The organism is Moorella sp. E308F (genome assembly GCF_006538365.1).
GTDB lineage: Bacteria > Bacillota > DSM-521 > Neomoorellales > Neomoorellaceae > Neomoorella.
Genome location: NZ_BJKN01000001.1, coordinates 718012 through 774125, shown reverse-complemented (window position 1 = coordinate 774125; position 56114 = coordinate 718012). Strand labels below are relative to the sequence as shown.

The 56114-nt window shown below is 53.6% G+C and carries 60 protein-coding genes, 6 tRNA genes, 1 other RNA gene and 1 other annotated feature (2 of these 68 only partly in view); of the genes, 10 read left to right on the top strand and 57 right to left on the bottom strand.

All coding sequences use genetic code 11. The features are described 5' to 3' along the window. Positions 1 to 229 carry the beginning of a 3D domain-containing protein gene (locus tag E308F_RS16700; RefSeq protein ID WP_141263631.1) on the bottom strand. The gene continues 758 nt to the left of window position 1, outside the view, so 229 of the gene's 987 nt are visible here — the first part of the coding sequence; it begins with the start codon at positions 227 to 229; its stop codon lies off the left edge, out of view. 237 nt (positions 230 to 466) lie between these two features. Between E308F_RS16700 and E308F_RS03870 the strand changes: the two genes are divergently transcribed. Next, on the top strand, positions 467 to 1594 hold the full coding sequence (locus E308F_RS03870) for an AAA family ATPase (RefSeq protein WP_141263630.1): 1128 nt from the start codon (positions 467 to 469) through the stop codon (positions 1592 to 1594). Here E308F_RS03870 and E308F_RS03865 read toward each other — a convergent pair whose 3' ends face one another. Together E308F_RS03865 and metG are read right to left on the bottom strand one after the other, a co-directional pair. Then, on the bottom strand, positions 1595 to 2365 hold the full coding sequence (locus E308F_RS03865) for a TatD family hydrolase (RefSeq protein WP_141263629.1): 771 nt from the start codon (positions 2363 to 2365) through the stop codon (positions 1595 to 1597). Continuing rightward, positions 2366 to 4318: a methionine--tRNA ligase gene (metG, locus tag E308F_RS03860; protein WP_141263628.1), complete on the bottom strand. Its 1953-nt coding sequence runs from the start codon at positions 4316 to 4318 to the stop codon at positions 2366 to 2368. Positions 4319 to 4502: 184 nt separating this feature from the next. Between metG and E308F_RS16760 the strand changes: the two genes are divergently transcribed. Further along, positions 4503 to 4760 (top strand): AbrB/MazE/SpoVT family DNA-binding domain-containing protein, encoded by a 258-nt coding sequence (locus E308F_RS16760; protein ID WP_141263627.1) that lies wholly within the window; start codon positions 4503 to 4505, stop codon positions 4758 to 4760. A 45-nt stretch (positions 4761 to 4805) separates the two neighbouring features. Here the strand turns inward: E308F_RS16760 and rsmI are convergent, their stop codons facing one another. From rsmI to E308F_RS03665, 38 genes are all read right to left on the bottom strand, one after another. Further along, the gene (rsmI, locus tag E308F_RS03850; RefSeq protein WP_141263626.1) at positions 4806 to 5663 is read right to left on the bottom strand and encodes a 16S rRNA (cytidine(1402)-2'-O)-methyltransferase; all 858 of its coding nucleotides are present in this window, start codon (positions 5661 to 5663) and stop codon (positions 4806 to 4808) included. Further along, a complete protein-coding gene (locus E308F_RS03845; protein ID WP_141263625.1) occupies positions 5656 to 5973 on the bottom strand; it encodes an initiation control protein YabA in 318 nt (105 codons plus the stop codon). Before E308F_RS03845 ends, rsmI begins: the two co-directional genes overlap by 8 nt. Beyond that, entirely contained in the window at positions 5963 to 6775 is an 813-nt protein-coding gene (locus E308F_RS03840; protein WP_141263624.1) for a PSP1 domain-containing protein, read from the bottom strand. The genes E308F_RS03845 and E308F_RS03840 overlap by 11 nt, the downstream gene beginning before the upstream one ends. Before the next feature lie 67 nt (positions 6776 to 6842). After that, positions 6843 to 7700 (bottom strand): DNA polymerase III subunit delta', encoded by an 858-nt coding sequence (gene holB, locus E308F_RS03835; RefSeq protein ID WP_172613476.1) that lies wholly within the window; start codon positions 7698 to 7700, stop codon positions 6843 to 6845. A gap of 18 nt (positions 7701 to 7718) precedes the next feature. Beyond that, positions 7719 to 8354: a dTMP kinase gene (gene tmk, locus E308F_RS03830; RefSeq protein ID WP_141263623.1), complete on the bottom strand. Its 636-nt coding sequence runs from the start codon at positions 8352 to 8354 to the stop codon at positions 7719 to 7721. 40 nt (positions 8355 to 8394) lie between these two features. After that, on the bottom strand, positions 8395 to 9825 hold the full coding sequence (locus E308F_RS03825) for an aminotransferase class I/II-fold pyridoxal phosphate-dependent enzyme (RefSeq protein WP_141264088.1): 1431 nt from the start codon (positions 9823 to 9825) through the stop codon (positions 8395 to 8397). A 50-nt stretch (positions 9826 to 9875) separates the two neighbouring features. After that, positions 9876 to 10652: a polysaccharide deacetylase family protein gene (locus E308F_RS03820; protein WP_141263622.1), complete on the bottom strand. Its 777-nt coding sequence runs from the start codon at positions 10650 to 10652 to the stop codon at positions 9876 to 9878. A 112-nt stretch (positions 10653 to 10764) separates the two neighbouring features. Next, positions 10765 to 12060, bottom strand: a complete 1296-nt coding sequence (locus E308F_RS03815) for a (Fe-S)-binding protein (protein ID WP_141263621.1) — start codon at positions 12058 to 12060, stop codon at positions 10765 to 10767. Positions 12061 to 12078: 18 nt separating this feature from the next. Beyond that, positions 12079 to 13437 (bottom strand): FAD-binding oxidoreductase, encoded by a 1359-nt coding sequence (locus E308F_RS03810; protein WP_141263620.1) that lies wholly within the window; start codon positions 13435 to 13437, stop codon positions 12079 to 12081. Between the two features lie 13 nt (positions 13438 to 13450). Beyond that, positions 13451 to 14845 (bottom strand): FAD-binding oxidoreductase, encoded by a 1395-nt coding sequence (locus tag E308F_RS03805; protein WP_141263619.1) that lies wholly within the window; start codon positions 14843 to 14845, stop codon positions 13451 to 13453. A 322-nt stretch (positions 14846 to 15167) separates the two neighbouring features. Then, positions 15168 to 16091, bottom strand: coding sequence for a methionyl-tRNA formyltransferase (gene fmt / locus E308F_RS03800; protein ID WP_172613477.1), 924 nt, complete (start codon positions 16089 to 16091; stop codon positions 15168 to 15170). Between the two features lie 812 nt (positions 16092 to 16903). Next, the gene (locus E308F_RS03795) at positions 16904 to 17317 is read right to left on the bottom strand and encodes a putative toxin-antitoxin system toxin component, PIN family (protein WP_141263617.1); all 414 of its coding nucleotides are present in this window, start codon (positions 17315 to 17317) and stop codon (positions 16904 to 16906) included. After that, positions 17314 to 17601, bottom strand: coding sequence for a type II toxin-antitoxin system Phd/YefM family antitoxin (locus E308F_RS03790; protein WP_141263616.1), 288 nt, complete (start codon positions 17599 to 17601; stop codon positions 17314 to 17316). The genes E308F_RS03795 and E308F_RS03790 overlap by 4 nt, the downstream gene beginning before the upstream one ends. A gap of 361 nt (positions 17602 to 17962) precedes the next feature. After that, a complete protein-coding gene (locus tag E308F_RS03785; RefSeq protein ID WP_141263615.1) occupies positions 17963 to 18262 on the bottom strand; it encodes a 4Fe-4S dicluster domain-containing protein in 300 nt (99 codons plus the stop codon). After that, positions 18259 to 18825, bottom strand: coding sequence for a 2-oxoacid:acceptor oxidoreductase family protein (locus E308F_RS03780; protein WP_141263614.1), 567 nt, complete (start codon positions 18823 to 18825; stop codon positions 18259 to 18261). Before E308F_RS03780 ends, E308F_RS03785 begins: the two co-directional genes overlap by 4 nt. Continuing rightward, positions 18809 to 19603 (bottom strand): thiamine pyrophosphate-dependent enzyme, encoded by a 795-nt coding sequence (locus tag E308F_RS03775; protein WP_141263613.1) that lies wholly within the window; start codon positions 19601 to 19603, stop codon positions 18809 to 18811. Before E308F_RS03775 ends, E308F_RS03780 begins: the two co-directional genes overlap by 17 nt. Next, positions 19603 to 20694 carry a ferredoxin oxidoreductase gene (locus tag E308F_RS03770; protein ID WP_141263612.1) on the bottom strand — a complete coding sequence of 364 codons (1092 nt, stop codon included), beginning with the start codon at positions 20692 to 20694 and terminating at the stop codon, positions 19603 to 19605. The genes E308F_RS03775 and E308F_RS03770 overlap by 1 nt, the downstream gene beginning before the upstream one ends. Before the next feature lie 45 nt (positions 20695 to 20739). Continuing rightward, positions 20740 to 21279 (bottom strand): hypothetical protein, encoded by a 540-nt coding sequence (locus E308F_RS03765; RefSeq protein ID WP_253260385.1) that lies wholly within the window; start codon positions 21277 to 21279, stop codon positions 20740 to 20742. Between the two features lie 271 nt (positions 21280 to 21550). After that, on the bottom strand, positions 21551 to 21826 hold the full coding sequence (locus E308F_RS03760) for a pro-sigmaK processing inhibitor BofA family protein (RefSeq protein WP_141263610.1): 276 nt from the start codon (positions 21824 to 21826) through the stop codon (positions 21551 to 21553). After that, the gene (locus E308F_RS03755; RefSeq protein ID WP_141263609.1) at positions 21816 to 22022 is read right to left on the bottom strand and encodes a DUF2508 family protein; all 207 of its coding nucleotides are present in this window, start codon (positions 22020 to 22022) and stop codon (positions 21816 to 21818) included. Before E308F_RS03755 ends, E308F_RS03760 begins: the two co-directional genes overlap by 11 nt. A 77-nt stretch (positions 22023 to 22099) precedes the next feature. After that, a complete protein-coding gene (gene recR, locus E308F_RS03750) occupies positions 22100 to 22699 on the bottom strand; it encodes a recombination mediator RecR (protein ID WP_141263608.1) in 600 nt (199 codons plus the stop codon). 3 nt (positions 22700 to 22702) lie between these two features. Next, positions 22703 to 23011, bottom strand: coding sequence for a YbaB/EbfC family nucleoid-associated protein (locus tag E308F_RS03745; RefSeq protein WP_216363931.1), 309 nt, complete (start codon positions 23009 to 23011; stop codon positions 22703 to 22705). A 26-nt stretch (positions 23012 to 23037) separates the two neighbouring features. Next, on the bottom strand, positions 23038 to 24744 hold the full coding sequence (gene dnaX / locus E308F_RS03740) for a DNA polymerase III subunit gamma/tau (protein ID WP_141263606.1): 1707 nt from the start codon (positions 24742 to 24744) through the stop codon (positions 23038 to 23040). Between the two features lie 90 nt (positions 24745 to 24834). Continuing rightward, positions 24835 to 25099, bottom strand: an RNA gene (gene ffs / locus E308F_RS03735) — signal recognition particle sRNA large type. Between the two features lie 20 nt (positions 25100 to 25119). Further along, a tRNA-Ser gene (locus E308F_RS03730) sits at positions 25120 to 25215 on the bottom strand. Positions 25216 to 25350: 135 nt separating this feature from the next. Continuing rightward, positions 25351 to 25446 (bottom strand) — tRNA-Ser (locus E308F_RS03725). After that, positions 25433 to 25888 (bottom strand): tRNA adenosine(34) deaminase TadA, encoded by a 456-nt coding sequence (tadA, locus tag E308F_RS03720; RefSeq protein WP_141263605.1) that lies wholly within the window; start codon positions 25886 to 25888, stop codon positions 25433 to 25435. The genes E308F_RS03725 and tadA overlap by 14 nt, the downstream gene beginning before the upstream one ends. Before the next feature lie 23 nt (positions 25889 to 25911). Next, positions 25912 to 25988: transfer RNA gene (locus E308F_RS03715), tRNA-Arg, on the bottom strand. A gap of 12 nt (positions 25989 to 26000) precedes the next feature. Beyond that, positions 26001 to 26077 (bottom strand) — tRNA-Arg (locus E308F_RS03710). A 158-nt stretch (positions 26078 to 26235) separates the two neighbouring features. Next, positions 26236 to 26331 (bottom strand) — tRNA-Ser (locus tag E308F_RS03705). Between the two features lie 21 nt (positions 26332 to 26352). Further along, positions 26353 to 26443 (bottom strand) — tRNA-Ser (locus tag E308F_RS03700). Positions 26444 to 26601: 158 nt separating this feature from the next. After that, positions 26602 to 27126, bottom strand: coding sequence for a DoxX family membrane protein (locus E308F_RS03695; protein ID WP_141263604.1), 525 nt, complete (start codon positions 27124 to 27126; stop codon positions 26602 to 26604). A gap of 116 nt (positions 27127 to 27242) precedes the next feature. Beyond that, a complete protein-coding gene (locus E308F_RS03690) occupies positions 27243 to 27908 on the bottom strand; it encodes a response regulator (RefSeq protein ID WP_141263603.1) in 666 nt (221 codons plus the stop codon). Continuing rightward, positions 27880 to 29343 carry a sensor histidine kinase gene (locus E308F_RS03685; RefSeq protein WP_141263602.1) on the bottom strand — a complete coding sequence of 488 codons (1464 nt, stop codon included), beginning with the start codon at positions 29341 to 29343 and terminating at the stop codon, positions 27880 to 27882. Before E308F_RS03685 ends, E308F_RS03690 begins: the two co-directional genes overlap by 29 nt. Continuing rightward, complete coding sequence (gene serS, locus E308F_RS03680; protein WP_141263601.1) at positions 29340 to 30632, bottom strand: serine--tRNA ligase; 1293 nt, start codon at positions 30630 to 30632, stop codon at positions 29340 to 29342. Before serS ends, E308F_RS03685 begins: the two co-directional genes overlap by 4 nt. A 121-nt stretch (positions 30633 to 30753) precedes the next feature. After that, entirely contained in the window at positions 30754 to 32331 is a 1578-nt protein-coding gene (gene serA / locus E308F_RS03675) for a phosphoglycerate dehydrogenase (protein ID WP_141263600.1), read from the bottom strand. A 64-nt stretch (positions 32332 to 32395) separates the two neighbouring features. Next, positions 32396 to 33577: a pyridoxal-phosphate-dependent aminotransferase family protein gene (locus E308F_RS03670; protein WP_141263599.1), complete on the bottom strand. Its 1182-nt coding sequence runs from the start codon at positions 33575 to 33577 to the stop codon at positions 32396 to 32398. A 167-nt stretch (positions 33578 to 33744) separates the two neighbouring features. Beyond that, positions 33745 to 33979: a binding site (T-box leader), on the bottom strand. A 99-nt stretch (positions 33980 to 34078) separates the two neighbouring features. Then, positions 34079 to 34693, bottom strand: coding sequence for a class I SAM-dependent methyltransferase (locus tag E308F_RS03665; RefSeq protein WP_141263598.1), 615 nt, complete (start codon positions 34691 to 34693; stop codon positions 34079 to 34081). A 169-nt stretch (positions 34694 to 34862) separates the two neighbouring features. On the opposite strand from E308F_RS03665, the gene E308F_RS03660 reads away from it, so the two are divergent. The 3 genes from E308F_RS03660 to E308F_RS03650 all read left to right on the top strand — a co-directional run bounded on the left by E308F_RS03660 (position 34863) and on the right by E308F_RS03650 (position 36761). Further along, positions 34863 to 35108, top strand: coding sequence for a ribbon-helix-helix protein, CopG family (locus E308F_RS03660; RefSeq protein WP_141263597.1), 246 nt, complete (start codon positions 34863 to 34865; stop codon positions 35106 to 35108). Then, the gene (locus E308F_RS03655; protein ID WP_141263596.1) at positions 35105 to 35509 is read left to right on the top strand and encodes a type II toxin-antitoxin system VapC family toxin; all 405 of its coding nucleotides are present in this window, start codon (positions 35105 to 35107) and stop codon (positions 35507 to 35509) included. The genes E308F_RS03660 and E308F_RS03655 overlap by 4 nt, the downstream gene beginning before the upstream one ends. Positions 35510 to 35588: 79 nt before the next feature. After that, positions 35589 to 36761 (top strand): pyridoxal phosphate-dependent aminotransferase, encoded by a 1173-nt coding sequence (locus E308F_RS03650; RefSeq protein ID WP_141263595.1) that lies wholly within the window; start codon positions 35589 to 35591, stop codon positions 36759 to 36761. A gap of 38 nt (positions 36762 to 36799) precedes the next feature. On the opposite strand, the gene ptsP is transcribed toward E308F_RS03650, so the two are convergent. From ptsP to dnaA, 16 genes are all read right to left on the bottom strand, one after another. Further along, the gene (ptsP, locus tag E308F_RS03645) at positions 36800 to 38503 is read right to left on the bottom strand and encodes a phosphoenolpyruvate--protein phosphotransferase (RefSeq protein ID WP_141263594.1); all 1704 of its coding nucleotides are present in this window, start codon (positions 38501 to 38503) and stop codon (positions 36800 to 36802) included. Further along, positions 38493 to 38774: an HPr family phosphocarrier protein gene (locus E308F_RS03640; RefSeq protein ID WP_141263593.1), complete on the bottom strand. Its 282-nt coding sequence runs from the start codon at positions 38772 to 38774 to the stop codon at positions 38493 to 38495. Before E308F_RS03640 ends, ptsP begins: the two co-directional genes overlap by 11 nt. Positions 38775 to 38778: 4 nt before the next feature. Further along, positions 38779 to 39243: a PTS sugar transporter subunit IIA gene (locus E308F_RS03635; protein ID WP_141263592.1), complete on the bottom strand. Its 465-nt coding sequence runs from the start codon at positions 39241 to 39243 to the stop codon at positions 38779 to 38781. A 19-nt stretch (positions 39244 to 39262) separates the two neighbouring features. Next, on the bottom strand, positions 39263 to 40642 hold the full coding sequence (locus E308F_RS03630) for a PTS fructose transporter subunit IIC (RefSeq protein WP_141263591.1): 1380 nt from the start codon (positions 40640 to 40642) through the stop codon (positions 39263 to 39265). Positions 40643 to 40686: 44 nt separating this feature from the next. Beyond that, the gene (pfkB, locus tag E308F_RS03625) at positions 40687 to 41613 is read right to left on the bottom strand and encodes a 1-phosphofructokinase (protein ID WP_141263590.1); all 927 of its coding nucleotides are present in this window, start codon (positions 41611 to 41613) and stop codon (positions 40687 to 40689) included. 220 nt (positions 41614 to 41833) lie between these two features. Continuing rightward, on the bottom strand, positions 41834 to 42610 hold the full coding sequence (locus E308F_RS03620) for a DeoR/GlpR family DNA-binding transcription regulator (RefSeq protein WP_141263589.1): 777 nt from the start codon (positions 42608 to 42610) through the stop codon (positions 41834 to 41836). Positions 42611 to 42745: 135 nt separating this feature from the next. Beyond that, complete coding sequence (locus E308F_RS03615; protein ID WP_141263588.1) at positions 42746 to 43816, bottom strand: glycoside hydrolase family 15 protein; 1071 nt, start codon at positions 43814 to 43816, stop codon at positions 42746 to 42748. A 31-nt stretch (positions 43817 to 43847) separates the two neighbouring features. Continuing rightward, positions 43848 to 44414, bottom strand: coding sequence for a pyridoxal 5'-phosphate synthase glutaminase subunit PdxT (gene pdxT, locus E308F_RS03610; RefSeq protein ID WP_141263587.1), 567 nt, complete (start codon positions 44412 to 44414; stop codon positions 43848 to 43850). 18 nt (positions 44415 to 44432) lie between these two features. After that, a complete protein-coding gene (gene pdxS / locus E308F_RS03605; protein ID WP_141263586.1) occupies positions 44433 to 45320 on the bottom strand; it encodes a pyridoxal 5'-phosphate synthase lyase subunit PdxS in 888 nt (295 codons plus the stop codon). Positions 45321 to 45443: 123 nt separating this feature from the next. Further along, positions 45444 to 47813 carry a DNA gyrase subunit A gene (gene gyrA / locus E308F_RS03600; RefSeq protein WP_253260410.1) on the bottom strand — a complete coding sequence of 790 codons (2370 nt, stop codon included), beginning with the start codon at positions 47811 to 47813 and terminating at the stop codon, positions 45444 to 45446. A 158-nt stretch (positions 47814 to 47971) separates the two neighbouring features. After that, positions 47972 to 49876, bottom strand: a complete 1905-nt coding sequence (gene gyrB / locus E308F_RS03595; RefSeq protein ID WP_141263585.1) for a DNA topoisomerase (ATP-hydrolyzing) subunit B — start codon at positions 49874 to 49876, stop codon at positions 47972 to 47974. Positions 49877 to 49975: 99 nt separating this feature from the next. Beyond that, entirely contained in the window at positions 49976 to 50230 is a 255-nt protein-coding gene (remB, locus tag E308F_RS03590) for an extracellular matrix regulator RemB (RefSeq protein ID WP_141263584.1), read from the bottom strand. A gap of 37 nt (positions 50231 to 50267) precedes the next feature. Then, positions 50268 to 51359, bottom strand: coding sequence for a DNA replication/repair protein RecF (recF, locus tag E308F_RS03585; protein WP_141263583.1), 1092 nt, complete (start codon positions 51357 to 51359; stop codon positions 50268 to 50270). Continuing rightward, the gene (locus tag E308F_RS03580; protein ID WP_141263582.1) at positions 51322 to 51549 is read right to left on the bottom strand and encodes an RNA-binding S4 domain-containing protein; all 228 of its coding nucleotides are present in this window, start codon (positions 51547 to 51549) and stop codon (positions 51322 to 51324) included. Before E308F_RS03580 ends, recF begins: the two co-directional genes overlap by 38 nt. Positions 51550 to 51560: 11 nt before the next feature. Next, a complete protein-coding gene (gene dnaN / locus E308F_RS03575; RefSeq protein WP_141263581.1) occupies positions 51561 to 52712 on the bottom strand; it encodes a DNA polymerase III subunit beta in 1152 nt (383 codons plus the stop codon). 125 nt (positions 52713 to 52837) lie between these two features. Next, positions 52838 to 54166, bottom strand: a complete 1329-nt coding sequence (gene dnaA / locus E308F_RS03570) for a chromosomal replication initiator protein DnaA (RefSeq protein WP_141263580.1) — start codon at positions 54164 to 54166, stop codon at positions 52838 to 52840. A 237-nt stretch (positions 54167 to 54403) separates the two neighbouring features. On the opposite strand from dnaA, the gene rpmH reads away from it, so the two are divergent. The 5 genes in view from rpmH to jag are tightly spaced (at most 59 nt apart) and all read left to right on the top strand, a layout consistent with a single transcriptional unit that may run on beyond the window. Beyond that, positions 54404 to 54538 (top strand): 50S ribosomal protein L34, encoded by a 135-nt coding sequence (rpmH, locus tag E308F_RS03565; RefSeq protein ID WP_141263579.1) that lies wholly within the window; start codon positions 54404 to 54406, stop codon positions 54536 to 54538. A 31-nt stretch (positions 54539 to 54569) separates the two neighbouring features. Continuing rightward, a complete protein-coding gene (gene rnpA, locus E308F_RS03560; RefSeq protein ID WP_141263578.1) occupies positions 54570 to 54938 on the top strand; it encodes a ribonuclease P protein component in 369 nt (122 codons plus the stop codon). Beyond that, a complete protein-coding gene (gene yidD, locus E308F_RS03555) occupies positions 54922 to 55143 on the top strand; it encodes a membrane protein insertion efficiency factor YidD (RefSeq protein ID WP_373995946.1) in 222 nt (73 codons plus the stop codon). Before rnpA ends, yidD begins: the two co-directional genes overlap by 17 nt. A gap of 59 nt (positions 55144 to 55202) precedes the next feature. Further along, the gene (locus tag E308F_RS03550; RefSeq protein WP_141263577.1) at positions 55203 to 55883 is read left to right on the top strand and encodes a YidC/Oxa1 family membrane protein insertase; all 681 of its coding nucleotides are present in this window, start codon (positions 55203 to 55205) and stop codon (positions 55881 to 55883) included. Continuing rightward, positions 55880 to 56114 carry the start of an RNA-binding cell elongation regulator Jag/EloR gene (jag, locus tag E308F_RS03545; RefSeq protein ID WP_141263576.1) on the top strand. The gene runs 386 nt beyond the window's last position, so 235 of the gene's 621 nt are visible here — the first part of the coding sequence; the start codon lies at positions 55880 to 55882; its stop codon lies beyond the right edge, outside the window. Before E308F_RS03550 ends, jag begins: the two co-directional genes overlap by 4 nt.

The following is a 56114-nucleotide window of genomic DNA, read 5'->3' as shown; positions in this document are numbered from 1 at the left end:
AGTCACCTATTCTTATCTGGCTGCCAGCAGGGTCCCATCCTTCGCCAAAGAACCACTGGCTGGTGGCCACCTGCCTGGCGCCGCCATCTGCAAAAATATCGACGCGTTTACCGGTCCAGCCTACCAGCAGCAGTGACTGGAGCCCTAGCAGCAGGCAGGTCAGCGCCAGCAATAGTTTTCTCCGACCAGAGGCAGGCCGCTGGCCGGAAGGAGGAAATATCTTGAACATAACGTCACTCCTTCCATATTATGCCAGCTATAGCCTTGCCAGAATATTCGCCTTTTATACCCGTAGAAAATCCTGCCCTGGAGGCAGGAGGATTATAACCTATTTCAAGCGGTATACCCCTATTTACTGGAGCGAGTTTTGGAATGGCCGGGAAAATATTGCTTTATTACGCTTTGTGTAATATAATATTACACAATAAGTAATAATCATGGATAATAATATCAAGGGGCGTTGATAATGCCAGGTAAGCTATTTCCCATCGGCGGTCCTGTTGCGGAAGAAGATATCGTCGACAGGGAGGACTTCATTACCTCCCTTGTAACCAGGCTCTCTGAGGGTCAAAGCGTCATGCTTTACGGCCCACGGCGCATAGGAAAAACCTCGTTGGCCCATGAGGTGCTAAGGCAGCTAAAGGTAAAAGGTTTTTATATCGCTTCAGTTGATCTTTTCCGGCTTTCCAGCAAGCGTGATCTGGCCGTTGCGCTGATTAACGCTTGCCTGGAAAACAGGACTGGCATTCGCAAGACAATCGATGCGTGGAAAGACCGGACTAAAACCATTGTCGGCACTGCGAAACTGGCAATTAAGCTCCAGGACCTTGAACTCGATTTGGGGCTTTCGCAAGGCGAGCAAAGCGATGAAGCCTTGCTTGACTATGCGCTGAACTTGCCCGGGGTGTTGGCTAAACGGGATAAAAAGCCGGTGGTTATCTTGTTCGATGAATTTCAAGACGCTTGCCGGGTAGCAGGGACGGAAATCTATAAAAAGATGCGTTCCTATTTTCAAAATCAAGAAGATGTGGCCTACTTGTTCCTGGGATCAAAAGAGGGCATAATGAAAACCCTATTCGCTGACAAAAAGGAAGCCTTTTACCGGTTCGCCACTATTCTTCCCATACCCTCGATTCCCGAAACGGCCTGGGCGGAATATATTGCCAAAAAGTTCCGCACCAGGGGAATCACATCTACCCCGGAAGCAATAAAGGAAATTACCCGTAAAACCGGAGGGCATCCCCAGGACACGATGGTTGTATGTTCCGAACTATACTACGCATTGCTTGAAGCCGGGCAGAACACCATATCCCTTGAGTTTGTACGCTTGGGATATGATCGTGCCCTGCTGACTCTTGCACCCATCTACGATGAATTACTAGACGATCTAAACCTGAGTTTCACTGGACGCCAGGTATTAAAGCGCATTGCCACAGGAACCAGCATTTATAGCATAGAAAACGCCAATCCTAATGAAATTAAACGGACGATAGATCATTTGCTGGCTAAAACAGTGATCGAGAAGAAGGGGCGCGGGTCTTATACATTCGTTGAGCCGATGTTCCGTGATTACGTACTGCGGGAATTTTTCTGATCAAATCCCAAACAGGCGCCGGGCGTTGGCCGCGGTGGCTTCGCTGACGGCTTCCGGTGCCAGGCCCCGGACAGCGGCTATGGCCCCGGCCACCAATTCTACATAAGCCGGTTCGTTGCGCCGGCCGCGGTACGGTTCCGGGGTTAAGTAAGGGCAGTCGGTTTCAATCAGCAGCCGCTCCAGAGGTACCTGTGCCGCTACAGCCCGCAACTTGGAAGCATTTTTAAAGGTCACCGGGCCGGCAAAGGAGATATAAAAGCCCATCTCCAGGCACTCCCGGGCCATTTCCCAGCTGCCGGAGAAGCAGTGGAGAACGCCCCCCGCCGGGAAAGGCCCAGCCTTTTTTAAAATCCGCAGGGTATCCCCATGGGCGTCACGGTCATGGATAATCACCGGCAGGCGTAAAGATCGGGCCAGCTCCAGGTGCCAGCGAAAGACTTCCTGCTGGCGTTGCCGCGGCGAAAGGTTGCGATAGTAGTCAAGCCCCGTTTCGCCAATGGCCACCACCCGGCTGTCCCTTGCCAGGCCGCCGATGACCGCCTCCGCCTCAGTGTCGAAAGTCGCCGCATCATGGGGGTGGACGGCCACGGCAGCGTAGATGAAGGGCCAGGCGTGGGCCTGCTCCACCGCCCGCCGGGAAGAGGATACATCATAACCCACGTTGATTACGGCCACGACGCCGGCCTCCTGCAGACGGCCCAGGACACCGTTCAGGTCGGCGGCAAAGGCCGGATCGTTGAGGTGGGCGTGGGAATCAATGAGTTCCGGCATTTACCGCACCTGGGCGCCGTCCTGAACAGCCCGCTCCGGTGTGATGAGGCTTAAGGTATCGCCGGCGACAGCCGCCAGCACCATCCCCTGGGAGACAATGCCCTTAATTTTGGCCGGCTTCAGGTTGGCTACAATAACCACCTTTTTGCCCACCAGTTCTTCCGGCCGGTAGTAGCGGGCGATGCCCGCCACGATAGTCCGCCGTTCGTCACCAACTTTAACTTCCAGCTTCAGGAGCCTGTCGGCGTTGGCCACCTTTTCTGCGGCCAGCACCTCAGCTACCCGCAGCTTGAGCCGGGCGAATTCCTCGATGGTTATCTCTTCGGCCACGGGTTTAACAGCTGTGTCTTCTTTAACTGCGGGCGACGTCGCCGGCTTCTCCTGTAGTGTCACCTGGTCTTCTCCTTCCTGTTCGTCAAGTTCAATGCGAGGGAAGAGGGCCGGGCCTCGTTTCACCCGGGTGCCGGCGGGAATCCCTCCCCAGGTGGCCAGGCTTTCCCACGTATGGGCCGCAGGGACATGCGCAAGGCCCAGCTGCTCCCACACCCGGGCCGGTACGCCGGGCATAAAGGGCCCCACCATGATGGTAGCCTGGCGCATGGCCTCGGCCAGGTTGTAAAGGACCGTCTGCAGGCGCGGTTTCTTTAAGGGGTCTTTCGCCAGGGCCCAGGGAGCCGTCTCCTCAATGTATTTATTGGCCCGGTTAACCAGGCGCCAGATGGCGGTGAGGGCCCGCGCGAATTCAAAATTGTTCAGGGCCGCGTCCACCTCATCCGGCACAGCCCTGGCTATGGCCTTTAACTCCTCATCCAGGGGCTCCGGGCTGCAGGGCGCGGCAATCACCCCGCCGTTAAATTTTTCAATCATGGCCGTCGTGCGGCTCAACAGGTTGCCAAAGTCGTTGGCCAGATCGGTATTGATGCGGGCAATTAAGGCCTCTTCACTGTAGTAACCGTCGGCGCCGTAGGGCATTTCCCGCAAGAGGAAATAACGGATGGCGTCGGCGCCGTAGCGATCGATGAGCACCATGGGATCGACAACATTGCCCCTGGACTTGGACATCTTGCCGCCGTCCACCAGGAGCCAGCCGTGGCCAAAGACCTGGCGCGGCGGGTCAATACCGGCGGCCATGAGGATAATGGGCCAGATAATGGTATGGAAGCGGACGATATCCTTACCCACCAGGTGCACGGCAGCCGGCCAGTATTTACGGAAGAGGCGATCATCTTCCGTGCCGTAGCCCAGGGCGGAAATGTAGTTGGTGAGGGCATCAAACCAGACATAAATAACATGCCTGGGGTCCATGGGCACCGGTATACCCCAGTCAAAGGTGGTCCGGGATATACACAGGTCCTCAAGGCCGCCTTCAATAAAGCTGATCATCTCGTTGCGCCGGGAAACGGGCAGGATGAAGTCAGGATGTTCTTTTATATATTGCAACAGGCGATCGGCATATTTACTCATCCGGAAGAAATAGCTTTCTTCCTTTACCAGTTCCACCGGCCGGCCGCAGTCGGGGCAGTTGCCGTCCTTGAGCTGCCGTTCTGTCCAGAAGGTTTCACAGGGGGTACAGTACCAGCCCTCGTAGGTGGACTTATAGATATCCCCCTGGTCGTAAATTTTTTGCAGCAGCTGCTGGACCACCCGCGTATGGCGCGGTTCGGTGGTGCGAATAAAGTCGTTATAAGAAATATTAAGACGGCGCCAGAGTTCCTGGAAAGTGGCCACTATCCCGTCAACGTACGCTTTGGGCGGCAGGCCTGCTTCCCGGGCCTTGCGCTGGATCTTCTGGCCGTGCTCGTCGGAACCGGTGAGAAAATAAACATCATAACCACGCAGGCGCTTGTAGCGGGCCAGGGTATCGGCCATGGTGGTCGTCAGGGCATGACCAATATGCAGTTTATCGCTGGGATAATAAATAGGGGTGGTAACGTAGAAAACCTTGTCCCCCATCCTGGTCGTCCCCTTTCGGCAAATTCAGGAGTATTATATTAAAAAAAAGAGCAAGTTGTCAAGTTTTGGCTATAATGGCGCGAGAAGGCTAATTTTTTGTCCGAAATATGGTTGACTTTTACTGGAAACGCTGGTACCATATAGACAGGTTGTCGAAACATGTTGAAATGGGGAGGGGAGAGCCATGATTAAATCTACGGGTGTGGTACGTAAAGTGGACGAGCTCGGCCGGGTAGTCATTCCCATTGAGCTGCGGCGTACCCTGGGCATCGATGAAAAAGACGCCCTGGAGATTTACGTCGACCACGAGAAAATTATCCTGAAAAAGTATGAGCCCGGCTGTGTTTTCTGTGGTAATGCCGAGGACATCGTCAATTTCCACGGCAAAAACGTCTGCCGGTCATGCCTGGAAGCCATGAGCCAGCAGGCCAGGGCTGTCTAAATCAGGTAAAAGCAAGTATGGAAAAGGGGCGCCTTCAGGCGCCTTTTATTTTGTCAGGGGAGCCTGGCAGCCTTTTTTACGGGCCTGCAGGCAGGCGCGATAAATTTCCCGCCGGGGCTGGCCGTAGCGCCTGGCTACCCTGGCCATAGCCTCTTTACGGTCGCAACCGGCAGCTTCCAGCTCCGCCACCTCCGCTGCCGCCCGGGCCGGATCATAAGCCGGCAAGGGGGGCGGGTCGGCCCCGGCCACTACCAGGGTAATCTCTCCCCGGGGCGGGTTGGCCTGGAAATGCGCTACTGCTTCCGACAGCAACCCCCGCCAGATGGTCTCAAATTTTTTTGTCAGCTCCCGGCCAACGGCAACCCGGCGTTCTCCCAAGGTTGCCGTTAAATCCGCCAGGGTAGCCACCAGGCGATGCGGGGCCTCATAAAAAATCAAGGTCCGTTCCTCGGCCGCCAGGGCTGCCAGCCTTTCCCGGCGCTCCTTCCCGGCCCGGGGCAAAAAACCCTCAAAGACGAAACGGCCGGCCGGTAAACCGGAGGCCACCAGGGCCGTAAGGGCGGCGTTGGCGCCGGGAATGGGTACTACTGTGATGCCGGCGGCTATCGCTCGCCGCACCAGCTCTTCTCCCGGGTCGCTGATGCCCGGTAGGCCGGCATCGGAAACAACAGCAACCTCCTTGCCTTCCTGGAGCATCTTTAATAAATAAGGAGTTTTACTGGCCTGGTTGTGGCGGTGATAACTGGTCAGGGGCGTGTGCAGATCATAATGGGCCAGGAGTTCCCGGGTGCGGCGTGTATCCTCAGCAGCGATTAAATCGACCTCCTGCAGGACCTTTAGAGCCCGCAGGGTAATGTCTTCCAGATTGCCAATGGGGGTTGCTACCAGGTAAAGGCTAGCCATGGGGATGTAATCCCTTCTTCTCTAAGAAACTCAAGCAGAAAAGGCAGCCATCACTATCCCGCACCCGGGCAAAATGGGGCGGGCAAACGTGGAAACCCTCCTCATAAAAGCGTAATAGCTGCTGGTAACCTCCTTCCCCGGCCTGTTCTGCAAACATGATAGTCCTGAGGCGCTGGTTTTCTTCCTCCAGGGCCCGCGCTAAAGCCCGGAGGCGCCGGACTTCCTTTAAAACCTCACCCAGGTGCCCTTCCAGTTCCGCCAGGGCTACAGCCAGTGTGCCGCCTTGAGAATCCGCAAAATTACTGCTCATGCTCTTCTCTCCCGATATTTTTCAGGGGAAATTCCATAGTACCATGCTCGGGTATTTCGACCATGACGGTTTCCTTAAGGATATTGTGCCCTGTTACCCGGCCCGAACCTGCCGGTGTCTTGACCATGGTGCCACACGGAGGGAAGTGGCGTCGTGCCTCTTCATAAACGTTATTCTCGTAACGCAGGCAACACATAAGCCGGCCGCACAGGCCTGAAATCTTGGTGGGATTTAAAGACAGGTTTTGTTCTTTGGCCATACGGATGGAAACCGGGTCAAACTCACCCAGAAAAGTGGCACAGCAGATAGGCCGGCCGCAGCAACCCAGCCCACCCAGCGTCTTGGCTTCATCCCGGACACCAATCTGGCGTAATTCTATGCGGGTGCGAAAGATAGCCGCCAGGTTTTTGACCAGCTCGCGAAAGTCGACCCGCCCTTCGGCCGTAAAGTAGAAAATGATTTTGCTCACGTCAAAGGTAAATTCGACGTCAATTAATTTCATGGGCAAACCGTGCTCGGCAATTTTTTGCCGGCAGATGACGAAGGCTTCCTTCTCTTTCTGGCGGTTGATATTCACCTGTTCGGTATCGGCCGCCGTTGCCCGGCGGATAACCGGCCGCAACGGCTGCACTACCTGGTCTTCATCAACCTGGCGCGGCGGGATGACCACTTCACCATATTCCAGGCCCCGGGTAGTCTCCACGATTACATGGTCGCCCCTGTTAAGCTCCAGTTCGCCAGGGTCAAAGTAATATATTTTACCGGCCTTTTTAAACCGAACGCCAATAACAGTAACTATAATGTTTCACCTCCCTGCATTTGCGTCTATTTAATAATGGTGGAAGCTAAGCATCACGAAAGTTCCCGCTCTATACAGGGGTATCGGCCAGCTCCCGGTGCAGGTTAAACATCAATACTTCCAGGGCCAGGCGGCGGTTGCCGTTGCGTTCAATAGCCGCCTGCGCAGCCTGGATGAGCCGGAAACAACGCCATAGTTTCCGCGGTGACAGCGGTACCGGTAAAAAGCATCCTGGCTGCAGTAATAGTGTTGCCGCTCCTGTTAACTGCCAGACCAGCTGGTCCCGGCAGGCCAGGGCCATGGCCTGGAGAACGCCCTGGAGATCGTTTTCCTTTTCCAGCTCGGGCAGGATTTCTTGCAACATTGCCGCCAAACCGGCCCTCGTCAGGCGGTTCCAGTAAGTGACACCGGCAGGCGAAACCCCGCTTTCCCAGCCCAGGTGCAGTTCCTGGCAGCGGGAACGGATGGTGGGCAGCAATAAGTCCGGCTGGGCAGCCAGTAAAATAAGATAAGCTCCTTCCGGGGGCTCTTCCAGGGTCTTCAGCAAACAGTTGGCTGCTGCTTCGGTCATAGCATCGGCCCCGGCCAGGACGGCCACCCTGGCCCCTCCCTGGAAGGCCCGAAAAGCCAACTGCCTTTCCAGTTCCCGGATCTGGTCAATTTTTAGCGTGGTACCCTGGGGCTTGAAGAGATAAAAATCCGGGTGGTTACCGCCGGCCATTTGCCGGCAGGAACGACAGCGGCCGCAGGGTTCCCCCTCGCGGGGTTCCCGGCAGTTCAGGGCCGCAGCCAGGTACCTGGCCAGTTCTATCCGCGCAGCCTCACTACCGCCTGCCAGGAGATAGGCATGGGCGAGTTTACCCTTTTGCAGGGCCTGCTGCAGCTGCCGGCGGGCCGCCATTAAAGCTTTCGGCTTCACACCTGCCATCTGCTCTCCTGCTGCCATTCAGCCTCCCCTCGCTTCCAGCCAGGGCTCTACTACCTTTTCAATCTGCGACCACACAGCATCCGGGGAACCGGTACCATCAATGAGGCGAACGCGCTGCGGCTCCAGGCGCCTCAATTCCAGGTAACCCCGGCGTACCCGCCGGTGAAAGGCGAGGTCTTCCCCCTCCAGGCGGTCGGCAGTTCCTTTCCCCCGGAGCCGCGCCAAACCCAACTCTACCGGTACATCGATTAAAAGGGTAAGATCCGGTAAGAGGCCCCCGGTAGCCATTTTGTTTACCTGGCGCACCATCTCTATCCCCAGCTTGCGGCCGTAACCCTGGTAGGCGATGCTGGAATCTGTAAAGCGGTCGCAGAGGACTATTTTCCCTGCTGTCAGGGCCGGCCGGATGCGCTCGGCTACATGCTGGGCCCTGGCGGCAGCATAGAGCAGGATTTCGGCCCGGGCATCAACAGGACCGTAGCGCGGTTCCAGGAGCAGCTGCCTGATGGCTTCAGCCAGGAGCGTCCCGCCGGGTTCCCGGGTACATTCGACAGCATAGCCCCGCCGGCGTAAGAAACGCTCCAGGCGTTCCATCTGGGTAGTCTTGCCGGCACCGTCCGGACCCTCCAGGGTAATGAACAGGCCGCCAGGCACGTAACGTCACCTGCACTTTTTCCTAAAGAATAAACATTTCTCACTCATCTACTACCAGCACCTTACCCTCCGGCCCCCGCAAGCATACCAGCCTGGCAATTACTTCCTCGGTCAGGACCTCTCCCGGTACGACCAGGGCCAGGCCGGGGGGGCAGGGGGCGATCAGCTCGGCGCAAATCCGGCCTTCCCCCTCCTTTAAGGGTATTTCCCGCCGGGGGGCCAGCCAGGCTTCCCGGGGCGTCAGCACCTGCCGGGGCGGAACAGTCCAGGGGCCGGGACTTGCTCCCGCTTTACCATTTGCTTCCGGCGGCACCCGGCCGGCCACCCGCGGCAGGGCCAGCAGAGCTTTCAAGAGAGAATTGATTTTGGCCCCGCCATCGCCGGGGGTGATGATTAACAGGATATAGTCCGGCCCGGCCAGCTCTATTTCCTGACCGGCGCGTCGTAAAAAGGCAGCTATTTCCGGCCCGCTGACACCGAAAGGGGCCGCCGGCAACAACAAGCGGGTGACATCCAGGCCGGAAGCCGCAGGTCCCGTCACATCTGCAGGGGCCAGGCAGGGTATGCCGGCCGCTGCCAGTTTTTCCCGCAGCCGCAACGCCCTGGCCACAGTCCGGCCCCAGTCCCGCCGGCCCCGCTCTTCCGCCTGGAGCCGGGCCACATCCAGGGAAGCCAGCAGTAAATAGGAAGGGCTGGTGGTCTGTAAAAGGTTTAAAGCCGCTGCTATTGCATCACCTGTCCCGGCTTCCCGCAGGTGCAACATGGCCGCCTGGGTAAGGGCCCCCATGGTCTTGTGGGTGCTCTGAACCACATAATCCCCCCCCAGGGCCAGGGGTGAGGGCGGCAGCATCGGGTCAAGGCCGAAGTGGGCTCCATGGGCGGCATCTACCAGGACGACCAGGCCATGGTCATGGGCCAGGGCTATCAGTTCCCGGCTATGGGGAACGATCCCCTCATAGGTTGGGTGAACCAGGAGCAGGAGCCTGGCCCGGGGATGGGCCTTAAGTGTTCTGGCTAAAACCGCCGGGGTCACCCCCAGAGGGATGCCGGGTGAGGCCAGCCATTCCGTTTCCATATAAACCGGCCTGGCCCCGCTCAAGATCAAACCGTTAAAAACGGAACGGTGGGCATAACGGGGTAGTATAACCTCATCCCCGGGCCGGCAGACAGCCAGGATGACGGCCATAAGGCCGCTGCTGGCCCCATTCACCAGAAAAAAGGTCCGCGCCGCCCCATAAAAGGCGGCGGCCTTCTCCTGGGCCGCCCGGATGGCCCCGCCGGGACAGGCCAGATTGTCCAAACCCGGCACCTCGGTAAGGTCCAGCCCCAGGGTTTCCTCCCCCAGGGCCTGCCGCCAGGAGGGCCAGGTATAGGCTCCGTCCTTATGACCGGGTGTATGCCAGGAATTAAGTCGCTGGCGCCGGTAATTTAAAAGCGCCTCCCAGAGAGGCGCTTGCCCTTGGGTCTTCACGATGTTATTGTAACACACATCCCGGGCCTACAAAATATTTTTTCGCCCCCTCATCGCCCGGGGTGCTGTACGCCGGCGTGGTCAATATAGTAATCCCCCTTGATGATCAGATCCCCTACCGGCACCACCTGGTAGCCATCGGCCTTGAGCTTTTCCAGGAGGGGGCTCAGAACATCGGCCGTATAGCGACCGTTATTGTGAAAAAGAACAATGGAGCCCGGTTTAATGTTTTTTAACACCCGGTTCAAAATGGCCCCGGCCGTCATGTGTTCCTGCCAGTCCAGGGAATCCACATCCCACTGGATGACCCGGTACCCCAGCCGCTCCGCGGTACGGATGACCGTGTCGTTATAATCGCCAAAGGGAGGCCGGAAGAGTTCTGCCTTATAGCCAGTTATTTCCCGCACCATCCGGCTATTTTCCTGCAGCTCTTTTTCCATTTCCGCCTCACTTAAGGCGGTAAAATGAGGATGGGTGGCCGAGTGCAGGCCGATTTCATGACCGGCAGCAGCGATCTGTTTGGCAACTTCGGGGTATTTCTTGAGCCAGATATTGGTTAAAAAAAAGGTCGTTTTAACATTATGCTGTTTTAAGGTGGTTAACAATTTGGGTGTGTACTCTGCACCCCAGGTGGCATCAAAGGAAAGGGCTACCTTTTTTTCTGTGGTGTAAACGCTGTATATAGGCAATAATTTCCTGGTCCGCCCAACCATAGATGCCAGGGGCTGGTAATCGGCCAGCCTGGCACCCAGGTATAAACCCAGGAAAAACAACAGCGCCGGGATCAGGATGTTGACCAACCGGCGCCGGCGCCATAACAGGATCATCTCCTCACCCCCTGAGATGATCCTATTCAGCCCTGCATTGCTATATGAAATGAAAAGGGGGATAAGATAAGCCCCCTGCCGATCAGACAGGGGGCTCAAGCTGCCAGTTCCCTTAAACAGCCCTGGCACCGCTCTTCACAGACCGGTTCTGGTAGGCCTGGTCCAGAAGCTGCATGACGTGGATGGCCCGGGCAGGTAAATGGTGGACGTCCAGGCCGTGGGCCAGCTGCATCAGGCAGGCCGGGCAGGAAGTTGCCAGGTACTGGGCACCGGTTTTCTTAAAGTTCTCCATCTTACGGGCCAGGATTCGCTGCGATAAGTCATAATGGGTAACGTTATAGGAGCCGGCACCGCCGCAGCACCAGTCGGACTCATTCATCTCCACAAATTTGACTCCCGGGATGCTCTTTAAAATCTGGCGCGGCTCATTCTTGATTTTCAGCCCCCGGACGGCATGGCAGGGATCATGATAGGTTACGGTGGCGTTGACCGGTCCCATCTCTTTCTTAAAGCCCACTTCCGCCAGGTACTGGGAGGCTTCCTTTACCTTGGCGGCAAACTCCTGCGCCAGGGGGCCATACTCGGGGTCATCTTTAAGGAGTTCGGCATAATAGTGAAGACCGTGGGCGCAGCTGGCACAATCGGTAACTACCGCTTCCACATTAAAGCGTTTAAAGGAATCCAGGTTTTCTTTGGCCAGTTTGATATGCATTTCTGTCTCGCCGTAAGCTTCGTGGGGAATACCGCAGCAGTTGGAAACCGGTACCACAACCTCGATATCATTTTCCTGGAAAACACGCAGGGTAGATTCGGCGACCTGGGGAAAGAAGTTGTTCATCATGCAACCGGCAAAATAGGCCACTTTATGGCGGGGTTTCAGGGGCTTCTTTAAAACTTCCGGTAAGCGCTCCCTCAAAGTACGGGCCGGGATGTCGGGCAGCAGCCCTTCAGCCTTGCCCAGGGACCCCAGCAAACCAAGGAAGCCGGTATGGCGGGCGAGCCACCTGGCGCCGCTGCGCTGGTAAAAGCGCAGGGCCTTCGCCCCCAGGGTCAGGCGCCTCTGCCTGGCCAGAACGCCGCGCAGGGCCATGCGAATGGGGAAGGGATTGCCGTTGGCACGGGTAATTTCCGCCCGGGCAGCCTTAACCAGGGTATCGGTAATAACGGAGGAGGGGCAGGTGACAACGCAGGCGCCGCAGAGAAGGCAGGAGTAAATATGGTGGTTTATCTCCGGCTCTTTGGTTAAATCAAAGTGTCCTTCCATGGACTGGCGCATCAAACGGTTGCGCCCCCGGGCCAGGGAAAACTCCTCGCCGGTTACCTTATAGGTAGGGCATACCTCTTCGCAAAAGCCGCACCGGTTACAACGTACGATATCTTCTTCATACTGCCGAAAAGTCTTGACCATGACCTGTTCCTCCTCGTCTCAGGATACCGCCCTGCTGTTATCAATAACATACGCCAGGACCTTGCTGTTGGGGGCCATAATCCGCTGCGGGTCGAAGGCCGCCTTAAGCCGGGACAGTAACTCCATAACAGCCCTCCCCCGCGCCTCAACCCAGCGCCGCGTTAAAGTCAGGTCATCGATATTATCTACAACCAGCAGCCCGCCCAGGTCTCCGGCTAGTGTTGCCAGGCGATTAACAGTTTCCTGTACACCGGCATAGGCACCTGGAGCCTCGTCGAGGAAAATATGGACGTGACCGTTGCCGAAATGGGCTGCCAGGGCTGCTCCTTTGCGGCTCTGTTTCAGCTCGTCGCGGGCCCGGGTTAAAAATTCCTCCATGGCAGTAAAAGGTATGGCTACGCTGGCCAGAATGGCCCCGGACGCACCGGCAAAGACAGGGAATAGCTGCCGGCGGGCCTGCCAGGCGGCAGCAGCCGCCTCCCCTTCCAAGATGGTGGCAGCCGGAAATTGTTTTTTGACATAATCAACCTGGGTGTCTACCTGTTCTCTAAAGCCATTATAGGCCACCAGCACGCCGGGTCCCTTACCATCAGCCTTCCACCCGGCCCGGGCCAGTACCGCCATGGCGGCGCCGTCCAGTAATTCCAGAGCCACAGGTAAGGTATCATTCCTGATGATGCGGGCCGCTGCTATGGCTTCTTTCAGTTGTTTAAAGGGCAAGAAAACCGTCGTTTCCTTTTCCGGCACGGGCCTTAATTTCAACATGGCCTTGGTGATAATGCCCAGGGCTCCCCAGGAGCCGGCCAGAAAGCGGGTGTTATCATAATCCTGGACGTTTTTAACGGTTTTCCCGCCGGTGTGGATAATTTCTCCGGTAGGTAAAACAACTTCCAGGCCTAAAATATGAAATTTAACATCGCCATAACCGAGCTTGCTGGGGCCTGACGCACCGGCGGCTATGCACCCGCCAACGGTGCAGGTATCCGGTTCTACCGGCTCGACGGGCCAGTATAAGTTATGGGTCCGCAACGTTTTTTGCAGCTCGCCCAGGGGGATACCAGCTTCCACATAGGCGGTCATGTTCTCATAATCATATTCAATAATTTTATTCATCCGGGTAAGGTTGATTAACAACCCTCCCGCCAGCGGCAACAGGCCTCGGCAGGCCATGGTACCAGCTCCCCAGGGGACCACAGGTATGCCCTCTTCACCGGCGAGCTTCAAAACCTCAGCTACCTGCTGGCTGCTCTCCGGGTAAACAACAGCGTCCGGCAGGGCCGTCTTGCTGCAGCTGTGCTGGCGCCGGATGTCTGGGTCTATCTGACAATTCCCGGCACCAAGAATCTTCTCCAGCTTATTAATATTTTCTTGCCGCATTTTGCTGTCCTCCTCAGGCCGCCGTATCGGTATCGGGTACAGTCTTACCGGCGTTTAATATCTCGCTGGGATCAAAGGCCAGGCGCACCCGGCGTAAAAACCGGAGTTCCTCCGGGTTGAAGGCCCAGCGTACAAATTCCAGTTTGGCCAGGCCAATGCCATGCTCGCCAGACAGGGTGCCACCCAGATCCAGGGCCTTGCGGAAAAGGGCGGCCCTAACTTTTTCCACCCGCTCCATTTGTTCTTTATTCCGCTCATCGAAAAGAACCAGGGGATGCAGGTTGCCGTCGCCGGCGTGGGCCAGCATACCAATGGCCAGATTATATTCCTGACTTAAACGGTTCACTTCTTTCAGGATCTCCGGTAGTTTGGTGCGGGGTACGGTGGCATCTTCCATATCGTAATTGGGAGCCAGGCGGCCAATGGCACCAATAGCCATACGCCGTGCCGTCCACAGGTCGTCCCGTTCCTTGGCATTCTTGGCCAGCTTTACATCGGTAGCCCCATTCTCCCGGCAGATCTCCATTATCTGCTGCGCCTGGCGGTCCAGGCCGGCATCCCAGCCGTCCACCTCAATTAAGAGTATAGCACCTGCATCTACCGGCAAGCCGATATGCAGCCAGTCTTCAACGGCATTGATGATCTTGTTGTCCATCAGTTCCAGGGTACAGGGGATAATGCCGCGGGCAATGATGGCCGAGACTGAAGTGCCGGCATCTTCAAGGGTTTTATAGGTGGCCAGCATGGTGCGGTTGGCACGGGGTGCAGGCGTCAACTTACAAATGATCTTGGTAGCAATACCCAGGTTGCCCTCCGAACCAATCAGCAGGGCATTGAGGTTTAATTCCTGGGCAATCGGCTCCAGTTTGCCTCCGATTTGCACAATTTCACCGTTCGATAAAACAAGCTCCATGCCGATGATATGGTCCCTGGTGAGGCCATATTTAATCCCGCGCATACCACCCGAGTTCTCTCCCAGGTTGCCTCCCATGGTCGATACTTTCTGGCTGGCCGGGTCGGGCATATAAACCAAACCATAAGGAGCGACGGCCTTTTGCAGTTCCATATTGGTAACGCCCGGTTCCACCACCGCCACCCGGTTTTCGGGATCAATCTCCAGGATGCGGTTCATCCTGGTCATGACAATAACTATTCCGCCGCGCTGCGGTACAGCACCGCCGCTCAAACATGTACCACCCCCGCGAGGGGTTACCGGGATCTTTTTACTGCTGGCCAGTTTCATGATAGCAGCTATCTGCTGGGCATTTTGTACATAGACAACAACTTCGGGCTGGCCGTAAACGAGGGAAGCATCGTACATGTAGGTATTCAAAGATACTTTTGACGTTAAGACATTCTCTCTGCCGACAATTCTCACCAGCTCGTTAAGGGTTGATTGATCGACCATTATTAAACCCCTCTCCCTTCCCCATTAAAAATCATAGCCAGACTCATTATCTATATCCAAACACCGCTCGCCAGCGGTGCGACCAGGATAAAAAAGTATATTTCCGCCAGCACCAGCCTCCTGTCTATTTTGTTAGTAATATCACAAAGCTATAATATTCATTAATTTAACTCTAGCAATAACTTTGGACAGGTGTCAAGAATTGTCTGGTTTATAAAATCCTTTAGATAGACAAAATAAAACGCTGATAAAGCTTTTTTCTCCTTCTTTTATTAATTAGCTGCCTGTCTTATGGTCTAACCAGCAGACAGGGAATATATTATTAAATGCCCACCTGTTCACCCGGCCGGATAGCAGCAGAAGTTGCAAACTGCAGGGCAGAAACCTTATCGGAAGAGCTACCGTACTGCACCCGGCGGACCAGAATGGCCCCGTCTCCTGTAGCGATAACAAAGCCTTCCTCGCCCGGGATTGCTACTATGGTACCCGGGTTGCCGTATGCCCGGTATGGACTGGCCTCCCATATCTTTAGCTTTCCCCCCCGGAAGGTAGTCCAGGCCCCCGGGTTGGGGTTGGAACCGCGGATAAGGTTGTAAATCTTTTGGGTGCTTTGCCGCCAGTCGATTTGCACATCTGCTTCCTTTATTACCGGCTGGAAAGAAGCTTGCCTCTCATCCTGGGGCACCGGGCTCGCCTTCCCCTCCCGGATTAAACGGACGGCCTCGGCTACCATTTGCACGCCTAAGGGGTAGAGTTTCTCAAAGTATAATGATTTTACCGTATCATCAGGGTCGATAGCCACTTTCTGCTGCAGGATAATGGGACCCGTATCAATACCGGCATCAATCTGATGGATGGTAACGCCTGTTTCCGTTTCGCCGTTGATAATGGCCCAGTTCATGGCACTGCCACCGCGGTATTTAGGTAGCAATGAAGGGTGATAATTAATGCCGCCGTAAGTGGCCAGGTCAATCATGGCCTGGGGGACAATATCGGTTACGAAGGCCAGCACCAGCAGGTCGGGCCTGAGGTTTTTAACCCACGTCAAGGCTTCCGGTTCCTTCAAACGCGCAGGCTGCAAGAGGGGCAGGCCGCGCTGCAGGGCCAGCTCTTTAACCGGATTGGGCCCCTTTTGCCCCGGCCGGTCCGGCACGGTGAGGACGCCGGCAATTTCTTCCCCCTGATCAAGAAGGGCCTGCAGGCAGTCTCTACCAAAGGGCGCCTGGCCAATAAATATAATACGCAAAAAAACATCTCCCCTCCCATATTTTTGCCTACCCCTGACAGGTAGATGGGGGTTATAAATTTTCCCTCAACTTTAATATATCCTTATTCCATCATCCCTGTCAATGCTTTTCCGGCGCAGCCGTCTGGCTGCCAGACCATATACTCTTGCCTCTATCGTGGCCAGGAGACATGAACCTTCTGTTTCTGTTTTGGGCAGATAGTATAGCGTTTTTAAGAATCTAGAGGCGTTTTAGACCTCCCTCAGGGTAATTAATCTATTTTATCACTAATTTTTTTAAGGACATTATAGATGTTTGATAGGATAATAATTATAAATCCAAGCATAAAAAAGGTTACGATCTCTTTAGTGAAGAAAGCTATTATCCCCATTACTATAAGAATAAATGTATTCCAGATGGTACTATTAAGAAATTTATCCAACCAATTTACTCCTTTCCCATGGTCATTTTTTCCACTGCCTAACACAATCTATGCTATAATCATTATGGAAAATCAACAGTAAAAGTACAATAGTTACTCATACCTGGTCCTGTTGCATTAGTTACAAAAGGTTTGGCAACAGCCCCATGATTCGTTTACAATAAATTGTATTTTATGTCATTATTCGCCATAAACCTAAATTTTCCTGTCGTGGGATGGCACTCCGCGGCTAGTTTTATATATTTTTATCCGTCTATATTTCCAAAGCTCAGGCTAGAGAAAAATTGATCGACTTCGCGCAGGTCCATGAGCCCTGTGTCCAGTAAATTGCTTTTCTCATCCTCTTTGTTAAATAATATATTTTCGCAAAACCATCCGTGCTAAAGTGCATTATTTATGTTTGATATTTCGCCAAAGGGAGATAAATTCCGAAGGATTAAGAATAGTTACTGGAGATTCAGGCACCGTAAAGTGTTTCTTGTTACCTGTAACAAGTATGGCTCCTTCAATGGCCATAGCAGCTTCTAGAAAAGGTTCGTCATCAGGATCTGGTAATGGCACCGGCAAGGGTTCAGTTGTCACTAGAATACCTTCTGCTTCGATCAGGGTTATAAGGGCATCAACTTCTGCTTTGGCAAAACCAAATTTGGGACGACAAAGCACTTCGCGGTACTCAGATAGGATACGGGCATCATAAACAACCTTGATTCGACCATTAGCAATGAGCCGGACAATGGTACCGGCATGGCTATGGGCTTTCAAAAGTCCCGAAACCAACACGTTTGTATCGAGGACAATTTTCATTGGCTGCGGCTCCGTCTAACGGCTTTAATTTCAGCTTCAATTTCTGCGTCCTTAATTTTATTCAATCCTTTTTCCCTGGCTCTTGCTTGCATATTTTTTACAGCCAGTACTGCCCGGACACGACGCAAGTTTTGCAAGTACTCTTCCAGATATTTTTCTTCTATATTGGAAAGTACCGCCACTGGCTTACCATTAGAGGTAATTACCAGCTCTCCCTCCTTTTGTAACTGGCGCCATATCTCGCCCGATTTTATCCTTAATTCACGCACGGTCACAAAACGCACCTTTAAGCCCCCCGGAAGTTATGATACACTAATTGTACACGATCAGGCTACATATATCAATAAAGACAATAAAATTAGCCTTGCGGCTTTTGCATAAAATAGGGTTCCGGACCCATCTATAGATCCTTATGATGGTGTTGGAGATATGGAGATATCATGGAGCTTCAGGTCGGCAAAGGCTTTACTGCCATTGGTGCTGGAGTTCCATTTTTCCCTACGGAGACCCCTAAGTTTCTAAAAGAGCGCGGCTGACGGCATCTCTACTGGGATATTTCTAACCTGTAGTTTTATTTACGCCGCTTTCTGGCCAACTTACAAGCCATCAAAATAGATCTACGCCAGCTTCCTGCCCCGCGTCCAATTACTGGACATGCTTTTCCGGAGCAGCTGTCAGGCTAGTATCCCGGCCCTTGCCGTCGCGCCTTTCGATCCAGATGGCGGCATCGGGGCAGACGAGCTGGCATTTTTTACAGGCAATGCAGGGTTTCCCGTGCCCCGGTTCCACCACCGGGGTACCGAAGGCCCCCAGTTGTTTAGCCCAGCCGATGGTGTCTACAGGACACTTCTCGATGCAGAGGCCGCAGCCCTTGCACAGGGCCGGGAACAGATGGAAGATCCCTTTGCCATTCTCGGTGGTAATGGCTTTGAAAGTTACGCTCATAAGTTCTCTCTCCCTATCTCGTACCCCCGGTCCAGGGCACGGTAGTTTAATTCCCTGAGGTCCGGGTCCTGAGCAAACTTGTGGCCAAACTGGCGTTCCAGGGCCTGTTCTACATCCCGGCGCTCTAAAAAGCCCGTTACGCCCACCAGCACTCCCAGGATGATGACGTTAAAGACCCTGGGGTGCATTTCCTCCTGGGCTATGGCCAGGGCCGGGACGGCCAGACGTCTCTGCCTTTCCCCGTAAACCTGCCGCACGTCGTCTTCCAGGCCGGCCTCATAAACCAGTAATGTCTTTTCGCCTACATACTGCCGTACCCGCTCTACGGCCCGGTGGCTTAAAGCTACCACAATATCACCGGTAGTAAACTTGGGCGCGCTCACTGGCTCCCTGCTTACCTGAACAAAGGCCACCGAAACGCCGCCCCGCTGTTCGACGCCAAAATTGGGGATATACAGGGCCTGGAAGCCGGCCTGATAGGCCGCCTCGGTGATAATCTCGGCCACCGACTGCACCCCCTGCCCTCCTTCCCCGGCCAGGGCGATTTTAAGATTGAAATCCACGGGGTGGCACCTCCTGGAGCCGGCCGGCTGCTTTCTCTTCCGGTGTCCTTAGTTCCCCGACAGGGAAATAGGCGGTCATTTCTTTTTCCACAAAACGCCAGGTTGCGGCAGCATTGGTATGCCAGTTGGTGGGGCAGGACGACAGGGCCTCGATAAAGGCGATACCCCGGCCTTCCAGCTGGTTCTGCAGGCCTTTCTGGATAAAGTTTTTCAGCTGGACGATATTGGCTATGCTCCCGCGGGCGACGTAGGCTCCCGGCGGGGCAATGGCCGCCACCAGTTCCGGGCCCAGGATGGGCCGGCCGGTGAGCCTGGCGTCGCGGCCATAGGGAGTGGTTTCCGTCTTCTGTCCCGGCAGGGTGGTCGGGGCCATCTGGCCGCCGGTCATGGCGTAGACGGTATTGTTGACCACGATAATCGTCACCAGGTCGTTGCGGCTGGCGCTGCTGACCAGGTGCTGGGCGCCGATGGCGTAGGCGCCGCCGTCGCCCATGTAGGAAACGACCACCAGTTCCGGCCGCGCCCGCTTGATGCCCACCAGCACCGGCGTGGTGCGGCCGTGGTGGGTCTGGACGGTGTCCAGGTTGAAAAAGTCCCAGGAAAGCAGCGAGCAGCCGATGTCGCATCCAAAGATGGTTCGTTCCTGGATATCCAGGGCGTCGATAGCCTCCCCCAGGGCTTTGAGGACTATACCGTGGCCGCAGCCGGGGCAAAACTTGTGGGGCTTGGTCTCTGCCCGCCATACCCGGGGCATTTGCGGTTGGGCGGCGATGGCCATTAGATCAGCTCCTTCGCATGGACAAACTCCACTATTTCTTCCGGCGTAATCCCCATTCCCGGGCGCAGGTAGCCGGTGACCGGCGTCTCCAGGCCGTAAAGGCCGGCCTGGACCTGCCGTTTTAGCTGCCCGTAGGCCGACTCGACCACCAGGAGGTTGCGGGCCCGGGCTGCCAGGGGCCTCAAGGTTTCCGCCGGGAAGGGCTTTAAGGTTACGGGCCGGAAATAGCCGGCCTTGAAACCTCTTTCCCGCAGGGAAACAACGGCCGCCCGGGCGGCCCGGGAAACAACCCCGTGGGCAATAATAAGCAACTCGGCGTCATCGACGGCGTAGGTATCCCACTCCACCACCTGCGGCGCTATGGCTTCATACTCTTTTATGGCGGTCATCAGCACCTCATAAAGCTCATCTTCCAGGTTATAGGTATTACGCAGGTGGACCGGGTCGCGCTCTTCTCCAGGCAGGCCCGGCAGGCCCACCATGGGGCGACACGGTTCCATGGTAATGCCCCGGGCTTCAGGGTCGAAGATGGTTACCGGTTCCCGCATTTTGGATTGATACCCGTCCCCCAGGACAAAGGTGGGAAAACGATATTTCCAGGCGCTGTTAAAGGCTTTAATGGTATAAAGAAACAACTCATCATGGGAAGACGGGGAATAAACAATCCTCAAGCCCTCGCCATTGCCGCCGAAACAGGTCAGATTGAGCTCCTGCTGGGAATAGATGACCGTGGCCGTCGAAGGACCGCCCCGCTGGGTTACCACAACTACCGTGGGCAGGCGCATCATTTCGGCCATGGCCATGGCTTCCTGCATCAGGACGTTGCCCGGCCCGGCCGTAGCCGTAAAGGCCCGCTTCCCTGCCAGGACACCCCCGACAGTAGCAAAACCGGCCGCGATTTCATCTTCCGTCTGGAGAAAGCCCCGTTCATATTTGGGCGCCATCCGGGTCCAGTAGTGCATGATTTCATTCTGCGGCGTAATGGGGTAGCCGTACATGATGTCGGCCCCGGCGGCCAGGGCCGCCCAGGCCACCACCTCGTTGCCGGTCATGAAGGCCCGCTGCTCGCCCGTAACTGGCCTGGTTGCCATAATTATACACCCCGTTCCAGCGAAAATCCCCCTGGGAAAATACCCCTACCAGAATGCCAGGGGCATGTAGCGTTTGATTGCCCGGACAGGATTGCCACAAATATCGCGCTCGCCTATAAATGAGGCCAGTTCGAACATTACTGCCGTGGCCACTACCGGGAGGTTTAATTCCCGGGCCGCAGCAGTTACCTTCCTGGCCCCGGCCTGGATGAGGTCTACCGTTGTCTCTTCCCCCAGGTGGGTGTTATTGAGCAGGCCGTCCACCCGGCCTAAAGAGCGTACATGGACGATAATATCCTCAACCGTGGCCGTGGCCGGGCGGGCAGTATTGATCACAGCCAGGACCCGGAGATCGGATGCTGTTCCTGCTCCTTCCAGCAAGTGTAAAGTACCGGCACCGGCTGTGCCATAGCCGGCATCGATGATCACGTCCCCTTCCTGGTGCAGGGCCCAGCGGACAGCCGGGTGCAGGACCGTCCCGGCCTCACCCCAGCCGGTCACCTGCCGCGTCTCCCAGCCCAGTACCTTGATCCCCATGGCTTCCAGCTTGAGTTTCAGGGGGCGCAAAGTATAGCACGGTTCCACGGTATCCAGGTCGGCCAGGGTTACCTGCCGTCCCTGCTCCCGTAAAAAAACAGCCCGGTTAACGGCGTTTTCCGACTTGCCGCTGCCGTATTCCCCCAGGTAAGCCTCAACGATACGCGCTTTTCTTCACCCCGGTAGTTAGTATGCGCTCCTGCAGAAATAGCATACTTGCAGGCATGGCTCCCGCTTTGAAATACTGTCTAAAAAATAAAAAAGCCCGGCTTTAACCGGACTGCTGGTGCCGCGGGCCGCCCCGGGTGTATACCTACCCTCACGTCCCCAGGACCAGGCGTAAAAAAATCAGCAGGATTAATCCGGGTAGTCCCAGAAAACCGGCGATTAAAACAGTAAGCCAGTTCAGGGGGATGAAAAAGTTAAAATTGGAACCAAAAAAGTTAAAAGCCCAGAGGAGGAGAAGTCCGAAGAAGGAGTTAACAATAATCTTAAAAATCCACTTCAAGGGCTTTAATAAAATGCTGCCCACGAGATAAAATAGAAACAGTAAAAAAATACCTGCCAGAATCAGCTGGACGGTCTCACCACCCATGGCTACCACTCCTTACTAACTTCCACAGGTACATATATTTCCTTTCTGCCGCTTCCAGCCGGTAGATGGCCTGATCCACCAGATCGGGTTCCGTTACCTCGGCAAAAAAGCGCTGGGCTGCCCACCATTCTTCCCTGGCTTCCCTAATAGCTTCGGCCAGCACTTCCAGTTCCGCTTTCAGGCCCCACTCCTGCATGCGGCCACCTCCCAACTGCCATTTGCTTATAAAATATGCAGCTGGGAATAATTTCTTGCCTGCTTTTTATTCCATTTTTATTCCATTTCATGGCGGCCGCTGAAGGCCCGGGCCAGGGTGATTTCATCGGCGTATTCAAGGTCGCTTCCCACCGGCAGGCCGTAGGCCAGGCGGGTTACCCTGACGGCCAGGGGCTTTAACAGCCTGGCGAGATAAAGGGCCGTGGCCTCTCCTTCCACATCGGCATTGGTGGCCAGCACTACTTCTTTGACCTTCCCTCCCTGGAGGCGCCGTAAAAGCTCTTTAACCTTTAGCTGGTCCGGGCCTATCCCGTCCACGGGTGAAATGGCACCCTGTAAAACATGATATAAGCCCCGGTACTGGCGGGTTTTTTCCAGGGCCACAATGTCCCGGGCCTCCTCCACCACGCAGATTATGGTATGATCCCTTTCCGGATCGGTGCACAGAAGGCAGGGATCGCGGTCGGTGAGGTTACCGCATATAGAGCAATAATGGATCTTACGGCGGGCCTCCAGGATGGCTGCGGCCAGGTTTTCCGCCTCTGCCGCCGGGGCGTTGAGAAGGTAGAAGGCCAGGCGCTGGGCTGTTTTGGGTCCCACTCCCGGCAGTTTGCCCAGGGCTGCAATCAGTTTGTTCAGGGGTTCCGGGTAATTCATTTTTTAAAACCCCGGCAGCCGCATGTTTCCCGTAATTTTTCCCATTTCCCTGGCCGCCATTTCCTGGGACTGGCGCAAGGCTTCGTTGACGGCGGCCAGGATCAGGTCCTGGAGCATTTCCACATCATCAGGATCCACGGCAGCCGGGTCAATTTTTATCCCGACAATTTCCTGGCGGCCGTTGGCCGTAGCCACAACGGCACCGCCGCCGGCGGCTGCTTCCACTGTCTTTTCCCCCAGCTCGTCCTGGAGTTTGGCGATCTGGGCCTGCATCTTTTGCATCTGCTTCATCATCTTGTTGATATTGTTCATACCCACTGGCTTAATAGTCCTCCTTTTTAATCCTTGATCTCCACTTTGTCGGGACCGAAATATTCTACCAGCTTATCTAATACTTCCTGGCTCACCCCGTCCACAGGCGGCCTCCCCGCCGTAATAACAAGCTTGAGGGGCCGGCCGAAAACCCTAGCCAGGACTGCTTCCACCTTCTGTCGGTTGGCGGGCTGTTCCAGCATGCCGCGGTGGAAATCCGTTTTGACTTCCAGGGTCAGGCTATCCCCCGTGACAGCCACCGGCTCCCCGGCCCGTAAATAAGCCTGGAGGTGGACGCTTTCCCGGCGGGCCGCTGCCAGGACTTCCGGCCAGCGTTCCTGAACGGTAGATAATTCTAATGGCGGAAAAACGGCAGGCGAAACTCCCTCCTGCTGCCGGGCTGCAGGCCGGATCCGGGAAGCAGGGTTTTCCCCTTTACCAGGCAAAGTCACGCCTTCTGCTTTTCTCTGGCCGGTCGTCTCCGAAGCATGCCGGCCCCTGCCGGCAAGTCCGGGCTTGCCCGGCGTTTCCCCGGGTTTTATTTCAGGCAGTTGCCCTTTTGCATGCCCGCTGCTATCCAGGGCGGCCAGGCGTTTTTCCAGTTCCTCCAGCCGGTGGGCCAGGTCGTCCAGAGAAGGGCCGGTATCGAGCAGGAAACCGGCCAGGGTCATCTCCAGGAGGACCCGGGGCTGGCTGTTCCAGCGCAGGGCTGCTCCACCCTCCTGCAGCCGTTCCATAAGGTCCAGCAGGCGCCGGGGAGTAAATTTTTGCGCCTGGGCCGCCACCTGTTCCATTTCTTCCGGCAGGAGACCGGTAAACTCTCCGGCCCGGGGATCCATATGCAAAAGAAGGAGATTGCGAGTATGCTCCAGCAGGTCCTCCAGCAGCCGCTGTGGTTCTACTCCCGCTTGCAGGGCTGTGTCTACCAGGCGCAGCATATTTGCCCCATCGCCGGCTGCCAGGGCATCAGTTATGGCCAGGAGGGTATCCAGGCGCGCCGTACCCAGGGTTGCGGCCACCTGTTCGGCCGTAATAATCTCCTGGTCGCCGGTGGATATGATCTGGTCCAGAAGGCTTAAGGCGTCGCGTAACCCCCCGGCAGCCTTGCGGGCTAAAAGGCTTAAGGCCGCCGGCTCGATCTGGACATTATTGGCTGCCGCCACCTGCTGCAGGCGCCCGCTGATGGCTGCTGCCGCCAGGGGACGAAAGTCAAAACGCTGGCAGCGGGAAAGTATAGTCGGTAGCACTTTACGCGGCTCTGTAGTAGCCAGGATAAAAAGGGCATGGGCCGGAGGCTCTTCCAGGGTTTTCAACAGGGCATTAAAGGCCTCCTGCGTCAGCATGTGGACTTCATCGATAATATAAACCTTGTAGCGGCCCTCTACCGGCCCCAGGGGGATCTTTTCAATTAATTCACGAATCTCGTCAATACCCCGGTTGGAGGCAGCGTCGATTTCCAGGACATCCAGGGAGTTACCGGCATTGATGCGCCGGCAATTAGGGCACTCATTGCACGGTTCTCCTTCCAGGGGCGACTGGCAATTGACAGCTTTGGCCAGGATTTTGGCAGTACTGGTTTTCCCGGTGCCCCGGGGTCCGCAGAAAAGATAGGCGTGGACCAGGCGATGGTTGCGCAGGGCATTGAGCAGGGTACGGGTAATATGTTCCTGTCCCACTACCTCGGCAAAGGTTCGCGGGCGCCATTGCCGGTACAGGGCCTGGTACTGGGCCAAGCTCCTCACCTCGGGAGGCTAAAAATAAAATAAATATATAAAAAGGGATTATTCCCCGCTCGAATAATCCCTTCTTGTCTCATTAGGTGACCGTGCACCCACTGTTGAACATGGCCTCCGGGCGTTACCGGCGCAGGTAACTCCAACCAGGCACTCCCGCGGCACCCGAGGGGGTTCACTTACCGCTGCTTCCTCCCGGACCTGACGGGGTTCATGAGTCCTCGTCGCGCAGGACCCGGCTCTCTTCGCCCCTTACACCGGCCGGACCCCACAGGTCAGGCCCGCCAGTGGGACTTCGACCCCGCTATAGCGGTTTGCGGGCTACAGGGCACCGCTACCTCCCCGTCTAGCACGGTCAAAGCTATAAAATTAAAATGGCGGAGAGAGTGGGATTCGAACCCACGAGACGGGTTTGTGACCCGTCTACTCGCTCTCCAGGCGAGCGCCTTCGACCAACTCAGCCATCTCTCCGCGCAAATTTAGTGCTTATATAAAATTATACAGCGAAGTGCAGCTAAATGCAAGTCGCTTCAGAAGAGCATGTCAAGGCGTTTAAGAAAAAGGGGAGGCCATTTATAACGGCAACACCCCTTAATTAACTTTTACTGGCGGAGAGAGTGGGATTCGAACCCACGAGGCGACCTCTTCAGCCGCCTACTCGATTTCGAGTCGAGCGCCTTCAACCAGCTCAGCCATCTCTCCGCACTTGCTGGAAAAAGCGTTTTAATAACTGCCGGCATTCCTCTTCACGGATGCCGGGGATAACCTCTACCTGGTGGTTAAAATGGGGATTTTCCACCAGATTGACTACAGAATCTACGGCCCCGGCGCGTAAATCCGGGGCACCATAAACTAGTCTCTTTACCCTGGCCTGTACCAGGGCACCAGCACACATGGGACAGGGTTCCACCGTTACGTACAGGGTAGTACCTGTCAAGCGCCAGTTGCCCCGCACCCGGGCCGCTTCCCGCAAGGCGATAATCTCGGCGTGGGCCGTGGGGTCGCCCCAGGTTTCCCGCCGGTTGCCGGCCCGGGCAAGAATTCGCTCCCCTTCTACTATTACGGCACCGATGGGGATTTCCCCCAGGGCAAAGGCCTTTTCTGCCTCGGCCAGGGCTTCCCCCATATAGAAACGGTGGTCCACGCAGGACCCCCTCGCTGGTATTCTGGTGCGCCTGGAGGGACTCGAACCCCCGGCACGCGGTTTAGGAAACCGCTGCTCTATCCACCTGAGCTACAGACGCACGAATAAAAAATGGCGCGCCCGGAGGGACTCGAACCCCCAACCACCTGGTTCGTAGCCAGTTACTCTATCCCGTTGAGCTACGGGCGCACAAACTTTTTTACCGGCAGAGTTAATTGTACCAGAGATGCAGGAGTAAGTCAAGGGTACACATACATATCTACGCCGGCTCCTGCCACAGGGCCGCGGACCTGGCGGGCCGCCCCAAAGGTAAAGTTAAACCGGCGCCTTCCGGCGCCGGCATCCTGTGGCGGAGAGAGTGGGATTCGAACCCACGGTACAGGTTTTATACCCGTACAATCGCTTAGCAGGCGATCGCCTTCGACCTACTCGGCCATCTCTCCACGCCTTCTTCCTTTTGTTACTGGCGGAGGGGGTGGGATTCGAACCCACGGTGCCCGTAAGAGCATCACTGGTTTTCAAGACCAGCTCCTTAAACCGCTCGGACACCCCTCCCCAGCTCGGCAAGTATAGTATAACATACCCTTGCCGTCGCTGTCAATTTAAAATGCAAATCGAACTTATGTTGGTAATAGTGCATGGAAGCTAAAGCCCCGGCATCCATATGGATGCCGGGGCTTTAGCTTCTTCTGTTCTTATTTATTTACTTACCGCTATTTACTTACCGCCAGTGACTCGCTTGTTGCTTTTTCCTTTCTACGCTGCAGGTAGGTTAATACCGGCCGGTCGACGCCGTAATAGTAGGACGCGCTTCCTGCCAGCAACAAGATGATGGCCACTGTGTAGAGCACCGGGTTGGTGCTCGCGGTACCAGCGAGCATAAAATTGAGGTTCATAAATGCACCGACACACAGGGCAAATACGGTTGCTGCTCCCAAAATCAGGGCAATACCCGTTAAAATCTCACCGGCTACTACCAGCTTGGCAAACCAGGTGTAGTGGCCTCCATCGTATAGGGAACGAATAAACGCTTCGTACCAGCCATACTTAATAGCCGGCGTGCTTCCCGGCAGGGCGCCGATAGCCTTGGCCCAGAAACCTTTCAATGCTTCACCGCTTTGTGTCCATTTGGGATTACTAAGTTTGTGCAGGCCAGCCTCCAGCCACTGCCAACCCAGCCATATACGCAAAAGGGTCCAAACAATGCTTAAACGCCGGTCGCGCAGTAAGGTGAGCATCTTTTCTCTCCCCTTTCGTGATAGTCTTCGCATATTTACTATAACTCTGGGAAGAGAAAGAACCCATAGGTTCGCGACCTTAATTTTCCCCTCGGTTCTAAGCCCTATAACCGCAACTAATCGTCTTCCAGTTTAAGAATGCCCTTTTTGATGGCATACTTAACCAGGTCTACCCGATCGTGGAGCCCCAGTTTTTGCATCAGGTTGGCCCGATGGGCCTGGACGGTTTTGACGCTGATAAACAGGCGTCTGGCAATCTCCGCATTAGTCATACCCTCGGCAGCCAGGCGCAGGACCTCCATCTCCCGGTCGGTCAATTCTGCCTTCCCGGCATCATCCTCCCTGGCTGCCGAAAATCCCTGCTGCAGGCCGTCGATAACCCGCCGGGCAATCTGGGGATCGAGGAAAGCTTCACCTTTGACCGCCAGACGAATGGCCTGGATAAGTTCCTCCACCCCGGCCCGCTTTAAAACATAACCCCTGGCCCCCGCTTCCAGGGCCCGGAAGATTAGCTCGCGATCGTCGTACATGCTTAAAATAACAATCTTGAGGTCCGGCCATTTTCGCAATAAAGCCCGGGTCGCCTCTACTCCGTTCTGGCCGTTGCCCAGCTGGAGGTCCATGACTACTACTTCCGGCCTGACCTTATCCACCAGGTTTAATAACTCAGCGGTACTACCGGTTTCCCCCACCACCTCAATATCCTTTTCCCTGGTCAGGAGGGCCCGCAACCCCTCCCGGACTACGGCATGATCATCTACCAGCACCAAGCGGATGGCCATGGACTCCACCCCCGCTATCGCCCTCGTAGGGCAGCCAGAAAGTCATGGTTGTTCCCCGCCCGGGCGAGCTTTCAATATCCAACCAGCCCCCGGCCAGGGCCGCCCGCTGCCGCAGGTTTTTGAGGCCCTGTCCACCGGTGGGGACCGTCGCATCAAAGCCGGTACCGTTGTCTTTAATCTTTACCCTGAAACCGCCGGCCCCCAGATCTATCCCGATCCAGACCTCGCTGGCCCGGGCATGACGGCGTATATTACTTAAAATCTCAATCATTATATGGTAAAGGTGATCCCGCTGGTCAGTATCAAGGTAAGACTGTCCGTTTCCATGGACATGCCAGTTTACTTTTATATCACTATTCCTGGCCAGGTCTGTCACCAATTTTTTCACCAGGGCCACCGGGTCAGCCGGCAGGTCCCGGCCCAGGTGCAGGCCGGTCAGATATCCCCGCAGATCAGATATTACCTTTTCCGCCTGTTGCGACAGGGTCGCGAGCCTATCCGCAGCTGCCGCCGGGTTGTCCGCCAGCAGGGTGCGGCTGTGTTCCAGACCAAGGGCCAGGCCGTAGATGGATTGGATAACTCCATCATGGAGGTCACGCCGTATTTTTTCCCTTTCTCGCCAGATCATCTCTCGCTCCCTGGCAACCTCCCGGTAGTGCTGTTCCTCGGCATCATAAACATCCAGAAGACGGAAGATAAAAAAGGCAACCAGGATACTGCTTAGGATGCGCAAAGCCGGTGCCGGCAGACCCAGGCGCAGCAATAGGTCTGTATTGAGGAAATTGGCGGGAAAAAAAGACGCCGGCGGCACGATCAACCCCCCGCCGAAGGCATAAAGAAATAAGGCCGTGGCAGCACCCGCCAGGAAAAATTTTAAGGAGTTGCGCCTTAAATGTTGCAGGTCATCCCCCTGGGCCAGAATCGCCAGGCCACTCATTACCGCACCCGGCGCCGCCAACAAATATCGTGCCGCTATTTCAATCAGGATCAACCAGGCATCAGTAGCCGCCCTTTCCCGGGGGAAAGTAAAGGCGGAAAATAGCAGCCACCCTCCGAAACCAGCAAGTGGGAAAAACCTCGTCCAGGCCGGCCACCCCCTGGTATCCCCAAGGAGGTTGATGCCAAAGACCAGCAGAAAGAGGTAGGATAAAGCCAGGAGCAGGGCATGCCCGCCGTTAAAGAGAACCCCCCTGAGAGTCTGCCAGCCTTCAGCAACTGCGGCAGCCGGAATAAAAATGTAGCCCCACTCCACTAGACCATGTAAAAGCCCAAAGACAGCCAGCCATGGTAAACGCCGTCCCAGGGGCAGGCTGCTCCCCCGCCGGGCCTGGAGGAGGATGCTAAAGCCCATGAGGAAGAAAGACAGGCCGTAGAAAAAAAAGAGTAAATTCCAGTACCAGTTTTCCCTGGTTAGGAAGTGGAGGGATGGGTTCATGCCCCTGATCCTTGCTCCGGCCGGATGGCTTCCAGGCCACCCATATAAGGTCTTAACGCTTTGGGGATAAGTACCGTGCCATCCTCCTGCTGGTAGTTTTCCAGGATGGCCGCCACCGTCCGCCCCACGGCCACCCCGGAGCCGTTCAAGGTATGGACAAAGCGGGGTTTTTCTTTGGGGCCGGGCCGGAAGCGGATGTCGGCCCGCCGGGCCTGGAAGTCCTCAAAGTTACTGCAGGAGGAAATCTCCCGGTAGGTGCTGGCGCTGGGGAACCATACCTCCAGGTCATAGGTCTTGGCCGCTGAAAAGCCCAGGTCGCCAGCACAGAGGACCACCACCCGGTAGGGAAGGCCCAGGAGCTGCAGGACCTCTTCCGCATCCCGCGTCAATTTCTCCAGCTCTTCATAAGAATCCTCCGGCCGGGTGAATTTAACCAGTTCTACCTTGTTAAACTGGTGCTGGCGGATGAGACCCCTGGTATCCCGCCCGGCTGCCCCGGCCTCGGCCCGGAAACAGGCGCTGTAGGCCACATGGTAGATGGGTAATAAATCGCCCTTTAGGATTTCCCCCTGATACAGATTGGTAACCGGCACCTCGGCCGTCGGTATCAGGTAGTAATCCGTTCCCTCGACGTGAAACATATCCTGGGCGAATTTGGGCAACTGGCCGGTACCGATCATGCTGGCGCTGTTGACGAGATAGGGCGGGAAAATTTCCGTATAACCATGCTTGATGGTATGGAGATCCAGCATAAAATTAATCAGGGCCCTCTCCAGACGCGCTCCGGCGCCGCGGTAAAAGACAAAACGCGCCCCGGCCACCTTGCTGCCGCGCTCAAAATCGAGGATGCCCAGCCGTTCCCCTATTTCCCAGTGGGGCCGCGGCTCAAAATCAAAGCGAGGCAGCTCGCCCCAGTGGCGTACCGGCTTGTTATCGGCGTCGCTCAAGCCGTCGGGTACGGAATCATGGGGTATATTGGGAATCCTTAATAACTCCTGCTGGAGCTCGTCTTCCACAGCGCGCAGGGCCGCATCCAGTTCTTTGATACGGTCGCCGACCTCGCGCATAGCGGTAATTAACTCCGTAGCATCCTGGCCGTTTTTCTTCAGGCGGGCTACTTCGGCCGATACCTGGTTGCGTTTATTCTTCAGTCCCTCGACCTCTACCAGGAGGTTCCGACGCCGGGCATCAAGGGCTAAAAAGTGCTCTAGCCCGGCCTTCAAGCCCCGGCGGGCCAGGGCTTCAGCCACCCTTTCCGGTTCCTGGCGTATTAGTTTAATATCCAGCAAAATACCGCTCCCCTTTCATCCAGTTAGTGTGGATAATCCTGCCACTATTATGCCACGATTAAAGGCTCGGGGCAAACCTGCCGTAAAAAACTTAAGGGGCGTTACCGCCCCCATAAGGAACTTAAAGGTAAATATAGCGCACATCAAGGACGCCGTCCACCTGGCGAATGGCCTGCAGTGCTTCCCGCGGCACTTCGGAATCAACGCTAATAAGCATGACGGCTTCGCCACCTATTTCCTGCCGCCCCACCTGCATGGCGGCGATATTCACTTTATGGTCCCCTATGGCCAGGCCTACCGGGCCGATTATACGCGGCCGGTCCAGGTGGGGCACCACCAGCATGTGCCCTGCCGGGCTGGCGTCGACGCTATAACCGTCCAGGTTTACCAGGCGGGGTTCCCCGGCCTGGTTGACGGTCCCGGCCAGGCGGTGGCTCTCCCGCCGCCCTTCGACCTTAACGCTGATGAGGTTTGCAAAGTACTCCATCTCCCGGCTCTTCTTTTCCCGGATGCGTATGCCTCGCTTTTTGGCCACCAGAGGCGCGTTAACGTAGTTGACGGCATCGGCCAGGAGGGGGCGCAGTAGCCCTTTCAAGAAGGAGCTGGTCAGGGGCGCCAGGTCATACTGGGCCAGCTCGCCATTGCAGCTGATTTCCGCCGCAATTATGGGGCTCTCCATGAGCTGGGCCAGGAAGCTGCCCAGTTTTTCGGCTAATTGCAGGTAAGGCCTCAAGACCTCGGCTACATGGCCCCGCACCACCGGGATATTGACGGCGTTCAAAACCGGTTCTCCCTTAAGGCAGCGCACTACATCGTGAGCAACCTCAACTGCTACGGCTACCTGCGCTTCCTCCGTCGAGGCTCCCAGGTGGGGGGTAACAATGACGTTGTCCAGTTCCAGCAGGGGGCTGGCCTTTAACGGCTCTTCCTCAAAGACATCCAGGGCCGCCCCGGCCAGCTGCCCGCTTTTTAAGGCTTCATAAAGGGCTGCCTCGTCAATAATGCCTCCCCGGGCTACATTCAACACCCGCGCTCCGGGTTTCAAGAGTTTCATTTCCTCCCGGCCCAGAAGGTGCCGGGTCTCCTTGGTCAGGGGCAGGTGGACGGTTACAAAGTCGGCGGCTTGCAGTACTGTTTCCAGGGGGGCCAGTTCGACCTCAAGGCGCGTGGCCTGTTCCGGATCAACGTAGGGATCATAAGCCATAACCTTCATTTCCATACCCCGGGCGCGGCGGGCCACCTCGCGGCCGATTTTGCCCAGGCCGATGACCCCTAAGGTTTTACCCCGCAGCTCAACGCCTACATATTTTTTCTTCTCCCAAATACCCTGCTTTAAGGTGGCATTAGCCTGGGGTATGTTGCGGGCCAGGGCCAGCATCATGGCCATAGTATGCTCGGCAGCCGCAACGGTGTTGCCCTCAGGGGCATTAACAACCACGATACCCCTTTCAGTTGCGGCGGTGACGTCGATATTATCGGTGCCCACCCCGGCCCGGCCGATAATTTTTAACTTTTTGGCAGCGTTGATGGCCGCCGCCGTTACCTTAGTTGCGCTGCGGACGATTAAGGCTTCACTGTCACGGATAGCGTCTTTGAGTTCTTCTTCATTCATTTTACCGGCGGCCGTAACTTCCAGGCCCGCCTCCCGGAGGATAGCCAGGCCGCGTTTATCTATACCGTCCAGGGCTAAAACGTGCATTTTGGTTATCCCCTCCCTCGGAAATGGGACTCTGCCAAAAATGGTTACAAGCGGCTCCTCTACTCTAGCTGGCCAGGGTTTCCACGCCAGCAGGCATTCCTTCGCTTAATATGGCCCCGGCTGCTGCCACTGCCGCGCCCCGGGTCACCGGTACACCGGCATCAATGAGGACATTTTCCAGGGCAGCCAGGCCGGCCAGGATATCGCTGAAACTTACATAGCCCAGATGACCGATGCGGAATACCCTGTCCTTGACGTCACCCTGCCCTCCGGCCACCACCACACCAAATTTTTCCCGCAATGGAGTGATGATATCTGCCGGTTTCATACCCTCCGGTACACAGATGGCCGTCACTGCCGGCGAGGCTACTGTATCGTCAGCCAGGAGCTTCAGTCCAAGGGCACGGACCCCGGCCCTTACCATATCCCGCATCAGGGCGTGGCGGGCAAAGCTGCCGGCCAGGGTTTCCGTCTTCAGGAGACGCAAGGATTCCTGTAGACCGTAGAGCTGGGGGACAGCCGGTGTAAAGGGCGTCTGCCCCTTTAGCCCCGAATTTCTCGCCTTTTTGATATCCAGGTAAAAACGATGGTTGGTGCATTTTTCCGCCGCCTGCCAGGCGCGATCGCTAACAGCCAGCATGGTTAATCCCGGGGGTAACATGAAGGCTTTCTGGGAACCAGCGATGACCACATCAATATGCCAGGCGTCCATAGGTAAATCGGCTGCCACCAGGCCGCTGATGCTGTCCACAATGAGCAGGGCCGGGTGACTTCCCCGGGCACGGCTGATGGCTTGAATGTCATTTAAAACCCCGGTCGAAGTCTCATTATGCTGGACTAGAATGGCCTTGATCTTATGTTCCGTATCCGCTTCCAGGCGTCTGGCTATGGCCCGGGGGTCAGCTGCCTGACCGTACGGGAAGGCCATAACCTCCGTTTCAACACCGAAGGCACGGCAAATCTGAATAAAACGCTCGCCAAAGGCGCCAATGGTTACGGCCAGCACCTTTTCCCCGGGGGAAATGAGGTTGGCTACGGCCGCTTCCATGCCGCCGGTACCCGAAGCAGTTAAAATGACTACCTCGGAACGGGTCTGGAAGACATCCTTTAACCCTTCCGTTACTTCTTCCCACAGGGCTTTGAACTCCGGGCCGCGGTGGTTTATAGCCGGCCGCGCCATGGCCAGGGCCACCTGCGGAGGCACCGGCGTCGGCCCGGGGAGAAGTAAGATTTGCTTGTCAGTCATGGAGAACACCCTTTCCTGTTATTTTGTCGGTAAAAGCAGTTATCATAAAGCCTTACTATATTAAGCTAAAGGGTTAAGAACGCCAGCAAAAGGCTTTGAAAATTGCTATAACCCCCAGGTCACCTGCCTTTTTTAACCAGTTCAAAATAAAAACTCTCGTCCCTTCTGCAAGGGACGAGAGTTTCACCCGCGGTGCCACCCTAATTGACCAGGTTAGAAACGCCATAACCTGGCCCCCTCTGCATGCGTAACGGACATGACCGCCCCGACTTCTTCCTTATCCAGGATTTCTCGCCGGGTACTCAGGGGTGCCTCTCGACAGCCTCCGGGCTGGTTCCCACCGGCCACCAGCTCTCTCGCCTACCGGAGTGGGCCGCCGACACTCCCCATCATCGCTTTGGCATTAACTAATTTGTAAGATATATTAGCATACCATGGCCAGGAACGCAAGGGTGAAAGAAATATTTTAACAAAGTCTTAAAGAAAACTGCCGGCACAACTTTAAATTTCCCGGGGATGCCCGACAATTAATTTAACGATCTTTCCCGCCAGATCCTCCTCCCGGTCAATCTCGATACCGGCCATCCTCACATTGGCCACAGTACGGCGGTTAATGTTGGACCCGATTAGATACAGGACCAGCGGGTTCAGGGCATCCATCACGGGGCCGAGGAACCAGTGCTCACTGCGCACATGCTCCAGGAGGACAATCCTGCCATCGGGGCGGCAGACCCGGCGTACTTCCTTCAGCCCCTGCACCGGATCGGGTACTGTGCAAAAAACGCAGGTAGCTACCACCGTGTCAAAAGTGGCGTCTCCAAATTCAAGGTGCTGGACATCCATTTCCTTTAAATCCACCGGTGCCCCGGCCAGGTGGAGCTTTTGTCTGGCCCGGGCCAGCATCCCGGGGCTGAAATCAATGGCCGTCATCCGGCATCCGGGTGGGTAAAATGGGAAATTGGCTCCTGTGCCTACCCCGACTTCCAGCACCCGGCCCCGGGCTTCCTGCCACACCCGCCGGCGCCATTCATCGGGGATCATCCGGTCCATCCAATCATAAAAGAGCGCCGTGCGGTTATAGCGTTTTTTGATTATTTCCGTTAGTTCTCTGGCCACTTTTCATCACCAAAATTATTATATCATCATGAATTCGCCAGTATCTAGAGAGAGCTAAATAGATAGACGCGTATATGGTAACACCTGCTCTACCCCTTGTCAAAGTGGTGACATCATGATAGCATTATTATGCTTACTTTTAATCATTATTGAAGGGATGATATAACAAATGATCCGTACGCAAATCCAGCTCACGGAAGAACAATATCATGCCCTGAAAAAAATGGCTGCTGTTAAAAAAATATCCATGGCGGAATTAATCCGGCTCGGCGTGGACCAGGTCTTGGCCGGTAGCAATCCTGGCCAAAACGAACGAATTCAGAGGGCTATAAAGGCAGCAGGGCGTTTCCGCTCCGGTGTTAAGGACCTCTCTCGCAATCATGATGCCTACTTAACGGAGGCTTTTGCGGAATGAATGTTTATCTTGATACTTCAGCTTTTTTAGCCATCCTCGATGCTGACGACGAGAATCATGCCGCTGCCAAAAAAATATGGGAAAATCTTTTAAACAGCGGTGTTCCGATGATTTGCAGCAGTTACGTTCTCGTAGAAACATATGCCCTGGTACAGCGGCGACTGGGGATGGAAGCTTTGCGGGTATTTCATGAAGATATACTTCCCCTGCTGCAAGTAGAATGGATTGACGCCGAGTTGCACCAGTGGGGTGCCAATGCCGTTTTGACCGCCAACAGGAGAAATTTGAGCCTGGTAGATGCCGTTAGCTTTGCTGTGATGCGTAAACTGGGTATTAAAAAGGCATTTGCTTTTGACAGGCATTTTTTTGAGCAGGGATTTGAAAATATTAGCGAAAGATAAGTTAGCGGGCAGGATTTCTGCTTTCCCGTGGCGAAAAAACGTTAACATTACCCATTATTATAAAGAAGCAGGGAAGTATATGCCTGACAGGAGAAAAGATATTGCCGCCAGGGCCCGGGAAATACCGCCCTTTATCGTCATGGACATCCTGGAAAAGGCCAAAGAAATGGAAACCCGGGGGGAGAACATCATCCACCTGGAAATCGGCGAACCGGATTTTGACACCCCGGAACCCATCAAAGAAGCCGCCCGGCGTGCTCTCCGGGATGGTGACACCCACTACACCCACAGCCTGGGCAAGCCGGAACTCCGGGAAGAAATCGCCCACTACTACCAGCGGAAATACGGGGTCAATATTTCGCCCGACCAGATCGTCGTCACTTCCGGCACCTCGCCGGCCATGCTCCTGACCTTTAGCGTCCTCCTGGAGCAGGGGGATGAGGTCATCCTCCCCGATCCCTACTACGCCTGCTACCCCAATTTTATCCGTTACGTCGGCGGGCAGCCTGTCTTTATACCGGTAAAAGAAGAAGACGGCTTCAAGTACCGCCTTCCAGCTATCCAGGAGAGCCTCGGCCCCCGGACCAAGGCTATTATGGTCAATTCTCCCGCCAATCCCACCGGCGCCGTCTTTACAGCGGCCGAATTAGCAGCCCTGGCCGGCCTGGGACCCTGCATCATTGCCGACGAAATCTACCACGGCCTGGTTTACGAAGGCCGGGAGCATACCATCCTGGAGTTTACCGACCGGGCCTTTGTCATCAACGGGTTTTCCAAGCTCTACGCCATGACCGGCTGGCGCCTGGGTTACGTTATCGCGCCGCCGGAGTTTGTCCGGCCTTTACAAAAGCTGCAGCAGAACCTCTTTATCTGCGCCGGTTCCTTCGTCCAGGCCGCCGGCATCGCCGCCCTGCGGGAATGCGACGAACACGTGGCGCAAATGGTCGCCACTTACGACGAGCGCCGCCGTTATCTGTTGAGCCGCCTTAAAGCCATGGGCCTGGCCACCCGGGTCGAGCCTACCGGCGCCTTCTACGCCCTGGCCAACGTCAAGAAATATACCAGCGATTCCTATTCCTTCGCCTTTGAGATTTTAGAGAAAGCCCGGGTAGCCGTCACCCCGGGCATCGACTTCGGCCGCAACTGCGAAGGATATTTACGTATTTCCTACGCCAATTCCCTGGAAAACATCAAAGAAGGCCTGGACCGGTTGGAAGAGTTTCTGGCCGGGAGAAAGGCAGAAAAAGGCTAACCACAACGTAAAGACCCGCCCACAGGCGGGTCTTAAATTCACTTAACAAGCTCCTCTCTTACTTCTTTAGCGTCTGGTAGTTCCAGCAGTCGCTGCACCAATTCCCGTCCCTTCTCATAAGAAAGGCCCATGATTTTTTCCTTCATCTCGGGAATAAATACAGGACTCATACTTATCTCATCCAGCCCCAGACCTACCAGGAGAGGTGCGGTCAGGCTATCTCCGCCCAGCTCCCCACAAAGACCTACCCATTTGCCCTGACGATGAGCTGCCTCTATCACTTGATAAATAAGTTTTAAAACCGCTGGATGGTATGGTTCGTAAAGAGTTGCTACTTTTTCATTGTCACGGTCTACGGCCAATGTGTATTGGGTCAGATCGTTGGTACCAATGCTGAAAAAGTCCACTTCTCTGGCTAAAATATCGGCCATGAGGGCAGCTGCCGGCACCTCAATCATAATACCGATGGGAATATTTTTACTTGCTTCTATACCCGCAGCCCGTAGCTCATCTCGCGCTTCCTCCAGGAGAGTTTTAGCCTGGCGGATTTCCTCCAGGGTCGTTACCATGGGAAACATGAGCTTGAGGTTTCCGTAAGAAGAAGCACGCAGCAAAGCTTTCAGTTGCGTCTTAAAAAGCTCTTTATATTTTAAACACAGCCTTATTCCCCTTAATCCTAAGAATGGGTTATCTTCCTTATCCTGGTTAAGATAGGGAAGAAGTTTATCGCCCCCAATGTCCAGGGTGCGCACAATTACGGGTTTATCTTTTAAAGCAAGCAAAACGTCCCGGTAAATCAAAAATTGTTCTTCTTCTCCCGGAGGCTCCTGGCGGTTCATATAAAGAAATTCTGTGCGGAAGAGCCCTACGCCTTCAGCGCCATATTCCAGCGCTAACTCCGCCTCTTCAAAGTTGCGGAGATTGGCTGCTATCTCTATTTCATGCCCATCCACGGTTACGGCTTTAGCTAAAACCTTCCTTATACGCCTTTTTTCTTCCTTAGTGGTTTCTTCTCTTGTTTCCACATTCTTGATTAGCTCTACATCGGGGTTTAAATGTATTACCCCTTCATCTCCGTCTATTAAAACGAGATCACCATCTTTAACCAGGTCTAATAAATTGGTTACCCCGGAGACCGCAGGTACTCCTAAAGCCCTGGCTACTACTGCCGTATGGCTAGTAGGCCCTCCTTTTTCCGTAATAATCCCGGCTACTGTCCGGCGAGAAAAACTTGCTGTTTGGGAAGGTGTTAATTCTTTAGCTACAACAATGGTGTTGGCTGCCACTTCGCTTACTTCCTCTGAGCCATTTCCTAGACATTCTATTAGACGCCGGCCTATATCGCGAATGTCCACAGCCCTTTCGCGGAAGTATTCGTCCTCCAGGGAGGCAAACTCCTGAGCTATCTCTTCGGTAGCTTCACTAACCGCCCAGACAGCATTTTTCCTTTCCAATTTGATTTTTGTTCTTATTTTTTCCCCCAATGCCGGGTCGGAAAGAAGCAAAAGATGGGCTTCAAAAATTTTAGCTTCCTGGAGGCCGATCTCGCGTTTAGTTTTATCAATAAGGCTTGTCAGTTGTTCCTTAGCCTGGTTGAAAGCCTCTTCTAACCTGGCAAGCTCTTTTTCCTTCTCTTCTTCACTGTTTAAATAGCTCCTGGAGTAATTGCTGGCAAGCTCCATTAGCCGGCGTACCCGACCTACCACCTTACCTGGGGAAATACCTATTCCTTTAAGAAGCATCTTCAATACCTTCCCGGAAATTGCTTTTAACTAATCGTTCTAAGGCCTCTATAGCTTCCTTCTCATCTTCCCCTTCCGCCCATAACGTAATAGAAGTTCCTTTAGTGATTCCCAGGCTCATTACTGCCAGAATACTTTTGGCATCGGCTTGCTTCTGTCCCTTTGTTATCCCTATTTTACTTTTAAAAGCCTGGGCAGTTTGGACAAAAAGAGTAGCCGGCCGGGCATGAAGGCCTGTTTCGTTGGTGATGATTAGCTCTTTTTTAATCATTTCTCTAATCTCCTTCTACAACCGTATTCAATATTTCTAATATCTCTTGGATAGTTTTAGACTCTCGCAGGCGCTGGCGAAATTCTTCATAGATCAATTTGCGGGAAAGCAAAGATAATACCTTTAAATGCTCATTCTCTTTTTGCTCTGCTGGCGTTGCAATTAGAAAAACCATATCCACCGGTTGTCCATCCAGGCTTTCCCATTCAATTCCATGTTTGGAACGACCAAAGACTACTGCTGATTTTTTAACTGCTTTAGATTTGGCATGGGGTATGGCAATACCATACCCTATGCCCGTAGTGGTAATGCTCTCCCTTTTTAAGACGTCTTGAAGAAATTCTTCTTTATTAGTAATTAACCCGCATTTCTCTAAAAGACCAGCCAGTTCTCGTATGGCTGCTTGTTTATCTCTAGCTTTTAAATCAAGTGTAATTAAATCTTCCCTGATCAAATTTCTTATATCCATTTTTAGAGGTCCTCCAATTTTATTTGTTGGGTTTCAAAAGTAACACCATTAAAGCCGTCACGAGAGTACCGATAGCAATAGATAGGATATATAATCCTAAATGACCCACTGCATTAGGGATAGCAAGGACGAATATGCCTCCATGTGGCGCCCTCAGGGTTGCATTAAAAGCCATAGAGAGGGCACCAGCTACGGCTGAACCTACCATAATAGATGGAATTACCCTAAAGGGATCAGCTGCAGCAAAAGGAATAGCTCCTTCGGTAATAAAAGAAATCCCTAAAACTGCTGCCGCCTTACCAGCTTCTCTTTCTTCGCTAGTAAACTTTTTAGGGAACAGTAAAGTAGCTAGCGCCAAACCTAATGGAGGCGTCATGCCCGCAGCCATAACCGCAGCTTGGGGCTCATAAATATTGCTACCCAGTAAGCCTACTGCAAAGGTATAAGCCGCTTTATTTACCGGTCCTCCCATATCGAAGGCCATCATGGCACCTAAAATAAAGCCTAAAATAACAGCATTGCCTTTGCTCATAGTAGTCAACCAGTTTTTAAGACCGTCCATTACAATTTTTGTTGGTGTGCCTATAACATATATTAACAACAAACCTACCACTAAAGTAGATATTAATGGAATTATCAATACGGGTTTTAATCCTTCCAGGCCTGCAGGAAGCTGGATATAGTCTCGTAAGAATTTGGCTACATAACCTGCCAAGAACCCAGCAATAATTCCTCCCAAAAACCCTGCCCCCATTTGAGCAGCAAGCATTCCTCCTATAATTCCTGGAGCCAGGCCCGGCCGATCAGCGATGGAAAACGCTATAAAGCCTGCTAGTATTGGAACCATTAAGGCGAAAGCTGTGCCGCCACCAATGCGCATAAGGTTGGCGGCTAAAGTGCCTTCTTGCTTAAAGGCCTCGATACCAAATACAAAGGAAAGAGCAATGATTAGCCCTCCTGCTACTACAAAGGGTATCATATAAGATACGCCTGTCATTAAGTGCTTATACAGACCAGTAGCCTGGGAGCTCCGCTCACTTTTGCGCTGCTGGACTTCACGAATAAAATCAGTGCTTTGCCTTGAGGGCTCTCTACCCTCCAAGGTTAAAGCTTTTTCTATTAAACCTTTAGCATTTTTAATAGCTTCTCCCACTGAAGCCCTAACTACAGGTTTACCTTGAAATTTTTCCTCGTCTACTTTAGCGTCTGCAGCTATAATGACTGCCACAGCCTCTTTGATGTCTGCTGGTGTCAATTCATTTTCTATCCCGATTGATCCACGGGTTTCTACTTTTATAGCCAACCCTTGTTCTTTGGCTGCCTTCTGCAAAGCTTCAGCCGCCATATAGGTATGGGCTATGCCTGTTGGGCAAGAAGTAACAGCAACTAATTTTTTCATTAATTACCCTTCCTTTCCTCCTTGTTTTTAGGATACCATTTTTTCTAGATTTCTTGTATTTTTACCTCGGGTAGCATATTTTTAGCTAGCTCTATATCTCCCACCTCGCTTCCATGGGCAGCAGCTGCGGCCGCGCTTACGGCAGTGGCCAGCCGCAAAGTATCAGTTAAAGATAAGCCTCTTTCTAAGCCATAAGCAAAAACTGCTACCATCGCGTCACCTGCGCCTACTGTACTGTTTGCCTCTACCACCGGTGGATAGGCCCGCATTTTTTGCTGTCTTGATGCCAAAAGAGCACCCCTAGCACCAAGAGAAATGACCACTATCTCCGGACCTGAAGCTAACAGTCGTTCAGCAATATTTACTAGCTTATCTTCACTCACCTTCACCTGGAGAACTTCTTCTACTTCGTACTTGTTAGGCTTAATTAACGTAGGACATGCAGCAAGCCCCTGCCATAAAGCTATCCCTCCTGTGTCTAAAATTGTCTGTGTTCCCTTCTCTTTTGCCAGGAGGATTAATTCTTTATAAGCATAGTCCGGCAAACCGGGGGGCAGGCTTCCGGAAAAAACTATCACTTGACATTGGGAGGCCAATTCCTTAACCTTATCCATCAACTGTTTTAAATAACACTCGTCTACCTCAGCCCCCGGCTCATTAATTTCGGTTATGGTCTTTTTAATTGGATCAATGATTTTTAGATTTTGCCTTGTTTCGCCGGGGATGACGATAAAATCATTCATTATTCCTTGTTCTGTTAAGAAAGAAGAAATATAGCGTCCATTGTTGCCTGCCAGAAAACCGGAAGTAATTACCTGGCACCCCAGCTGTTTTAAAACTTTTGCTACATTGATACCTTTACCTCCTGGATCAATCCTGTCTACGTGGGCTCTATTCGTCTTCCCAATGGTAAAATTTTGAATAAATATTGACTTATCAATGGCTGGATTTAAAGTAATTGTCGCTATCATTTGCTTTCCCTTATTTCCCTCCAAGATAATTTAGTTTATGTTAAAACTTGGCAATATTGATTCCTTTGTAATTTATTTACTGCTATTTTTTACTTCCTACCCTGCCACGATTAGTCTGGGCGGTATCAAAATGATGCTTCTATTACGGCCACCTTGTCCAGGGAAGGGTTCAGGGTAACGGTGACAACTAGTGCAGGCAACAATCTTCCCTCCTGGCAGTTCAGTTTCCGCCGGCTACGATTACTTCCACGCCGCGCTCCTTCAGGCGCTCCAAGTCCTCTACAGGAGCACCGGGATCGGTAATGACGCGATTAACAGCGGTAACAGGGCAGATGAGTCCCAGGGAGATACGGCCGAACTTGCTGTGGTCGGCCAGGACAATAACCTCACGGCCAGCCTTGACCATCTTCTGTTTGGTCTGCGCCTCGTAGATATTGGGCGTAGTCAGGCCCCGCTCGACATCCAGGCCATTTGTAGCCAGAAAAACTTTATCGACGTATAAACCCTGCAGGGTGTTGTCAGCAATGGGACCGACGGATGATAGCGTGGAGTGGCGCAGGTGACCACCCGTAAGGATTAAATCAATGGTTTCGATAAAGGCCAGTTCCCAGGCTACATTGAGAGCATTGGTCACCACTGTCAGGGGGTGTTTTTTATTCGCCTTCAGCAAGCGGGCCAGCTGCAGAGTGGTAGAACCGGCATCCAGTAAAATAGTATCGCCATCGGCAATCAAATTTATGGCGGCCTGCGCAATGGCCTTTTTCTCTGCCAGGTGTTCTTCTTCTTTCTCTGTCAGGGTTGGTTCAAAGGAAGCAGTGGCAATGCTCACGGCCCCGCCGTGGGTACGTTTCAGGAGGCCGGCCGCTTCTAATTCCTGGAGATCACGGCGGATGGTTACCTCGGAAACTTGAAAGAGATCGCTTAATTCCGCTACTCTAACCGCCGGTGTTTGTTCCAAGATTTCTATTATCTTTTGTTTGCGTTCGCTTGCGAACATATATTACCTATATGCCTTTCATATATTTTCATTTTCTTTATTTAGAGTTTACGATCATTTATTTTTAATGTCAAGATCATTTTAACGAAAAAAACCGTAACTTAATAGTTAAAAAGACAGCCACGAGCGGCCGTCTTAATCAATTGTCATACCCTTTATAGCAATGATATACATGGCGTGGGACCACAGGAGGGGTTTGGCGATGGGCCCCCAGCGCTCCAGCCAGTAATGATAGTGCTCCTCGGAGGTAAGGTTTTCCGGCACCTGCTCCGGCAGGTAGCCGTTGGTATCGGCCCGGGCTTCCACCCAGTCCAGGAGTTCCCGCGCAGGAACTTCTTCTCCCTTCAGGCGGTAGTACCAGGCCAGCCAGGCAGTGAGGAGCAGCCACTGGCCACCGCCGTAGTAGGTATCGGCAGAATAGCGTTTCACCCCGCCTGTACAGAGATCGGCTTCAATCCTGGCCACCGTCGCCGCGAAAACGGGATCATTCAGGCTGCAGAGGCCGAAGGGCACTCCCAGCCAGAGGAGGTTGGCATCAACGGCATCCTGCCCGGCAAACTTGACCCAGTGGCCGTCCCGGACAAATTCTTCCCGGGCCCGGTCGGGCAGCTGTTCCAGTACTGCTATGACTTCATTTCGATCTCCCAGCCAGGGTAAAATGGCCTTCAAACCGCCATATATGGCCGCCAGGGTGGAGGGGTGGCGGTAGTCACCGTATTCCTCCCAGCAGTCCAGGCAGGGGTGCTGCCAGAGGCCGGTGAGGTAGCGCACCACCAGGTCAACGGCCCGGCGGTAAATATCTTCCCAGGGGCCGCCGGCCTGCAGGTGGGCGGCCAGGCCCCAGAGGAAGGTGCCGTAGCCGTCCAGCTGGAAATTTCCCCAGGGCTCCCGGCCCTCTTCCCCGGTGAGGGTATAGCGGGTATGGAGGCAGCTGGCATCTCCTATGGGCTGACCCCGGGTTACAGCCGCCAGGGCCCGCTCTACCTTGTAGCTGTGGGCGATGATAGTGCGGGCGCCAAAGCGGTAAAACCCCTTGGCGGCTTCCCTTTCCCCCACCAGGTCTAGGGCGCGGGCGATAAAGGTCCCGTCCCGCAGCCAGACGTAATTATAGGGCGGGTAATCAGGGGCCGCCGGGAAGGCACCCGTCGAGGCCTGGTAGGCTTTCAAGATATCTATGCTGCGGGCAAAAAGTTGACCTGCTTTCATAATATTAAAAGAAGGGCTGTCGCCAGCCCTTTTATTTTATCATCTCCAGGAAATAGCGGTGTATTCGCAAATCATTAGTTAATTCCGGGTGAAAGGCCGTCGCCAGGAGGTTCCCCTGACGGGCCATGACGGTCTTACCCATAAAGGTGGCCAGGGATTCCGCCGGGGGTTCTACCCTCTCCAGGTAGGGAGCGCGGATAAAGACGGCATGGAAGGGTTCCTCTCCCAGGACGGGGATCTCCAGGTCGACCTCAAAGCTGTCCACCTGGCGGCCAAAGGCATTGCGCTGGACACTCACGTGCATCAGTCCCAGCCGGGGCTGGTCGCTGCCGATTATATCCCTGGCCAGCAGCACCATCCCGGCGCAGGTGCCAAAGAGCGGCATCCCTGCCGCTGCCAGTTCGCGGATGGGCTCCAGAAGGTTGAAGTCTACCATTAGCTTGCCGATGGTCGTACTCTCGCCGCCCGGTATGATCAGCCCGTCAATATCTTCCAGCTGCCTTTCCCGCCGGATCTCTACACCCTCAACACCCAGGGCCGCCAGGGAGGCAATATGCTCCCGGAAGGCACCCTGCATGGCCAGTACGCCAATTTTCATTTTTAACTCGCCTCGCTATTACCAGCCGCGTTCCTGCATGCGTTCTTCCTGCCTGATGGTGGCAATGTCCAACCCGGGCATGGCTTCGCCCAGGTCTTTAGATACCTCGGCCAGGACTTCCGGTTCCCGGAAGTGGGTGGTGGCGGCTACAATGGCCCGTGCCCGCTTCATGGGGTCGCTTGATTTAAAGATACCGGAGCCGACAAAGATGCCGTCGGCGCCCAGCTGCATCATTAGCGCGGCATCCGCCGGGGTGGCGATACCGCCGGCGGCGAAGTTGACCACCGGCAAGCGCCCCAGTTCCTTCACCTGCTTGACCAGTTCATAAGGAGCCTGAATTTCTTTGGCAAAGGTCATCAATTCCTCATCGGGCAGGTTCTGCACCCGCCGGATCTCGCTCATGACCCGGCGCATATGACGAACGGCTTCCACGACATTGCCGGTACCGGGCTCCCCCTTGGTGCGGATCATGGCCGCCCCTTCGCCGATGCGCCTTAAAGCCTCGCCGAGATTGCGGGCGCCGCAGACAAAGGGCACTTTGAATTCATGTTTATTGATATGGAACTCTTCATCGGCCGGGGTGAGAACTTCGCTTTCATCGATATAGTCAACGCCCAGGGCTTCTAAAATCTGCGCCTCCACGAAATGGCCGATCCTGGCCTTGGCCATCACCGGGATGGTTACGGCGTCCATAATCCGTAAGATAACCGTAGGGTCGGCCATGCGGGCCACCCCGCCGGCAGCGCGGATGTCGGCCGGCACCCGTTCCAGGGCCATCACGGCGCAGGCCCCGGCCTCTTCGGCAATTTTAGCCTGTTCTGGGGTGGTGACGTCCATGATGACGCCGCCTTTCAACATCTCCGCCAGGCCCTTCTTTACCGTCCAGGTTCCCTTTTCTGCTGCCATCTTTCTTCCCCCCATTGCTACACTCTTCGACCTTTCTGGCTGCACAGCTTCATTCTACTACAGGGTACCTTCTGAAGCAATAACCTTTTAATACAACCTTATCTTTCCTGCGAAATTTAAATTTTATTGAACACGAGCCATGGCTACCACGCGGTCATTATGTTCCAGGCGCATCAGGGTAACTCCCTGGGTATTGCGGCCCTGGCGGGAGATGTCTTCCACCCCCAGGCGGATGAGAATCCCGTCGGCTGAGATCAGCATCAGTTCGTCATCCTGGGTAACAACGGCTACAGCTGCCACCGGACCGGTTCGTCTGGTAACGTTCATGGTAATAATACCCTTGCCGCCCCGGCTCTGGGTACGGTACTCCTCCAGGGGCGTCCTTTTGCCAAAACCATTGGCGGAAACAACAACCAGCTCAGCCCCCTCTTTAACCCGGACCAGGCCGACAACCTCATCACCGTCCTCCAGAGTGATGCCTTTCACGCCGTGGGCGGTCCGGCCCATGGGCCGTACTTCATCTTCGGCAAAACGAATGGCTTTGCCCTGGCGTGTCACCAGGATAACTTCGTGATTGCCTTCCGTACGCAGGACGCCGATGAGCTCATCACCTGCATCCAAACCTATGGCAATCAAGCCGTCCCGGCGGGAAGTGTGGTATTCGGCCAAGGAGGTTTTCTTGACCGTACCCTTCCTGGTAGCCATAAAGAGGTAAGCGTCTTCATTCAGGTCGCGGATGGGAATGACGGCGGTGATGGTTTCTCCCTTGTTTAGATAAATTAAATTAACCAGCGGCGTCCCCCGGGCCTGGCGACTGGCTTCAGGGATTTCATGTCCCCTCAGGCGGAAGACACGACCCTGGTTGGTAAAGAAAAGGAGGTAATGATGGGTGGTAGTTACAAAGATATCCTCGACAAAATCTTCTTCCCTGGTACCCATGGCCTGGATGCCGCGGCCGCCCCGTTTCTGACTGCGGTAGGTGTCTACCGGCTGGCGCTTGATATAACCGCGATGGGACAGGGTGACGACGATATCTTCCCGGGCAATGAGGTCTTCTACCTCCAGGTTTTCTTCATCCAGCATAATCTGCGTGCGACGTGGATCGGCAAATTTATTTTTAAACTCCAGGAGTTCCTCTCGAATTATGCCGTAGACCATGGCTTCGCTATCCAGGACTTCTTTCAGGTAAGCAATGCGCTTTTGCAGTTCCTGCCATTCTTCCTCCAGTTTTTCTCTTTCCAGAGCCGTAAGGCGACCCAGACGCATGTCGACAATGGCTTTAGCCTGCCTGTCGCTCAAATTAAAACGCTCCATCAAGCCCCGGCAGGCTTCTGGTTCATTGGGAGACTGGCGGATAATCTTGATTACTTCATCGAGAAACTGAATGGCAATGCGTAAGCCCGCAACGATATGGGCCCGGGCTTCGGCCTGGGCCAGAAGGTAGCGGGTACGGCGGGTGACTACCTCCTTCTGGTGATCCAGATAGAGAGTCAGCATTTCCCGCAAATTGAGAACCCGCGGCCGGCCGTCCACCAGGGCCAGCATAATGACCCCGAAATTCTCCTGTAGCTGGGTATGCTTATAGAGCTGGTTAAGAATAACCCTGGGCTGGACGTCCCGGCGCAGCTCGATGACGATCCGCATCCCCGTCCGGTCGGACTCGTCCCGTAGATCAGTAATGCCGTCGATCTTTTTCTCCCGCACCAGCTCGCCAATGGTTTCCACCAGGCGGGCCTTGTTGACCTGGTAGGGGATTTCCGTCACCACAATCTGGCTCTTGCCGCTTTTTAAGGTCTCCACCTGGGCCTTGGCCCGGATTTTGATACTGCCCCGTCCGGTCCGGTAGGCGTTTCTAATTCCTTCCCGGCCGATAATCAGGCCCCCGGTAGGAAAGTCCGGTCCTTTGATAATCCGGGTCAGGTCTTTGAGATCGGCCTCCGGATTGTCAATAAGGTATACCAGGGCATCGATGACTTCTCCCAGGTTATGGGGCGGGATGTTGGTTGCCATGCCCACGGCAATCCCCGCCGACCCGTTGACCAAAAGCTGGGGAATCCGCGCCGGGAGCACCACCGGTTCCTTGAGGCTGCCGTCATAGTTATCGATAAAGTCGACGGTCTCTTTATCAATATCGGCCAGCATGGCCAGGGCAATCTTCGCCAGCCGGGCTTCGGTATAGCGCATGGCCGCCGCTGAGTCGCCGTCGACGGAACCAAAGTTGCCGTGGCCGTCCACCAGGGGATAGCGGCAGGCAAAATCCTGGGCCAGGCGGACCATAGTTTCATAGACGGCGGCATCGCCGTGGGGGTGGTAACGAGCCAGCACCGTACCTACGACGACAGCCGACTTTTTATGGGGCCTATCCGGCGTTAATCCCTCTTCGTACATGGCATAAAGGATACGCCGGTGAACGGGTTTCAAGCCATCGCGGACATCGGGCAAAGCGCGGCCCACAATTACGCTCATGGCGTAGTCAATGTAGGACCGCTTCATTTCCTCTTCCAGGTTGACTTCTAGAATTTTACCGCCCTCTTGCAAGGCCAAAGTATTTTCCACCTTCTTTCAAAAGTGACCCTTTACCTAAAATATAACCTGCTGGAAGCTAACGCCAAACAGTTGTAAAGAAAAACGGGGGTCAGACCCCCTCCACCCTAAATATCCAGGTTTCTGACTTCGTGGGCGTGTTGCTGGATAAATTCCCGCCGCGGCTCCACCCGGTCACCCATAAGGATGTTAAAGATGGCATCAGCTTCCGCAGCATCCTCCAGGTTAACCCGGAGCAGGGTGCGGGTTTCCGGGTTCATGGTCGTTTCCCAGAGCTGGTCGGCGTTCATTTCGCCAAGGCCTTTATAGCGCTGGACTTCCCATTTTTCACCGGCATGGTTCTGTAAAAATCTTTCCAGTTCGGCGTCATTATAGAGGTAGTGCTCTGTTTTACCCCGGGAAACTTTATACAGGGGCGGCTGCGCGATATAGATATAACCTTCGGTGATTAAAGGCCGCATGTAACGGTAAAAAAAGGTAAGCAACAGCGTCCGGATATGGGAACCGTCCACATCGGCATCGGCCATAAGGATAGTCTTATGATAGCGGACCTTGTTGATGTTAAAATCATCGCCAATACCTGTACCCAGGGCGGTGATGATGGTCCGGATCTCTTCGTTATTTAAAATCTTGTCCAGCCGCGCCTTCTCGACATTTAAGATTTTACCCCGCAAAGGCAGGATGGCCTGGAAACGCCGGTCGCGGCCCTGCTTGGCCGAACCGCCGGCAGAATCACCCTCCACCAGGAAAAGCTCGGCCACGGCCGGGTCCTTATGGGTGCAGTCGGCCAGTTTCCCTGGCAAAGAAGTTATCTCCAGGGCATTCTTGCGCCGTGTCAACTCCCGCGCCTTGCGGGCCGCCTCCCGGGCCCGGAAGGCATTTAAAGCTTTATCGACAATCCGCCGGGCAATGGTGGGGTTTTCTTCCAGGTAGGCGCTTAAATGCTCCGCCACCAGGGCGTCGACGATGCCCCGCACTTCCGTGTTGCCCAGCCTGGTCTTGGTCTGGCCTTCAAACTGCGGTTCCATCACCTTGACGCTGATGACAGCCGTCAGGCCTTCCCTGATGTCTTCGCCGGCCAGGTTGCTGTCGTTTTCTTTTAAGATATTAAATTTACGGGCATAATCGTTGATCACCCTTGTCAGGGCCGTTTTAAAACCAATTTCGTGGGTGCCGCCTTCGGTGGTATTGATATTATTGGCATAAGAAAGGATGAGCTCGTTATAACCGTCGTTATATTGCAGGGCTATTTCAACCTGCACGTTATCCTTTTCCCCGCTAAAGTAGAGGGGTTTGTTGAAGAGGACTGCCTTGTTTTTATTTAACTGACGAACAAAGTCAATCAATCCGCCGGTGTGGTAATAGGTGGTTTCAGTGTCGTTTCTCTCATCCCGGAAAATTATTTTAACGCCCCGGTTTAAGAAGGATAACTCCTGCAAACGCCGGGCAATTATTTCATCCTGGAAAACTATATCCTCAAAAATCCCTCTGTCCGGGAAAAAGGTGACGCTGGTGCCCGTACCCTTGGCTTTTCCGACGACCTTTAAATCCGATACTTTGTTGCCCCGGCGGTACTTTTGCTGGTATACCTTGCCATCCCGTTTTACCTTTACCTCCAGCCACTCGGAAAGGGCGTTGACAACTGAAAGGCCTACGCCGTGGAGGCCGCCGGCTACCTTGTAGCCGTTGCCGCCGAATTTACCCCCCGCATGGAGCATGGTTAGGGCTACTTCTACGGCTGGTAACCCCGTTTTTTCATGGATGTCCACCGGGATACCGCGGCCGTTGTCGGTAACCGTCAGGCTGCCGTCCTGATGAATAATTACTTCAATGCGATCGCAAAAGCCGGCCAGGGCCTCGTCAATACTGTTGTCCACTAGTTCAAAAACCAGCTGGTGCAGGCCCCGGACCCCGGTGTTGCCAATATACATCCCGGGTCGCCGGCGCACGGCTTCCAGGCCCTCCAGAACCTGGATTTGACTGGCATCATATTCCGTGTGAATCTGTTCCATCTTTTCCTCCCAGGTAAAACTTACCCTGACAAATATAGCACAAAAGACAGGCTTCCTTCAAGCAGGCGTAAAGCAGGTCCTGAGGCGCGGCCGGAGTTTTTATTCCTGTTCCAGGTTGCTAAAGATTGAGCTGGCTCTCTTCATCAGAGTGCCGGAAGAAATGCTGGAAAAATATATGTCTTTATCAGTAACAATGCAGGATTTATAACCCCCGGAAGCGGGATCTTTATCTTGAAGTTTGGCCGCCTTTAAAAATTCCCTGTTAACCGTGGACCGGCCGGTTGTGCTCAAGTTAAGAATGACGATAATGTCCTTACATGGAACATCCATCTCATTACCTATGTGCAGGTACATACAAAACCTCCTTCCCTTTTAGAAATTATTGTCTTATTTATCCTGCCACTAACTTTCTTTCTCCTGATAATTGCCAGATGGTGGCTTGCTCCAGGAGACTGGCCGGCAGTCTGGTCAACTCTGTTGTCGTTAAAAAGATTTGGCCGGCGGTGGCCAAGAGTTCCAGCAGGGCCTGCTGGCGTTTGCTGTCCAGCTCGGAAAAAACGTCATCCAGAAGCAAAATGGGCCTCTTACCTATGACCTGCATAAAAATCCTGGCTTCAGCAATTTTAAGGGCCAGTACCGCCGACCTCTGCTGTCCCTGGGAAGCAAAGAAACGCGCTTCATGATCACCAACAAAAAAAGAGAAATCGTCCCGGTGGGGTCCCCAGAGGCTTAAGCCCGCCTGAATCTCCTTCTCCTGTCCGGCAGTTATTTTTGCCAGCCAGTCATCATAATCGCCGACGCTGGGCCGGTAGATAAGGGTTAGCTGTTCCCTGGCACCCATACTCCGGTAAATGGCTGCTGCCAGTGGTTCCAGGGACTGGATAAAGGCCCGTCTTCTCTGGATAATGGCCGCTCCGGTAGATACTAGCTGGATATTCCAGGGTTCAAGATCCTGGTCTTTTCCCCGGCCGGCCTTGATCTCCCGCAGTAAACGGTTGCGCTGTAAAAGGAGGCGGCGATAAGACTGGAGGTTATGGCAATAAAGCCGGTCAAGGATGCTTATCTCCCGGTCCAGGAACTGGCGCCGGTAGACAGGTGCACCTTTTAAAAGGAGCAGGTCCTCGGGTCCAAAATATATAACCGGCAAAATTCCTAGCAGATCAACTAAGCGGTGGTTCTGACCGTTAATTGTTAACTCTTTGTGATTGTGCTGGTAAATAATAGCAAGCTCCACGTTTTCCTGGCTGGAATTACAGCAACCTTTTATCTGAAAAGAGCTTTCTCCCCAGGTTACCAGGTGCTGGTCCTGCTGCTGGCGTAAAGAGCGGGCAAAGCTTAAATAACCAATAGCTTCCAAAAGATTGGTCTTACCGACCCCATTTGGACCCTGGATAATATTCAGGCCCGGCTGGCAGTGCCAGGTCAACTCGCGGTAACAGCGAAAATTAGTCAACTGGAGCTGCCGTAAGCTTAAAGCTGGCACCCTTGACCTCCACCTCATCGCCAGGCTCTAAAGTATGGCTGCGGCGTTTCTCAACCTGCCCGTTAACCCGTACCAGGCCGCCGGCGATCATCGCTTTAGCCTGGCCGCCGGTTGCTGCTATACCAGCCCATTTTAAAAACTGGTCCAGCCGGATAGTTGGAGTAGTAATAGGTACGTTTTTACTGGGCATAATTACCCCCTTTAGACACCCGGCGAATTGTTTTCCGGTGTGGTATTGATCCTTACCGGCAGAATAAGGCAGAAATAATTATCTTCACCATCCGGTTTCACAACTACCGGTTTTAAAGGTGCCGATAGCTCCAGGATAACCTCTTCCGTGTCTATTATACGCAGCGTTTCCAGTAAATAACGGCCGTTCAAGGCCAGGGTTAAAGGCTCACCTTCAATCTGGGCCGCCAGTTCCTCCTCCAGGTGGCCAACTTCAGCAGCCTCGCTGGTAATCTTTAAAGTTTCATCAACCTGCAAAAAGATGATATAGGAACGGGATTTTATTTCATCCCTGGCCAGCAGGGTAGCGCGTTCTGTTGTTTCCAGTAGATCCCTGGTAGCCACCTTTACTTTGGTAACGTAAGATTGAGGGATAACCTGGCGGTAATGGGGGAATTTGCCATCAAGCAGGCGCGCATACATCTTTAAGTTTTCATAGCGGGCAAAAATCTGGCTGGAGCCAACAGTTATCTGTACCTGACCTTCTTCACCTGGCAGCAGGCGGGCCAGCTCATTTAAGGAGCGGCTACCAATAAGAGCGTTTACCGGTTCGCTACTGGTAACTCCAGCCAGAGGGCCTCGGTAGACGGCCAGGCGGTGGGTATCGGTAGCTACCAGGTTAAATTGTGTCCCATCCGGTTTTATTTCCAGTAATATACCACTAAAGATACTACGCAAATCATCACTGCTTGTAGCTATACTTACCTTGCGGACAGCATCTTTGATAATGTTTAAATCAACTTCCAAGGAAATATTGCCCTCAATGTCTGGCAGGGAAGGAAACTGGCTGGGATCAAAGCTGTTTAAGTGGACCCTGGACTGCATATAAGTTATCTCTACAGTATTATCCGGCAGGGCCTGTAATGAAAGGTTAGTAGGTGGTAAACGCCGCACCATTTCTGTAAAAATGCGGGCCGGCAGCAGAAGTTCGCCGGGGGTTAAAACTTCTACCGGGAAACTGTAAATAATGCCTAAATCGAGATCAGTTCCCTGTAACGTTAGCATATTTTCTTCAGCCTGGAATAAAATACCTGTAAGGGCTGGTAAAGTAGTAGTCGTGGCTACAGCACGGTGAACTTTTTGAACGGCTTGTAGAAGCTGGGGTTGGGAACAGGAAATATGCATGAGAGGCTTCCTCCATCATCATCATCATCATCTAACTAAAGATGATAGTAGCCGTAGTAATAGGGCCTGTGGAAATGTTGATAGCAATCGCTAATGCAGGCAGGATTGGAGTTTTGCTTTGTGGATTACTGGTTTCTAATTTCCTGCATAAGCTGGGATATTATCTGAGACAGGGATGGATCGCTTTTTAAATCATCGCGTATCTTGGTATAGGCGTGGAGGACTGTTGTATGGTCCCTGCCGCCGAAGGCTTCACCGATTTGGGGCAATGAAGCATCGATCATTTCCCTGGCAAGGTACATGGCTATTTGCCGGGGAAAGGCTACCGCACGGTTCCGCTTTTTGGCCTTTAAATCTTCCGGCTTCAGGTTGAAATAGCGGGCCACCACTTCCTGGATAAGGTTAATGGTAATAGGCTTCGGACGGGCCAGATTTAAAGCATCCTTAAGAAGCTTTTCGGCCATCTCAATGGTAACTTCTTCTTTAGTAAAGGCAGCATAGGCTGCCACCCGGAGTAAAGCTCCTTCCAGTTCCCGGATGTTAGAATCTATTTTTTGGGCCATAAAAAACATGACGTCATCCGGAATACTAATATTTTCAGCAGCTGCTTTCTTTCTTAAGATGGCCATCCTGGTTTCCAGATCGGGCGGCTGGATATCGGTAATAAGCCCCCATTCAAAACGCGACCGCAAGCGATCTTCCAAGGTAGGTATTTCTTTTGGAGGCCGGTCGCTGGAAATTACTATCTGTTTGTTGGCTTCATACAGGTGATTGAAGGTATGGAAAAATTCAACCTGGGTACTTTCCTTTTTTGCTAGAAACTGGATATCATCAATAAGGAGAACATCGATGTTACGGTATTTAGCTCGGAATTCTTCCGTCTGCTCATCGCGAATGGCGTTAATCAGGTCGTTGGTAAACCTTTCCGAAGAGATGTACAGGACCCGAAAATTGGGCAAGTGCTGGCGTACGTGATGGCCGATAGCTTGCATGAGGTGGGTTTTCCCTAAGCCAACGCCGCCGTAAATGAATAAAGGATTATAAGAATGAGCCGGGGTTTCGGCTACTGCCAGGCAGGCCGCATGGGCGAAGCGATTGCTGTTGCCAACAACGAAGGTATCGAAAGTGTACTTAGGGTTAAGCCGAGGCAGGTCGTCATCTCCTGACTCGGAGGTAACCGTGGCCCGGTCTCCAGCCGGTGAAAAGCAAATGACCTGGATATTAATTGGTTCCCGGCCCAGTACTTTCTGCAGAGCATCCTGTACCAAAGGATAAAAACGGCTCTGGATATAATCGCGGGCAAATTCGTTGGCTGCAGCCAGAACCAATGTGTTACCCTGCATAGTTACCGGCCGGGCATCAAAAAACCAGGCTTCTAGGGCGGAGAAACTAATTTTTTTTTCCAAGATGGACAATACCTGTTGCCAGGCTAGATCGAGTTGATTGGGTGGCAAAAAAGAGACCTCCCTGGGGAAGATGTTAATAAATACTGTTGTATATAACATGAAAAGTGGGGATAAGTGATGGGAATAAAAGCAATCATGCAATCTTATCTTAACAGCTTTGGGTATAACTATCAACAGGCAACAAAAATTCCTTTTCCTTGACAGATGGAAAAAGACTCAGCTATAATTTGAATGATACGGCTGGAAAAAGATAAAAGATAAATTTGGTAGGAGGGAAAAACAAGTTTGAAACGGACTTATCAACCCAAAAGGAGACGCCATAAAAGGGTTCATGGCTTTTTAAAGAGAATGCGCACTAAGGCCGGGCGGGAAATTATCAAACGGCGGCGCCGGAAAGGTCGTAAACGCCTGTCTGCTTAAGGCAGGCTTATCCCTTTATCCTGGGGGCAGGATGTTGTTAACTGCAGGGCGGCGTATTGTCAAGGCAAGGGATTTTCACCGAGTTTACCGTCAAGGACGCAAAATAAGCGGTAAAATATTAAAAATGTATTACGCGCCCAATATCTGTGGTCAGACCCGTTTTGGTTTTTCCATTTCCAAAAAAGTAGGCAAAGCTGTAAAGCGTAATTTATTAAAACGCCGCCTGCGAGAAATTTGTCGCAAACATTTAACTTCTTTCCAGCCGGGTTTGGATGTAGTGCTGGTAGCCAGGGAAAATGCAGTGCAAAGTAGCTATAATGAATTGGAGCAAGAAGTATTAAATTTGGGACGCTGGGGGAAAATTTTAGTTAAAAAGGAAAGCAGTGGCCTGGGTGATTAAAAAAAGTATTGTGTTCTTGATACGTTTATACCAGATATTTATATCTCCTTTCCTGGGAAAAAATTGCCGTTTTTATCCCAGTTGTTCCCAGTATACCTTGGAAGCAATCACCAGATATGGAGTGCTGCGGGGAAGTTTCCTGGCCTTCAAAAGGTTGGCACGCTGTCACCCGTGGCACCCTGGAGGTTATGACCCGCTTCGTTAAAGCCAATGTGGAGGTGAAGGCTGCCTTTTCCTAAAAAAGAGGGAAGGCAGTGGGGCTACTTGAGTATATTAATTGATTTCCTGTCACAATCAATACAATTTTTATATAATATTACCCGGACGTTAGGTATACCCAATTACGGTCTGGCTATAATTTTATTTACCATTCTCGTTAAGGTAATCCTTTTCCCTTTGACCTACAGGCAACTGCGTTCTATGAGACGGTTGCAGGAACTTCAACCCAAGATCCAGGAATTGCAAAAAAAGTATAAAGGTAACCCGCAGAAGGCCCAGCAGGCAATGATGGAATTATACCAGAAGGAGGGCGTTAATCCCCTGGGGGGATGTCTGCCTTTGCTGGTGCAAATGCCCATTCTTTTTGCTTTATTCAGTGCCCTGCGTACCTTCTTTGATCCTGTTCATCATCCGGCCTATGTAGAACTGGCTCACGCCAACTTTTTATGGATAAGCAATCTGGGACAACCGGATCCCTATATTTTACCTATTTTAGTCGCCTTGGGCACCTTTTTCCAGCAAAAGGTAAGTATGGTAAGCAGCAATCAGGACCAGACCCAGAGAACAATGCTTATTGTCATGCCACTACTAATAGGCTGGATGAGCCGGAATTTTCCAGCCGGCCTCTCTCTCTACTGGGTAACTTTTAGTTTAATGGGCATTTTAGAACAATGGTTAATACGCCGGCAACCGCAGCTGGTGAAGGAGGAAATCAGCGCCAAATGAAGGAGATTGAAACCAGCGGCAAGACTGTTGAGGAAGCCATTGAGGCAGCGCTGAGAAGTTTAGGGGCCAAAAGGGAAGAAGTTGAAATTTATATTTTAGAAGAAGGCAGTAAAGGTTTTTTAGGTTTGCTGGGTTCACGCCAGGCCCGGGTAAAAGTTGTTCTGCCTGATAGCCCGGAAAAGGTGATTAATGACTTTTTAACGCGGGTCTTGAAAGCCATGAACATTGAAG

Coding starts and splice junctions, on each gene's coding strand:
- pfkB (WP_141263590.1), bottom strand. CDS start 41,613: ATGATAGCGACAATTACTTTAAATCCAGCCATTGATAAGTCAATATTT.
- E308F_RS03640 (WP_141263593.1), bottom strand. CDS start 38,774: ATGATTAAAAAAGAGCTAATCATCACCAACGAAACAGGCCTTCATGCC.
- E308F_RS03760 (WP_141263610.1), bottom strand. CDS start 21,826: ATGGGTGGTGAGACCGTCCAGCTGATTCTGGCAGGTATTTTTTTACTG.
- pdxT (WP_141263587.1), bottom strand. CDS start 44,414: ATGAAAATTGGCGTACTGGCCATGCAGGGTGCCTTCCGGGAGCATATT.
- remB (WP_141263584.1), bottom strand. CDS start 50,230: ATGTACCTGCACATAGGTAATGAGATGGATGTTCCATGTAAGGACATT.
- serA (WP_141263600.1), bottom strand. CDS start 32,331: ATGCACGTTTTAGCCCTGGACGGTATAGATAAACGCGGCCTGGCTATC.
- E308F_RS03815 (WP_141263621.1), bottom strand. CDS start 12,060: ATGGTCAAGACTTTTCGGCAGTATGAAGAAGATATCGTACGTTGTAAC.
- E308F_RS03690 (WP_141263603.1), bottom strand. CDS start 27,908: ATGGCCATCCGCTTGGTGCTGGTAGATGATCATGCCGTAGTCCGGGAG.
- E308F_RS03635 (WP_141263592.1), bottom strand. CDS start 39,243: ATGGATATAAGAAATTTGATCAGGGAAGATTTAATTACACTTGATTTA.
- E308F_RS03630 (WP_141263591.1), bottom strand. CDS start 40,642: ATGAAAAAATTAGTTGCTGTTACTTCTTGCCCAACAGGCATAGCCCAT.
- E308F_RS03695 (WP_141263604.1), bottom strand. CDS start 27,126: ATGCTCACCTTACTGCGCGACCGGCGTTTAAGCATTGTTTGGACCCTT.
- recR (WP_141263608.1), bottom strand. CDS start 22,699: ATGAATTACCCGGAACCCCTGAACAAACTGATTGCAGCCCTGGGCAAA.
- rnpA (WP_141263578.1), top strand. CDS start 54,570: ATGTTGTTAACTGCAGGGCGGCGTATTGTCAAGGCAAGGGATTTTCAC.
- gyrA (WP_253260410.1), bottom strand. CDS start 47,813: ATGAAGCGGTCCTACATTGACTACGCCATGAGCGTAATTGTGGGCCGC.
- E308F_RS03620 (WP_141263589.1), bottom strand. CDS start 42,610: ATGTTCGCAAGCGAACGCAAACAAAAGATAATAGAAATCTTGGAACAA.
- E308F_RS03755 (WP_141263609.1), bottom strand. CDS start 22,022: ATGCAGGAGTGGGGCCTGAAAGCGGAACTGGAAGTGCTGGCCGAAGCT.
- E308F_RS03870 (WP_141263630.1), top strand. CDS start 467: ATGCCAGGTAAGCTATTTCCCATCGGCGGTCCTGTTGCGGAAGAAGAT.
- E308F_RS03805 (WP_141263619.1), bottom strand. CDS start 14,845: ATGGTCGATCAATCAACCCTTAACGAGCTGGTGAGAATTGTCGGCAGA.
- E308F_RS03865 (WP_141263629.1), bottom strand. CDS start 2,365: ATGCCGGAACTCATTGATTCCCACGCCCACCTCAACGATCCGGCCTTT.
- E308F_RS03775 (WP_141263613.1), bottom strand. CDS start 19,603: ATGGCCATCGCCGCCCAACCGCAAATGCCCCGGGTATGGCGGGCAGAG.
- E308F_RS03845 (WP_141263625.1), bottom strand. CDS start 5,973: ATGAGCAGTAATTTTGCGGATTCTCAAGGCGGCACACTGGCTGTAGCC.
- E308F_RS03655 (WP_141263596.1), top strand. CDS start 35,105: ATGAATGTTTATCTTGATACTTCAGCTTTTTTAGCCATCCTCGATGCT.
- E308F_RS03785 (WP_141263615.1), bottom strand. CDS start 18,262: ATGAGCGTAACTTTCAAAGCCATTACCACCGAGAATGGCAAAGGGATC.
- E308F_RS03820 (WP_141263622.1), bottom strand. CDS start 10,652: ATGATCCTGTTATGGCGCCGGCGCCGGTTGGTCAACATCCTGATCCCG.
- holB (WP_172613476.1), bottom strand. CDS start 7,700: ATGGCAGGTGTGAAGCCGAAAGCTTTAATGGCGGCCCGCCGGCAGCTG.
- gyrB (WP_141263585.1), bottom strand. CDS start 49,876: ATGGAACAGATTCACACGGAATATGATGCCAGTCAAATCCAGGTTCTG.
- E308F_RS03770 (WP_141263612.1), bottom strand. CDS start 20,694: ATGGCAACCAGGCCAGTTACGGGCGAGCAGCGGGCCTTCATGACCGGC.
- E308F_RS16760 (WP_141263627.1), top strand. CDS start 4,503: ATGATTAAATCTACGGGTGTGGTACGTAAAGTGGACGAGCTCGGCCGG.
- E308F_RS03795 (WP_141263617.1), bottom strand. CDS start 17,317: ATGAAAATTGTCCTCGATACAAACGTGTTGGTTTCGGGACTTTTGAAA.
- E308F_RS03745 (WP_216363931.1), bottom strand. CDS start 23,011: ATGAACAATATCAACAAGATGATGAAGCAGATGCAAAAGATGCAGGCC.
- E308F_RS03670 (WP_141263599.1), bottom strand. CDS start 33,577: ATGACTGACAAGCAAATCTTACTTCTCCCCGGGCCGACGCCGGTGCCT.
- E308F_RS03615 (WP_141263588.1), bottom strand. CDS start 43,816: ATGAAAGCAGGTCAACTTTTTGCCCGCAGCATAGATATCTTGAAAGCC.
- rsmI (WP_141263626.1), bottom strand. CDS start 5,663: ATGGCTAGCCTTTACCTGGTAGCAACCCCCATTGGCAATCTGGAAGAC.
- E308F_RS03660 (WP_141263597.1), top strand. CDS start 34,863: ATGATCCGTACGCAAATCCAGCTCACGGAAGAACAATATCATGCCCTG.
- dnaN (WP_141263581.1), bottom strand. CDS start 52,712: ATGCATATTTCCTGTTCCCAACCCCAGCTTCTACAAGCCGTTCAAAAA.
- E308F_RS03580 (WP_141263582.1), bottom strand. CDS start 51,549: ATGCCCAGTAAAAACGTACCTATTACTACTCCAACTATCCGGCTGGAC.
- E308F_RS03650 (WP_141263595.1), top strand. CDS start 35,589: ATGCCTGACAGGAGAAAAGATATTGCCGCCAGGGCCCGGGAAATACCG.
- E308F_RS03810 (WP_141263620.1), bottom strand. CDS start 13,437: ATGCGGCAAGAAAATATTAATAAGCTGGAGAAGATTCTTGGTGCCGGG.
- pdxS (WP_141263586.1), bottom strand. CDS start 45,320: ATGGCAGCAGAAAAGGGAACCTGGACGGTAAAGAAGGGCCTGGCGGAG.
- E308F_RS03685 (WP_141263602.1), bottom strand. CDS start 29,343: ATGAACCCATCCCTCCACTTCCTAACCAGGGAAAACTGGTACTGGAAT.
- ptsP (WP_141263594.1), bottom strand. CDS start 38,503: ATGCTTCTTAAAGGAATAGGTATTTCCCCAGGTAAGGTGGTAGGTCGG.
- metG (WP_141263628.1), bottom strand. CDS start 4,318: ATGGGGGACAAGGTTTTCTACGTTACCACCCCTATTTATTATCCCAGC.